The 57,671-nt window shown below is 52.6% G+C and carries 54 protein-coding genes and 1 pseudogene (1 of these 55 running past the window's edge); 49 read left to right on the top strand and 6 right to left on the bottom strand.

Translation table 11 applies throughout. The annotated features are described in order from the left end of the window. From pyrG to prmC, 16 genes and pseudogenes are all read left to right on the top strand, one after another. Positions 1–815 carry the 3' portion of a CTP synthase gene (gene pyrG / locus DCCM_RS17710; protein ID WP_104373715.1) on the top strand. It extends 796 nt beyond the left edge of the window, so 815 of the gene's 1,611 nt are visible here — the last part of the coding sequence; its start codon lies beyond the left edge, outside the window; the stop codon is at positions 813–815. 315 nt (positions 816–1,130) lie between these two features. Further along, positions 1,131–2,054: a signal peptide peptidase SppA gene (gene sppA / locus DCCM_RS17705; protein ID WP_231702843.1), complete on the top strand. Its 924-nt coding sequence runs from the start codon at positions 1,131–1,133 to the stop codon at positions 2,052–2,054. 21 nt (positions 2,055–2,075) lie between these two features. Next, positions 2,076–2,900, top strand: a complete 825-nt coding sequence (locus tag DCCM_RS17700; RefSeq protein ID WP_104373714.1) for a YIP1 family protein — start codon at positions 2,076–2,078, stop codon at positions 2,898–2,900. Positions 2,901–2,985: 85 nt separating this feature from the next. Next, a complete protein-coding gene (locus tag DCCM_RS17695) occupies positions 2,986–3,438 on the top strand; it encodes a response regulator (protein WP_104373713.1) in 453 nt (150 codons plus the stop codon). Between the two features lie 332 nt (positions 3,439–3,770). Then, positions 3,771–4,457 (top strand): hypothetical protein, encoded by a 687-nt coding sequence (locus tag DCCM_RS17685; RefSeq protein WP_104373711.1) that lies wholly within the window; start codon positions 3,771–3,773, stop codon positions 4,455–4,457. Positions 4,458–4,695: 238 nt separating this feature from the next. Continuing rightward, positions 4,696–5,550: a class II fructose-1,6-bisphosphate aldolase gene (locus DCCM_RS17680; protein ID WP_104373757.1), complete on the top strand. Its 855-nt coding sequence runs from the start codon at positions 4,696–4,698 to the stop codon at positions 5,548–5,550. 12 nt (positions 5,551–5,562) lie between these two features. Beyond that, complete coding sequence (fsa, locus tag DCCM_RS17675) at positions 5,563–6,207, top strand: fructose-6-phosphate aldolase (RefSeq protein WP_104373756.1); 645 nt, start codon at positions 5,563–5,565, stop codon at positions 6,205–6,207. Positions 6,208–6,408: 201 nt separating this feature from the next. Continuing rightward, positions 6,409–6,900 (top strand): DUF2062 domain-containing protein, encoded by a 492-nt coding sequence (locus DCCM_RS17670; protein ID WP_231702842.1) that lies wholly within the window; start codon positions 6,409–6,411, stop codon positions 6,898–6,900. A 490-nt stretch (positions 6,901–7,390) separates the two neighbouring features. Continuing rightward, entirely contained in the window at positions 7,391–8,641 is a 1,251-nt protein-coding gene (gene rho / locus DCCM_RS17665; RefSeq protein ID WP_373855531.1) for a transcription termination factor Rho, read from the top strand. Between the two features lie 567 nt (positions 8,642–9,208). Further along, positions 9,209–10,114 carry a peptidoglycan DD-metalloendopeptidase family protein gene (locus tag DCCM_RS17660; protein WP_128739186.1) on the top strand — a complete coding sequence of 302 codons (906 nt, stop codon included), beginning with the start codon at positions 9,209–9,211 and terminating at the stop codon, positions 10,112–10,114. 510 nt (positions 10,115–10,624) lie between these two features. Then, positions 10,625–11,884 carry a radical SAM family protein gene (locus DCCM_RS17655; protein WP_104373755.1) on the top strand — a complete coding sequence of 420 codons (1,260 nt, stop codon included), beginning with the start codon at positions 10,625–10,627 and terminating at the stop codon, positions 11,882–11,884. Positions 11,885–12,042: 158 nt separating this feature from the next. Further along, positions 12,043–12,243: a 50S ribosomal protein L31 gene (gene rpmE, locus DCCM_RS17650; protein ID WP_104373707.1), complete on the top strand. Its 201-nt coding sequence runs from the start codon at positions 12,043–12,045 to the stop codon at positions 12,241–12,243. Positions 12,244–12,297: 54 nt separating this feature from the next. Continuing rightward, positions 12,298–13,179, top strand: a complete 882-nt coding sequence (locus tag DCCM_RS17645; protein WP_104373706.1) for a DUF1385 domain-containing protein — start codon at positions 12,298–12,300, stop codon at positions 13,177–13,179. Then, complete coding sequence (gene prfA / locus DCCM_RS17640) at positions 13,169–14,239, top strand: peptide chain release factor 1 (protein ID WP_104373705.1); 1,071 nt, start codon at positions 13,169–13,171, stop codon at positions 14,237–14,239. The genes DCCM_RS17645 and prfA overlap by 11 nt, the downstream gene beginning before the upstream one ends. 154 nt (positions 14,240–14,393) lie before the next feature. Continuing rightward, positions 14,394–14,672 (top strand): AbrB/MazE/SpoVT family DNA-binding domain-containing protein, encoded by a 279-nt coding sequence (locus tag DCCM_RS17635; protein WP_104373704.1) that lies wholly within the window; start codon positions 14,394–14,396, stop codon positions 14,670–14,672. A 107-nt stretch (positions 14,673–14,779) separates the two neighbouring features. Further along, positions 14,780–15,751, top strand: a pseudogene (gene prmC / locus DCCM_RS17630) (peptide chain release factor N(5)-glutamine methyltransferase); the annotation flags it as partial. Here the strand turns inward: prmC and DCCM_RS17625 are convergent. Continuing rightward, a complete protein-coding gene (locus DCCM_RS17625; protein ID WP_231702841.1) occupies positions 15,748–16,422 on the bottom strand; it encodes a HoxN/HupN/NixA family nickel/cobalt transporter in 675 nt (224 codons plus the stop codon). The pseudogene prmC and the gene DCCM_RS17625 sit on opposite strands and share 4 nt — an antisense overlap. Before the next feature lie 168 nt (positions 16,423–16,590). On the opposite strand from DCCM_RS17625, the gene DCCM_RS17620 reads away from it, so the two are divergent. The 19 genes from DCCM_RS17620 to DCCM_RS17530 all read left to right on the top strand — a co-directional run bounded on the left by DCCM_RS17620 (position 16,591) and on the right by DCCM_RS17530 (position 32,001). Then, positions 16,591–17,667: an L-threonylcarbamoyladenylate synthase gene (locus DCCM_RS17620; RefSeq protein WP_104373703.1), complete on the top strand. Its 1,077-nt coding sequence runs from the start codon at positions 16,591–16,593 to the stop codon at positions 17,665–17,667. A gap of 317 nt (positions 17,668–17,984) precedes the next feature. Then, positions 17,985–18,527, top strand: coding sequence for a manganese efflux pump MntP (locus DCCM_RS17615; protein ID WP_104373702.1), 543 nt, complete (start codon positions 17,985–17,987; stop codon positions 18,525–18,527). A gap of 30 nt (positions 18,528–18,557) precedes the next feature. Next, positions 18,558–19,031, top strand: a complete 474-nt coding sequence (locus tag DCCM_RS17610) for a low molecular weight protein arginine phosphatase (RefSeq protein WP_104373701.1) — start codon at positions 18,558–18,560, stop codon at positions 19,029–19,031. A gap of 272 nt (positions 19,032–19,303) precedes the next feature. Beyond that, a complete protein-coding gene (gene rpiB / locus DCCM_RS17605) occupies positions 19,304–19,768 on the top strand; it encodes a ribose 5-phosphate isomerase B (protein WP_373855528.1) in 465 nt (154 codons plus the stop codon). Positions 19,769–19,806: 38 nt separating this feature from the next. Further along, positions 19,807–21,048, top strand: a complete 1,242-nt coding sequence (gene glyA, locus DCCM_RS17600) for a serine hydroxymethyltransferase (protein ID WP_104373699.1) — start codon at positions 19,807–19,809, stop codon at positions 21,046–21,048. A 213-nt stretch (positions 21,049–21,261) separates the two neighbouring features. After that, positions 21,262–21,735 (top strand): deoxycytidylate deaminase, encoded by a 474-nt coding sequence (locus DCCM_RS17595; protein WP_231702840.1) that lies wholly within the window; start codon positions 21,262–21,264, stop codon positions 21,733–21,735. 38 nt (positions 21,736–21,773) lie between these two features. Further along, positions 21,774–22,448, top strand: coding sequence for an HAD family hydrolase (locus DCCM_RS17590; RefSeq protein WP_104373698.1), 675 nt, complete (start codon positions 21,774–21,776; stop codon positions 22,446–22,448). Between the two features lie 28 nt (positions 22,449–22,476). Further along, complete coding sequence (locus DCCM_RS17585) at positions 22,477–23,085, top strand: hypothetical protein (RefSeq protein ID WP_104373697.1); 609 nt, start codon at positions 22,477–22,479, stop codon at positions 23,083–23,085. 99 nt (positions 23,086–23,184) lie between these two features. Next, a complete protein-coding gene (wecB, locus tag DCCM_RS17580; RefSeq protein WP_104373696.1) occupies positions 23,185–24,333 on the top strand; it encodes a non-hydrolyzing UDP-N-acetylglucosamine 2-epimerase in 1,149 nt (382 codons plus the stop codon). Between the two features lie 170 nt (positions 24,334–24,503). After that, a complete protein-coding gene (locus DCCM_RS17575) occupies positions 24,504–24,740 on the top strand; it encodes an AtpZ/AtpI family protein (protein WP_104373695.1) in 237 nt (78 codons plus the stop codon). Between the two features lie 84 nt (positions 24,741–24,824). Continuing rightward, positions 24,825–25,256 (top strand): ATP synthase subunit I, encoded by a 432-nt coding sequence (locus tag DCCM_RS17570; RefSeq protein ID WP_104373694.1) that lies wholly within the window; start codon positions 24,825–24,827, stop codon positions 25,254–25,256. 113 nt (positions 25,257–25,369) lie between these two features. Further along, positions 25,370–26,104 (top strand): F0F1 ATP synthase subunit A, encoded by a 735-nt coding sequence (gene atpB, locus DCCM_RS17565; protein ID WP_104373693.1) that lies wholly within the window; start codon positions 25,370–25,372, stop codon positions 26,102–26,104. Between the two features lie 105 nt (positions 26,105–26,209). Beyond that, the gene (gene atpE / locus DCCM_RS17560) at positions 26,210–26,443 is read left to right on the top strand and encodes a F0F1 ATP synthase subunit C (protein WP_104373692.1); all 234 of its coding nucleotides are present in this window, start codon (positions 26,210–26,212) and stop codon (positions 26,441–26,443) included. 205 nt (positions 26,444–26,648) lie between these two features. Continuing rightward, positions 26,649–27,155 (top strand): F0F1 ATP synthase subunit B, encoded by a 507-nt coding sequence (gene atpF, locus DCCM_RS17555; protein WP_174705179.1) that lies wholly within the window; start codon positions 26,649–26,651, stop codon positions 27,153–27,155. Beyond that, on the top strand, positions 27,149–27,691 hold the full coding sequence (locus tag DCCM_RS17550; RefSeq protein WP_104373691.1) for a F0F1 ATP synthase subunit delta: 543 nt from the start codon (positions 27,149–27,151) through the stop codon (positions 27,689–27,691). Before atpF ends, DCCM_RS17550 begins: the two co-directional genes overlap by 7 nt. Positions 27,692–27,728: 37 nt before the next feature. Then, complete coding sequence (gene atpA / locus DCCM_RS17545; protein ID WP_104373690.1) at positions 27,729–29,255, top strand: F0F1 ATP synthase subunit alpha; 1,527 nt, start codon at positions 27,729–27,731, stop codon at positions 29,253–29,255. 47 nt (positions 29,256–29,302) lie between these two features. Then, positions 29,303–30,160, top strand: coding sequence for an ATP synthase F1 subunit gamma (gene atpG, locus DCCM_RS17540; protein ID WP_104373689.1), 858 nt, complete (start codon positions 29,303–29,305; stop codon positions 30,158–30,160). A 32-nt stretch (positions 30,161–30,192) separates the two neighbouring features. After that, a complete protein-coding gene (gene atpD, locus DCCM_RS17535) occupies positions 30,193–31,596 on the top strand; it encodes a F0F1 ATP synthase subunit beta (protein ID WP_104373688.1) in 1,404 nt (467 codons plus the stop codon). Positions 31,597–31,599: 3 nt separating this feature from the next. Then, positions 31,600–32,001, top strand: coding sequence for a F0F1 ATP synthase subunit epsilon (locus DCCM_RS17530; protein WP_104373687.1), 402 nt, complete (start codon positions 31,600–31,602; stop codon positions 31,999–32,001). A 140-nt stretch (positions 32,002–32,141) separates the two neighbouring features. Here the strand turns inward: DCCM_RS17530 and DCCM_RS17525 are convergent, their stop codons facing one another. Next, positions 32,142–32,918 (bottom strand): transposase, encoded by a 777-nt coding sequence (locus DCCM_RS17525; RefSeq protein WP_104373686.1) that lies wholly within the window; start codon positions 32,916–32,918, stop codon positions 32,142–32,144. 265 nt (positions 32,919–33,183) lie between these two features. Here DCCM_RS17525 and murA point away from each other — a divergent pair, with 265 nt between their 5' ends. From murA to DCCM_RS17485, 8 genes are all read left to right on the top strand, one after another. After that, a complete protein-coding gene (gene murA, locus DCCM_RS17520) occupies positions 33,184–34,443 on the top strand; it encodes a UDP-N-acetylglucosamine 1-carboxyvinyltransferase (protein WP_104373685.1) in 1,260 nt (419 codons plus the stop codon). 40 nt (positions 34,444–34,483) lie between these two features. Then, positions 34,484–35,446 carry a stage II sporulation protein D gene (gene spoIID, locus DCCM_RS17515; protein WP_104373684.1) on the top strand — a complete coding sequence of 321 codons (963 nt, stop codon included), beginning with the start codon at positions 34,484–34,486 and terminating at the stop codon, positions 35,444–35,446. Positions 35,447–35,669: 223 nt separating this feature from the next. After that, positions 35,670–35,921 (top strand): sporulation transcriptional regulator SpoIIID, encoded by a 252-nt coding sequence (gene spoIIID, locus DCCM_RS17510; RefSeq protein WP_104373683.1) that lies wholly within the window; start codon positions 35,670–35,672, stop codon positions 35,919–35,921. Positions 35,922–36,068: 147 nt separating this feature from the next. Beyond that, positions 36,069–37,121, top strand: a complete 1,053-nt coding sequence (gene mreB / locus DCCM_RS17505; protein ID WP_104373682.1) for a rod shape-determining protein MreB — start codon at positions 36,069–36,071, stop codon at positions 37,119–37,121. Positions 37,122–37,351: 230 nt separating this feature from the next. Then, positions 37,352–38,356: an HlyD family secretion protein gene (locus DCCM_RS17500; RefSeq protein WP_104373681.1), complete on the top strand. Its 1,005-nt coding sequence runs from the start codon at positions 37,352–37,354 to the stop codon at positions 38,354–38,356. Positions 38,357–38,371: 15 nt separating this feature from the next. After that, positions 38,372–39,517: an ABC transporter permease gene (locus DCCM_RS17495; protein ID WP_231702839.1), complete on the top strand. Its 1,146-nt coding sequence runs from the start codon at positions 38,372–38,374 to the stop codon at positions 39,515–39,517. Between the two features lie 259 nt (positions 39,518–39,776). After that, positions 39,777–40,859 carry a stalk domain-containing protein gene (locus tag DCCM_RS17490; protein ID WP_104373679.1) on the top strand — a complete coding sequence of 361 codons (1,083 nt, stop codon included), beginning with the start codon at positions 39,777–39,779 and terminating at the stop codon, positions 40,857–40,859. 98 nt (positions 40,860–40,957) lie between these two features. Beyond that, positions 40,958–41,548 (top strand): TetR/AcrR family transcriptional regulator, encoded by a 591-nt coding sequence (locus DCCM_RS17485; RefSeq protein ID WP_165792240.1) that lies wholly within the window; start codon positions 40,958–40,960, stop codon positions 41,546–41,548. Positions 41,549–41,652: 104 nt separating this feature from the next. Here DCCM_RS17485 and DCCM_RS17480 read toward each other — a convergent pair whose 3' ends face one another. Then, entirely contained in the window at positions 41,653–42,015 is a 363-nt protein-coding gene (locus DCCM_RS17480) for a hypothetical protein (RefSeq protein WP_104373677.1), read from the bottom strand. Between the two features lie 292 nt (positions 42,016–42,307). Between DCCM_RS17480 and DCCM_RS17475 the strand changes: the two genes are divergently transcribed. Then, on the top strand, positions 42,308–46,204 hold the full coding sequence (locus DCCM_RS17475; RefSeq protein ID WP_165792239.1) for a S8 family serine peptidase: 3,897 nt from the start codon (positions 42,308–42,310) through the stop codon (positions 46,202–46,204). A 54-nt stretch (positions 46,205–46,258) separates the two neighbouring features. Here the strand turns inward: DCCM_RS17475 and DCCM_RS17470 are convergent, their stop codons facing one another. Beyond that, complete coding sequence (locus DCCM_RS17470) at positions 46,259–47,344, bottom strand: anti-sigma factor family protein (RefSeq protein ID WP_104373675.1); 1,086 nt, start codon at positions 47,342–47,344, stop codon at positions 46,259–46,261. Further along, positions 47,341–47,973: an RNA polymerase sigma factor gene (locus tag DCCM_RS17465; RefSeq protein ID WP_104373674.1), complete on the bottom strand. Its 633-nt coding sequence runs from the start codon at positions 47,971–47,973 to the stop codon at positions 47,341–47,343. Before DCCM_RS17465 ends, DCCM_RS17470 begins: the two co-directional genes overlap by 4 nt. Before the next feature lie 513 nt (positions 47,974–48,486). On the opposite strand from DCCM_RS17465, the gene DCCM_RS17460 reads away from it, so the two are divergent. Continuing rightward, positions 48,487–50,673, top strand: coding sequence for a copper amine oxidase N-terminal domain-containing protein (locus DCCM_RS17460; protein WP_104373673.1), 2,187 nt, complete (start codon positions 48,487–48,489; stop codon positions 50,671–50,673). A gap of 75 nt (positions 50,674–50,748) precedes the next feature. Continuing rightward, positions 50,749–51,843 (top strand): TolC family protein, encoded by a 1,095-nt coding sequence (locus DCCM_RS17455; RefSeq protein ID WP_104373672.1) that lies wholly within the window; start codon positions 50,749–50,751, stop codon positions 51,841–51,843. 70 nt (positions 51,844–51,913) lie between these two features. Here the strand turns inward: DCCM_RS17455 and DCCM_RS17450 are convergent, their stop codons facing one another. Continuing rightward, positions 51,914–53,311 (bottom strand): stalk domain-containing protein, encoded by a 1,398-nt coding sequence (locus tag DCCM_RS17450; protein WP_104373671.1) that lies wholly within the window; start codon positions 53,309–53,311, stop codon positions 51,914–51,916. A 215-nt stretch (positions 53,312–53,526) separates the two neighbouring features. On the opposite strand from DCCM_RS17450, the gene DCCM_RS17445 reads away from it, so the two are divergent. From DCCM_RS17445 to DCCM_RS17435, 3 genes are all read left to right on the top strand, one after another. Beyond that, the gene (locus tag DCCM_RS17445) at positions 53,527–54,195 is read left to right on the top strand and encodes a stalk domain-containing protein (RefSeq protein ID WP_104373670.1); all 669 of its coding nucleotides are present in this window, start codon (positions 53,527–53,529) and stop codon (positions 54,193–54,195) included. Positions 54,196–54,461: 266 nt separating this feature from the next. Continuing rightward, positions 54,462–54,692, top strand: coding sequence for a hypothetical protein (locus DCCM_RS17440; protein WP_104373669.1), 231 nt, complete (start codon positions 54,462–54,464; stop codon positions 54,690–54,692). Positions 54,693–54,773: 81 nt separating this feature from the next. Beyond that, on the top strand, positions 54,774–57,671 hold a 2,898-nt coding region (locus DCCM_RS17435; protein ID WP_133163957.1), incomplete at its 3' end, for a beta strand repeat-containing protein.

Below are 57,671 nucleotides of genomic sequence, written 5' to 3'. Positions count from 1 at the left end.
GGCTGCGGTGCCTGGAGCCGGACATGCAGGAATGGAAAGACATGGTGAGCCGGATGAAAAACCTCACCGGCACCGTGACCATAGGGCTGGTGGGTAAATACGTATCCCTTCCGGACGCTTATTTCAGCGTTTCCGAGGCGCTTCGCCACGCCGGGCTTGGTCACGGCTCGGCGGTTCAAATCCGCTGGATAAACTCCGAGGAACTGGAAAAGACCCCGGTGGAAGAATTTCTCCATGATGTGGACGGCGTACTGGTGCCGGGAGGTTTCGGCGACAGGGGCATAGAGGGCAAAATAAACGCCATTCATTACGCCAGGGAAAACAAAATCCCCTTCCTGGGGATATGCCTGGGCATGCAACTGGCGGTGGTTGAGTTTTCCCGGGTAATACTGGGCTGGAACGACGCCAATAGCTCCGAATTCAACCAGTCAACTTCCTATCCCGTAATAGACCTTCTGCCCGAGCAAAAGGAACTGGACAAAATGGGAGGAACCATGCGGCTGGGCCGGTACCCCTGCAGGCTTGAGCAGGGCACCCTGGCGTACAGGGCGTACGGCGCGGAGGAAATATATGAAAGGCACAGGCACCGTTACGAATTAAACAATGATTTCCGGGAGCGGCTGGCTGAAAAGGGTATGATCTTCAGCGGCACTTTCCCCGGCAGGCAGCTGGTGGAAGTAATTGAGCTGCCCAATCACCCCTGGTTTGTGGCCACCCAGTTCCACCCGGAATTCAAATCCAGGCCCAACCGCCCCCATCCCCTGTTCCGCGACTTCATCGGGGCGTCCATAGAGTATGGCAAAACAAAGGGATAAAACGTTATTGAGGACATTCCCATTCCCTCAACCTTATTTTCCCCGGCAGAGTTAAATTTTGCCGGGGTTTATGTTTTTTTTATATTTTATCAAGGTTTTTTCATGTCAACAGGGAACTAATACCGTTAGGAGCACCGGTGGAAATATTTTCAGCCGGCCGGGGAAGAGCCTGCTGAAAATTTGCACCTTATTTCCGGCTGCGCCGGGAAGGAAACAGCTTTTGGGATGACTCCCGGGAGCTGACTTGATGCATACTAACCTTGTTAAGGCAAATCCGGTCATGCTTTTTTAATTTTACTAAAGGGTGGTGCGCGGGTGAAAAGAAAGATTATCGGCGGGGCGGTACTGGGGCTGGCGTTGGTTTCCCTGCTTGTGGCCGCGGTGGTTAAATCCGGAGACGGCAGTGCTTTGAAGCCCCGGTCCTATTCCGGCGGTCATGAAGTGGTGGGTATTATTGATATAAGCGGCACCATTACGGGGGGCGGCTCCCAGGGTTTTTTGAGCGAGGGGATGGGGGCCGACCAGGTAATGATTCAACTGAGGCAGGCGGCGCAAGACCCGGCTGTTAAAGCGGTGGTGCTCCGGCTGAACAGTCCGGGGGGGAGCGTGGCGGCCACCCAGGAGATTACCACGGAGGTAAACCGGCTGAAAAAGAAGGGGAAAAAAGTGGTGGTCTCCATGGGTGACGTGGCGGCTTCCGGGGCGTATTGGATAGCTTCCTCAGCCGATGTCATCGTGGCCAACCCCGGCACCATAACCGGCAGCATCGGGGTGAGAATGGACAGCACCGATCTGAGGGGCCTTTACGACAAACTGGGGATTCAAAACCGCACCTTTAAAAGCGGTCCGTACAAGGATATGGGCTCCTCCGACCGGGAGATGACTCCCGAGGAAAAGAAGCTGTTCCAGGACATGGTGAATGATATGTACGTACAGTTTGTGAACATTGTTGCCGGGGGCAGGAAAATGAGCGCCGATGAGGTAAAAAAGCTGGCCGACGGCAGAATATTTACCGGCAGCCAGGCCAAGGACCTGGGGCTGGTGGACGAACTGGGCAACTTCTATGACGCCGTCCGCCTGGCGGGAGAAATGTCCGGGCTGGGACCGGACCCCGAAATTACCACCTTTGGCGCCAAAGGATTCTGGCGGGAGATTATGGGCGCCGCCAGGGGCGCCTCACCCGGCCTGGCCGTGCCGGCCATCAACGAAATACCGCCCGCCTTCTGGCTGGTGATGTAAAAATTTTGGAGGTTAAATGCCGTGGACGAGAATAAAAGAGAGCAGGAGTGGACGGGCGGGGAACCTGAAGGAACAGCCGGAGAAGAAGTTGTAAAGGCAACTGAAGAAAATGCGGAGAAATCCGATGATGCCCATATAGACGGGATTGCCCGTGAATACGGCCCAAATGAAGATAGCGGGGAAATTACGGCCCGGGAACCCGGGGAGAAGAATTTCTTCGAGATGATTTACGGGGTGCTTTTCGATCCGGTGGAAACCTTTCGCCGGGTGGCTGCCGCTCCGCCCCTGGGCAGGGTTCTGCTGGTATACGCTTTGGTCAGTGTGCTGGGAGCATTGATGGGATATTACTTCTCTTCAAGGGTGCTTCAGGCGGACATGTACCGCGGAGCGGGCATATTCTCCGGCGCCATGGGCACTATACTGCCCCTGATAATATTCGGCGGGCTGCTTGTTACCTTTGTAAAGTGGTTTGTCTACAGCGGGCTGCTGCATCTGGTGGCGGAACTCTTCGGCGGCAGCGGCCGGGCCGTGGGGGTGCTGGCTGTTACCGGCCTGGCGTCGCTTCCCGCTTTATTGTTCATCCCCTTTGAACTGCTGCTGCTCCTGGCGGCGGGGGAAGGACCAGCGGCCACCATAGTCAGCGGTTTGTTCAGCCTGGGGTCCGCGGTATGGGGTTTTGTGCTGGTGGTGCTGGGTATAAGGGAAGTACACGGCATTACCACAGGCAGGGCGCTGGCGGTTGCGCTAACTCCCGCCCTGGCTCTGATAGCTCTTTCAATACTCTTTATACTGGGGATTGTTCTGCTGGTTACAGCCATGGCGCCACTGATTGAAGGCAGCTTTTAAGGAATATCTCCCCAAGTAGTGATACGGTTTAATTTTATGGTATTTTATGGAGTTGAATTAGAGGAATTATAAAGCCTTTGTTGAAATGATTCTGGCAATAAACTTTTTTATATGGAACTGGGGGGTGGATCCCGTGGTGGCCGGGGGGTATAAATTGCTTGTGGTTGATGATCAGTCGGGGGTGCGAAGGCTTTTATACGAGACTTTTATTGATGAGGGCTATGAGGTTGACACGGCTTCAGGGGGAATTGAGGCGCTGAAAAAAATATCGGCCCAACCACCCGATTTGATTTTGCTGGATATAAAAATGCCGGTGATGAACGGTCTTGCTACCCTGAGGGAAATCAGGAAAGCTTTTCCCGAGCTGACGGTGGTTATGATGACGGCCTACGGTGAGCTTGACATGTTAAAAGATGCTAAAAGTCTTAATGCCAAGCACTATCTTATTAAACCCTTCGATCTTGATGAAGTCCGCTATCTTGTGAAAGGACTTTTAAAGGAGTCGGGCGAGGGGAAAAAACTTCAGGAGATAATCTAACTTTTCCGGCGGGGAGTCCCCCCAACTTTAGCCTTCCTTATCCGCGAAGGGAGGGGGGGTTCACACAAACGTTATTATCCCCTGATGAAAGGACTTTTAATATCCGCGGCGAATTATTTACCATAAGTGCCGGAGGACAACTTTAACAAATTTCTTCCAGCCGGACCGGGGAATGTTGAAAAAGTATATCAGAGCCGTTCAAAAACAGGCATGGCGCTTAAAGGAGAAGACGTACGGCAAAGCGTACCGGTGGTTTGCGGGAACCGGAGGGCGGCTTCTCGGGTAAAGTGCCGGGCGAAAGTTTTGGGAACGGACTCCCAGGAGGTGTGAAAATGCCTGTAAGTACCGTTACCGTACTGGCCATGCGCTGCCCGGAATGTGGCAGGATGGAATTTCATAAAATTTCTCGTTTTGCGGTGGTGAGGGATAACGCGTATAAGGTGTTCTGCGCCTGCGGAGCACTTAAAATGGTCATTCACGCCAGGAGTTACGCCAAGTACAACGTGACCATATCCTGCGTTTTTTGTGGGGGAAGTCACACCAGGGCTTTTTCCGGCAAACACCTTTGGTCCGGCAGGGTTATTGAGCTTTTGTGCGCCGATACCGGGCTGGGTTTGGCTCATATCGGCCAGGCGGACCTGGTTCGCAGGGCGGCGGCGGAAAAAGTCGACGGTCTGGATGACTTGATCAACGAATTCGGGGGAGACGGGTATTTTCACAACAGCACCGTTATGAACGATGTTTTGAAGTGCCTGCACGGCATAGCCGAAAAGGGAATGCTTTACTGCCAGTGCGGGGATCACCAGATTGGTGTGGAAATTTTCCCTGACCGGCTGGAATTGCACTGTAAAAACTGCGGTGGAGTTAATATTATATACGCCGAAACCGAAGAAGATTTAAACGTAATCAGGCAGGTGGACGAGATCGAGCTGGCAAAGAACGGCTTTGAATACCTGGACAGCTTGGCCAGCACCGGGAAAATAAAAAAGTCAAGACCCAAACACCATAATAAAACATAAACCTGCCCGCCTTGCGGCATAATACCGGCAGGCTTATGATAAACTGCGGACAAATATACATAAAATTGCGAAGGGAGGTATCCCGGTGGAGGTGCCCCTCAATCGTAACGGCAGTGCCGTGGGATATGACATTTGAGTAAAGACGTTAAAGGCCCGTAAATGGTTGAGTCCGTCACCAGGTCCCATGCGGGGCCGGCCCGGGCTTTTGTTTTTTTCCGGGTTGCCGGGTAATTTACAAATGACGTTTGTTCCGGTTGATTTCTTACTTAAAGAGGCCATGAAAGGCAATTATGCCGTGGGGGCCTTTAACTGCAACAACATGGAGATTGTGCAGGCCATTGTCAGAGCCGCCGAGGAGGAGAATGCCCCGGTAATTATGCAGGCCAGCCAGGGGGCCATTAAATATGCCGGAATAGGTTTTATCACCGCCATGGCCCGGGAAGCCGCCGCCAATGCGAAAGTTCCGGTGGCCCTGCACCTGGACCACGGCACCAGTTTCGACCAGGTGATGCAGTGCCTGCGCAATGGTTTCAGCGGGGTTATGATAGACGGCTCAAAACATCCCCTGGAAGAAAACATCGCCCTGACCCGCCAGGTTATTGCAGCCGCCCGCCCCATTGGGGTTTCGGTGGAGGCGGAACTGGGGAAAATAGGCGGGACGGAAGATGATATAACGGTTTCCGAACGGGAGGCCATGTTTACCGACCCTGCCGAGGCGAAATATTTTGTGGAGCAAACCGGGGTGGATTCTCTGGCCGTGGCCATCGGCACGGCCCACGGACAGTACAAGGGTGAGCCCAAACTGGACTTCGAGCGGCTTAAAAAAATCGTCTCCATGGTGGACATCCCCATCGTGCTGCACGGTTCCTCGGGAGTCCCCGGAGAGGCCGTCCAGGAGGCCATAGCCCTTGGAGTTCGCAAGGTGAATATAGACACCAACATACGGGAAGCCTTTGTGGCCGCTTGCCGCAAAGTGCTGGACACTGATTCCCGGGAAATAGACCCCAGGAAAGTTCTGGGTCCGGCCAGGGAAGCCGCGGTGGAGGTAATCAGGGAGAAAATCAGAATTTTCGGTAGCTCGGGCAAAGCATAGGAGGTGTTTGTTATTAAGATATTCATCGATACCGCCAACATCGAGGAGATTAAAGCCGCCTACGAACTGGGAGTCATCAGCGGGGTAACAACCAACCCATCCCTTATAGCCAAGGAAGGCCGGGATTTTGCACAGGTGGTGAAGGAAATCACCGCCATTGTGGACGGGCCGGTGAGCGCCGAGGCGGTTAGCGTCAACGCCCCGGAAATGATTAAAGAGGCCAGGCAGCTTGCGGCCATTCACCCCAACGTGGTGGTTAAATTGCCCATGACCGGGGAAGGGCTTAAAGCTGTAAAAACACTGTCCGCGGAAGGGATAAAAACCAATGTGACCCTTGTTTTCTCCGCCAATCAGGCCTTGCTGGCCGCGCTGGCCGGGGCCACCTATGTCAGCCCTTTTGTGGGGCGGCTGGATGATGTGGGCCAGGAGGGGATGGAGCTTGTCCAGGACATAATGACAATTTATGAAAACTACGGCTTTGCCACCGAGGTTATCGCAGCCAGCATCCGCAACCCCCTGCACGTGACCCAGGCCGCCCTTTACGGGGCCGATATCGCCACCATTCCTTACAGTGTCATTATGCAGATGCAAAAACATCCGTTAACAGATAAGGGAATTGAAAAATTCCTGGCCGACTGGGAAAAGGTGCCCAAATAAAACTGTGTTAAAAAACGCCGTCAGTCCGCTATTGCAGACACTTGACGGCGTTTTTTAATAAGAGTATACTTAAATAGCTTCAGGAGTATAATTTTTTAAAATTAAGCCACCTCATTAATTTCCTCGTAGCATCTGCAATATATTTTAATAGCCCCTTTTCCGGCTCCACACTAAATACAACTTTTAATCTTGGAGGAGACGGTGATTTCTCAATTAATTCAAAGGTTTCGGGAACATTATAACAAGGTGCTGGAACTACCCGGCTCACCGAAGAAGATTGCCGCGGGCGCTGCCATGGGCATAGCGCTGGATTTTTTGCCCGTGCCGGTGATTAGTATCCCTTTGTCCTTTATCCTGGCCAAGCTGTTGCGGATAAACGCGGTGGCGGCGGTGGTTACCGTGGTTCTGTTTAAAGTGGCGGTACCTTTTTTCTTCGCCTTTAATTACATGGTAGGCCGGCTGATAATCAATGACATATCGTCTTCGGCCACGCAGGCCCAATATCATCTGTCAGGGCTCGGGACCTGGATAGTCTGGGTCAAACATCTGGGATACCCCTTCCTGCTGGGTGCGGTGATTAATGCCGCGCTGGCCGGAACTGTGGCTTATTTTCTGGTGCACAACCTGCTAATGTGCCGCCGCAAGAGGAAAATTGCCCCGCTAAAGCTGCCCCGGCCCGGGAAAATCCGCTAGGAGGCCGTTGAAAAAGTCCATCTGCTGCGTTGCGGCTGCGGCCTCAATGCTCAACGTACTATGAGTACGTTTCCGCTTGAGGCCTTGCCGCGCCTTGCATCTGGAGCTTTTTGAACGGCCTCGGGCGGTAGTTTATCAACATGTTTATTGCTTTTTTAATGTGTTTTTCAATACTCTCTTAGGGGGGCCATTTCCAAAAACATTCTGCCCGGTTTTTACCTTCCGCGCAAACCCGGTTTTAACTCCCTTTTGGATGCTTTAAATCTATGTAATCCTTTCACATTTATCCCTTAATTTTTTGCTTTCAGAATTTTCGGCAGAAACCGGGACGTGAGCTGCCGGAACAACCCGTCAAATTTACACAAATTTAAAATCTCCCGGCAAAACTCATTAAAAATTACAAACACGAAATAAAATATTTTGAAAGGCAGGCTCAAAGAAGTTGGCGCAAAATGATCTGGAAAACAAAACACTGCAGGAATTGTATAAAATGGCCAGGGAGTTGGAGCTTACCGGTTATTCAAGGCTGCGCAAGAAAGAATTGATTTTTGAAATCAGCAAGGCAATGACCGAGAAAAACGGATTGCTGATGGCCAGTGGCATTCTGGAAATCCTTCCGGATGGTTACGGGTTTTTAAGGCCCTTTAGCTATTTGCCCAGCAATGATGATATATACGTTTCCGCCTCCCAGATAAGACGTTTTGACCTGAGGACCGGCGACCGGGTAACCGGCCAGGTGCGGGGGCCCAAGGATAACGAAAAATATTTCGCGCTCCTGAGGGTGGAGAGGGTTAACAACTTTAACCCGGAACAGTCCGGCGAGCGCCTGCACTTTGACGGACTTACCCCCTTGTACCCCCAGGAGCGGCTGCGCCTGGAGAGGGACCCGTCCAACTATTCCACCCGCCTTATCGACCTCATCGCGCCCATCGGCAAGGGGCAGCGGGGTCTGATTGTCTCCCCCCCAAAGGCCGGCAAAACGGTATTAATCAAAGAAATTGCCCACAGCATCACCCAAAACCACCCGGAGGTGCACCTGATGGTGCTGCTCATTGACGAGCGCCCGGAGGAAGTTACCGACATAGAGCGCTCCGTGGCCGGGGAAGTGGTCAGTTCCACCTTTGACGAGCCCCCGGAAAACCATGTCAAGGCCGCGGACATGGTGCTGGAAAGGGCCAAGCGGGTGGTGGAGCATAAAAGGGATGTGGTCATACTCATGGACAGCATAACCCGGCTGGCCCGGGCCCACAACCTGGTGGTGGCGCCCAGCGGCAGGACCCTGAGCGGTGGTGTGGACCCGGCCTCCCTGCACAGGCCCAAGAGATTCTTTGGGGCCGCCCGGAACGTGGAGGAGGGAGGAAGCCTGACGATTCTGGCCACCGCCCTTATTGAAACCGGCAGCCGCATGGATGACGTTATTTTCGAGGAGTTTAAGGGCACCGGCAACATGGAGCTGATACTGGACCGCAAACTGTCGGAACGCAGGATTTTCCCCGCCATAGATGTGGTTCGCTCGGGCACCCGGAAAGAGGAGCTGCTCCTGAGCAAGGAAGAACTGGATTGGATGTGGAACTACCGTAAAGTGGTTGCCGGAATGGCCCAGGCGGAGGCCATTGAAATGCTTTTGGAGCGCATGAGAAAAACCAAGACCAATGAAGAGCTGATGTCAAGCTTCCGGGCTCCCAGGCGGACCATTATCAACCCTTCCCCCAACCTGCCGGACCAGATAACCAGAAGATAATCCACATGTATAAAAAATAACTGAAAAGGAAATAATTTATATAAACGGCATCCTTAAGGGATGCCTGCTTTATTTTGCCTGCAGCCGTCGGGTAACCGGTGGCTGAGTGTTTTATCCCGCTAGCAGCCTGTGAGACCCCGTCCTTGAAGGCTGGGGATAAACAGGCTGTAAAGCTCAAAACACAAAATCAGGGGACGCGCCCTCACTTTAAAGGTTAGGGGACACACCACCATTTAAGGGTTAGGGGACATACTTCCATCTAAGGGTTAGGGGGACATACCTCCATCTAAAGGTCAGGGGACACACCTCCATCTGGAGCATAGTTTTAAGGGTCAGAGGAATGTTCCCAATGTATATAGTTTTAAGGGTCGGAGGAATGTCCCCAATGCATATGGTTTTAAGGGTTGGAGGAATGTCCCCAACGTGTATGGTTCTAAGGGCCGGAGGAATGTCCCCAACGTATATGGCTTTTCGGGCCGGGGGAATGTCCCCAAAGTATGCACCAGTGGTTCGAAAGTGGAATGCGCCCTTTCGGGCCAGGGCTTACTTATATGGAGAGGAAGGAAAATGTTTAACAGAAAAAAAGCGCTTTCAGTGATTATATTGGTGAGCCTGCTGGCTTTATCGCCGGTGCTGACCGCCGGGGCCGGCCCCGAAATCCGGTACATGGGGGACAAAACCGGGGATGCGTCCCCGGCCGGCGAAAGAAACGTATACACCGACGCCGGGGCTTCCGCGCCTTCGGAGCCTGCGATAGGTTTATATCCGGTTCGTTCCGGGGATACCCTGTCCTCCATAGCGGGAAGATTCGGGGTGGACATGCGGGAGGTAGCCCGGTTAAATCAGCTTGGCAGCAATGATTATATCATTGCGGGGCAATTGCTTAAAATACCCTGCGAGGTTGTCACATACAGGGTCAAGGCGGGGGAAACCCTCTGGTCCATAAGCGAAAAATGCAGGATACCCCTGTGGCGGCTGACCAGGGCAAACAACCTGTCGGACGAGAATTTTGTGGCCGAGGGTCAGGAGCTGATCATACCCGCCTTTGCCGGGACGAATTCCCACACAAGGATTGCCCGTTCCGGCTTCGTGGCTGAAAAGATGCCCTGGCCCGTGGTGGGCTGGATCAGTTCCCCTTTCGGCATGAGGGATGGAAGGCCCCACGAGGGCATCGACATAGCGGCGGACCAGGGGGCGCCCATCAGGGCGGCCAGGCCGGGCCGGGTGGTTAGCGCGGAGCCCATGGGCACATACGGACTTGCGGTGATCATTGACCATGGCAATGGTATGAGTACCCTGTACGCCCACGCCTCCGTTCTGCTGGTAAAATCAGGCGACTGGGTGGAAGAGGGTCAGACCGTGGCCCTGGTGGGCAGCACCGGCCGGTCCACCGGCCCTCACCTGCACCTGGAAATCCGTATAGACGGCCAGCCCATGGACCCCCTGCTGTTCCTGCAAACCCGCTACGCCTGAGTCAAGGGGACGGTTCTTCTGACTCACTTGAATAAATTTTGCGCATTTGGTTTTTGCGTAAACATTGTTAAGGCTCAACAGGCAGTGAATATCCGCCGGTTGAGCCTTTTCCGCGCAAAACTTCCGATTGTCCCCTTTAATAACCGTCCCCTGACTCATCGAAGAACCGTCGAAGGAACGGTATAAGAAAAAAGGGGCCATATAAGCGCCGGCTGGCGGTAGCGCGGTCTATGGCCCTCCTAAAGCGTACACCCCAAGGTTAGCAATATAAAAGCCGATTGTCTATATTTATTGTCTAAATGTAGCAAAATCGCGCCTGATTTTGATTTTAGGTGCCAGGCACTTAACTTATTTGAAAGGCCAGTCAAAAGGATCGTCCCTGCGACTCATTTGAAGGGTGAGTCAAGAGAACCGTCCCCTTGACTCACTTGACTTGCTGAGGCTGTTGACAATATTTTGTCGGCGGCCTATTATATTTTTGCGTTTAATATTAATAATTCGAGGTTTATTATGTATCGTATGATTTATGCCGACTCCCGGGGATGTTTCTACGATCACCCCGGTTTACTGGCCCTGGGCCGTACCGGGGACATGTTCGTGGAGCCGGAGGATGGCGACATGGAGGAACTGCCGGAGGGGGCCACTCTGGTTATGATACCCGGCGGCCACCCGGCAGGGATGGATAGAAAGGGTAAATTTGTCCTAATGGAAAGGGACCGTTCCGGTGACCCTGTCTTTGCCGTGGGGGCGCTCCTGCCCCAGGGCTATACCCGCACCTTGCTGCCGGCATACCGCCGCAAAGGGTCGGATAAACCTCTTCCTTTATTTGGGTACGCGGCGGTGGCCTGGCGGCGGGGGAAGCCATATGTGGCGGCTCTCCGCACCGACGACCCGTACCGCTGGAACCCCAGGCATTACAATACTGCCCGGCTGCCGGAGCTGATCCGGGAAAAGCAAAAAGAGCACCCGGAAAACCGCATACTGAAACAGCTTGCCCATTGCTCCCTGGAGTACGGCTGCTTTACCGCCCAGAACATATTTTACCGGCGCTGGGAGGGGGGCGTCCCGGTTTCACCCACCTGCAACGCCCGCTGTATTGGCTGCATATCCCTGCAGCCCTCCCAGTGCTGCCCGTCGCCCCAGTCCAGGATAACTTTCAGCCCCACCCCCGGGGAGGTGGCGGATATAGCGGTACCCCACCTGTCCGGGACAAGGGACGCTATCATCAGTTTCGGACAGGGCTGCGAGGGTGAACCGTCACTGGCCCGGGAAACTGTTGTCGCAGCCATACAGCGGGTCAGAAGAGAGGTTTCCGCCGGCACCATCAACATGAACACCAACGCGGGGTATACGGAGGGAATCAGGGAAGCATGCCGGGCGGGGCTGGATTCCATCCGGGTAAGCATAATAAGCGGCCGGCAGGAGGTCTACAATGCCTATTACCGGCCCGGGGGGTACGTGCTGGACGATGTTTTTAATTCCATCGCCGCCGCCCGCTCCGCCGGGGTCCTGGTGTCGTTGAACCTGCTCCTCTTCCCCGGTCTCACCGACAGGGAGGAAGAAATGGACGCCCTGGAGACCATTATTCGCAAATACAATATAAATATGGTCCAGCTCAGAAATCTGAATATAGACCCCGATATGCTAACCGGCCTGATGCCCCCTGCAAAGGGAGAAATAATGGGCGTTCCGGAATTAATAAAGAGGTTCGGGCAAATTCCCGGACTTAAAGTGGGCAATTTTACCCACCCCGCGTCCCGTACCGATTAAGCTGTCGCAAAATGGGGATGTGCTTTTATCAAATTTCTTGCGGCAATGGAAACTCTATGCTATAATTATACGGTGTTATAACTGGCAGATATCACTGCTCCGGCGGTGAATCATATTGAATTCAAAATTATATCCCTTACATGAAAGAGGTGATCCCCGTGAAAGAAGGTATCCATCCCAAAGTTAACACGGCCAAGGTGAGCTGCGTATGCGGCGCAACCTTTGAAGCGCTTTCCACCAAAAAAGAACTAAAAGTAGAAATTTGCTCCAAATGCCACCCGTTCTACACCGGCTCCCAGAGAACGGTGGAGGTGGGCGGAAGGGCCGACCGCTTCCGCAAGAAATACGGCTTAAAATAAGGCAGTTAGCAGAGCTGGGGCTCTGCTATTTGTTTAATAAGGGGTTTTACAGTCATGTCAGAATTTCAATATGGCGGGCAGGCGGTTATTGAGGGCGTAATGATGCGCGGGCCGGCCACCCGGGCGGTGGCTGTGCGGCGTCCCGAAGGCGACATTGCCCTGGATGAAAAACCGGTGGGCTCTATAACCCAGCGCTATCCCTTTTTAAAATTGCCTTTAATCCGCGGGGTTGTGGCCCTGGTGGAATCTCTTGTTGTCGGCTTGGAGGCGCTTAGCTATTCCGCCAGCCAGGCCATGGGCGAGGAAGAGGAACTAAGCAAAACGGAAATAGTTCTTACCATGCTTTTCGCCTTCGGGCTGGCTATTGTGCTTTTCGTGGTGCTGCCCACCGGTGCGGCTCATCTAATGCAATCCTTTGTGAAGGGCAGCATTGCCCAAAACCTGGTGGAGGGTGTCATTCGCCTGCTGCTGTTTGTGGGTTATGTGGCGGTTATCGGCAGGCTGGCTGACATACGCAGGGTTTTTCAGTATCACGGGGCCGAGCACAAGGTAATTAACGCCTATGAAGCGGGGGAAGAGCTCACCGCGCCGGGCGTTCAGAAATACCCCACCTTTCACCCCAGGTGCGGCACCAGCTTCATTTTAATCGTACTGGTAATGAGTATATTCTTGTTTTCCTTGCTGGGTCATCAGGGCTTATTCTGGCGCATTGCCTCCAGGGTGATTTTGCTGCCGGTTCTGGCCGGGGTTTCTTATGAATTGCTGAAGTTGTCCGCCAGGTACGCGGACAACCTGCTCTGCCGTATAATGATTTCACCGGGGCGCTGGCTGCAGGGGCTTACCACCGGGGAACCGGACGACAGCCAGGTGGAGGTGGCCATAACCGCGTTTAACGCCGTGCGCAAGGAGAGCGAGGAAGACTACAATGTTAGATAAACTGGCCAGTATTGAGGAACGGTACCAGGAACTTGAAAAAATAATTGCGGACCCCGAGGTCATATCCGACCACGGCCGCTGGCAGCAGTACGTCAAAAGCCATTCTGATCTGTCCGAAGTGGTGGGAGTATACAGGGAATATAAAAATATACTGGGCGGTATCCGGGACGCCAGGGAAATGCTGGGGGAAAAGCCGGACCCGGAATTAAAGGAACTGCTGGATACAGAGCTGGAGGAACTGGCTGAAAAGAAAGAGGCCATGGAAACCAGGCTTAAAGTTCTTCTGCTGCCCAGGGACCCCAACGATGAAAAAAGCGTTCTGGTGGAGATAAGGGCCGGCACCGGCGGGGAGGAAGCAGCCCTGTTCGCCGCGGACCTTTTCAGGATGTACACCCGCTATGCCGAGCGGCAGAACTGGAAAACGGACATTATGAATACCAACTACACCGACATAGGCGGTTTCAAGGAAGTGGTATTCATGGTGGAGGGCAGGGGGGCGTACAGCCGCCTGAAGTTTGAAAGCGGCACCCACCGGGTGCAGAGGGTTCCCAGCACGGAGTCCGGCGGGCGCATTCATACTTCCGCCTCCACCGTGGCGGTGCTGCCCGAGGCGGAGGAAGTGGAGGTGGACATCAACCCCAACGATATACGAATCGATCTTTTTTGTTCCACCGGGCCGGGAGGCCAGTCCGTGAACACCACCCAGTCCGCCGTGAGGCTGACTCACATTCCCACGTGCATAGTGGTGTCCTGCCAGGATGAAAAGAGCCAGCATAAAAACAAGGACAAGGCCATGCGGGTTTTAAGAGCCAGGATTCTGGACAAATTACAGGAGGAGCAAAGGCAAAAAATTGCCAGTGAGCGCAAATCCCAGGTGGGCAGCGGCGACCGTAGCGAACGCATCCGCACCTACAATTTCCCCCAGAACAGGGTTACCGATCACCGTATAGGACTTACCTCCCACCGGCTCCCGGAGATATTGATGGGCTCCCTGGATGAAATCATCGACGCCCTGATCACCTCGGACCAGGCGGAGAGGCTTAAGAGTATAGAGCAATAATATTGACATATGTCGCGGGGGACGGGTCTGAGGCCCGTCCCCCGTTTAATTTTAATTAAAACAATTATATTGATAATGCTAACATCGTATGATACGGTAAAACTAAGTAAGGGAAGTAGGCTGAGTAAGACGGAAAGGGAGGGCGCTTATTATAATGGAAACCAGAATATCTTCCAAAGGTCAAATAACATTGCCCGTTGAAGTGCGGAAAAAGCTTGGGATAAAGACCGGCGATATATTAAGAGTCAGTGTTGATGAAGAAGGCGCCATCATTATAAGCGCCGAAAAGAAAAATGAAAATAAGTGTAATCCCCTTGAAGTGCTGAGCCAAACCGCGGGCGCCTGGAAGGATATGGAGGAAAGCGGAGAGGAATTTGTGCACCGTTTAAGGAACGAGGATGCCAAGAGACTGAAGGTGTTGGGAATTGAGTGATATATTGCTGGATACAAGTATCCTAATTGAGCACCTTCGTCAATATAACCCTTAATCTGCCTGAACAATAGGAGTGAACGGTTACGCAATTAAAGGAAGCGCTTAACAGGGCGGCCTTAATGTTAAAAGAAAAGGGAATGGACTCCCCCCGCCTGGACGCGGAGGTGCTGCTGGCCCACTGCCTGGGAATGGAGCGGGTGGGCCTTTATGTCAACAGCTATAAGGACTTGAACCCGGAAGCCGGTCAAAGGTATTTTTCCCTGGTGGAACGCAGGGGGCGGGGTGAGCCGGTGGCCTATATCACCGGCGTGAAGGAATTCATGGGGCTTGATTTTACCGTAACCCCCGATGTTCTGATACCCCGGCCGGAAACGGAGTTGCTGGTGGAGGCTGCCTTGGCCGCAATTGCGACAAGGGGACGGTTCTCCGTGTCGCATTTTTCCGGGAGCCGGGGAGAATTATTTCCCTCCCGTACATCCTTTGCTAATTGCGACAGAGAACCGTCCCCCTGTCGCATAGTGGACGTTGGCACGGGCAGCGGAGCCATAGCCGTAAGCCTGGCCGGCCGGCTGCCCGGGGCAAAAGTTTATGCCCTGGATATATCCCTGGAAGCCCTTTCCGTGGCCCGGGTTAACGCCCAAAGACACGGTGTGGCGGACAGGATAGTTTTTCTATGCGGGGATTTGCTTGGGCCGTTGCCCGGGGAAATCAGAGGGGCTGTGGATTTAATAGCCGCCAACCTTCCCTACGTGCCGTCCGGAGAAATACCCGGGCTCATGCCCGACGTAGGCCTGTACGAGCCGCATACCGCCCTGGACGGGGGACACGACGGGCTGGATTTCTACCGCCGGCTTATTCCCATGGCAGAAAGCTTTCTTCGTCCCGGGGGAACGCTGCTCATGGAGATAGCTCCCGGCCAGGGGGAAAAGTTAACTCAAACGGTGTTGCCGGGGGACGGTTCAGCCTGTGGCAATGGCGGCAAGGGCCCCTGGGAACTGTCGCCCTGCCGCACCCGGCAGGCCGGGATTTTGCTCGACCTGGCCGGCCGGGAAAGGCTTGTGGCCGCCAGTTTTGGCTAAATATTTTTCACGCCGTTCAGCACCGTAAAAAATCCTATGGTCATAATCAGGCAGGCGCTGGCCAGGGTCAGCCCCCTGCCCGTGCCGTCCCCGGGCAGTTTTTTCAGCAGGGAAGACGCCTTCACAAACACCAGGCCCACCGTCACCAGCGCTGCGGCGCCCCCTATGCCGAAGGCCAGCACCAGCCAGATGCCCTTGGCTATTTTTCCCGCGCTCAGTGACATTAGCAGAACCGCCAGCGCCCCGGGGCAGGGCATCAATCCGTTGCTGATTCCCACCAGCAGCGCGCTGGCCCTGGAAGAACCGGGCCGCAAGGTATTGCCATGATGGCAGCAGCCGCAGGGGGCCTTCTTCCGGAGCCTGCCCAGCATGCCAAAACCAATTATCACAATGAGAATTCCGGAAAACATTTTTAAATAGCCCTCGAACCGCTCCCCCGGAACCCCGTTTCCGGTGGAAACCGCCCCAACAACGTTGTCCAGCAGGAAGGCCAGGGTGATAACCACCAGGGTGTGGGTGGCAGCCGAGGCTATGCCCAGGGTCAGGGCATCCGAAATCCGTGAGCCTGAAACGGCCAGATAGGCTCCCATAACACTCTTTCCGTGTCCCGGCTCCAGGGCGTGCAGCGCTCCCAGACCCAGAGCCGATATCATTCCCCAGAATAAATCCACCGGAACACCCCCGGAAATAATAATTGCTTACAAGCTATGGTTATTCCCTCCCTTAATAAAAAATACTAAAAAAACGGCGCTATATTGTTGCCCGGGGGAAACCCGATATTTTAAAACCGGGCACGTTGTGTTAAACTACCCAACAGGAAAAGCATGGGGTAGTAATTTATGGAAAAGAATATACAAACAAAATATTGGGTTGTTGACGGTAAAGAACCCGATCCCGGGATTATTCGCCAGGCCGGTGAAATTATCCGAAACGGCGGCCTGGTGGCGTTTCCCACGGAAACCGTATACGGTCTGGGGGCCAGCGCCCTGGACGACAACGCCGTTGAAGGAATATTCAGGGCCAAGGGCAGGCCCCAGGACAATCCCCTGATAGTTCACGTGGCGGACATGGACAGGGTTTGGGAGCTTGTTTCCGGGGTTCCGGCCCGGGCCGCCGGGCTGATGGAAAAATTCTGGCCGGGCCCCCTGACGGTTATACTAAGGGACGGAGGGGTGGCGGCCAAAAAGGTTACCGCCGGGCTGGACACGCTGGCCCTGCGCATGCCGGATCATCCTGTGGCCCTGGCGCTGATCCGGGCTGCCGGTGTTCCGGTGGCCGCGCCCAGTGCCAACCTTTCCGGGCGCCCCAGCCCTACCACCGCGGAGCATGTCAGAAATGACCTTTCCGGGCGCCTTGACGCCATATTGGACGGCGGCCCGGCAGGGCTGGGAGTTGAATCCACGGTTGTTGATTTATCCGGGGAGACACCTGTATTGCTGCGACCCGGGGGAATCACCCCCGGGCAGATTGAGTCCGTTACCGGCAGAATACTGCTGGACCCGTCCCTGGAGCCGGGTGCCGTCATCCCGGGAAAACCGCGTTCTCCCGGGATGAAATACCGTCACTACGCTCCCGCCGCTCCTCTGGTGTTGGTGGAGGGCACACCGTCCCGGGTGACGGGGATAGTCAGGCAAATGTTGGAGGAAAACCTGCTCCGGGGCAAACGGGTAGGCGTCCTCTGCCGGGAGGAAAATGCCGGCCTGTACCCCGGGGCCGCCGTGGTCGGCGCCGGCGCCGGGGGCGAGCCCGGGGAAACAGCTTCTAAACTGTATGCGGCCCTCCGCCGCCTGGACCAACTGGGAGTGGATTTAATTCTGGCCGAGGGTGTCGAGCCCCGGGGGGTCGGGCTGGCCGTTGCCAACCGATTGCGCCGGGCCGCGGGAAAAATAATTAATACAGGACAGCTTCACGAATAGATATATAATGGGGACATTCCTTCGTGAGGTTGTAAATAAGCAGGGGATAGCTACCGGCCAAAGAAGGCGTATCCCCTGAACTTAAGGTGATAGCCGAAGAAGGTGTGTCCCCTGACCTTAGACGGGACATTCCTTCGTGAAGTTGTAAATAAGCAGGGGATAGATACCGGCCAAAGAAGGCGTTTCCCTGAACTTAAGGCGGTAGCCGAAGAAGGTGTGTCCCCTGACCTTAGACGGGACATTCCTTCGTGAGGTTGTAAATAACCGGGGGATTGATGAGTATTCCCCGATCTAATTTGGAACCCGGAGGACAATTAATGAGCATTACGACACTGCTTTTATTGGCTGTGGCCCTGGGAAGCGACGCCTTTTCCATGTGCCTGGCCATAGGCATTACCGGGGTTGGAAAACGCCAGATGTTTTTGATAAGCTTTACAGTGCTGATTTTTCACATTATCATGCCCCTGGCGGGATGGTATGTGGGAGAGTTGGCAGGGAGGTATATAGGCAACGCGGCAGCCATTGTCGGGGCATCCATTCTTATTTTCCTGGGTGTTAAAATGCTCCGGGACGTTATAAAAAAGGATCCTGAAAATGCGCCCAAAATAGCCCTGGTCAATACCTGGGGATTGCTGCTGCTGGCGGCCAGCGTAAGCATGGACGCTCTCAGCGTCGGTTTTACCCTTGGCACCCAGAAGGTCAACCTGATTATGGCCGCCGGGGTTTTCGGCCTGGTGGCGGGTTTGATGACCTTCGGGGGGCTGGGCCTGGGCCGCCTGCTGGGGCGTGTGGCAGGTGAGCGTGCCCAGCTGGCGGGCGGGTTAATACTTATCGGAATAGGCATTAAGCTGTTCTTTTAGGAATCATCATGGCCACGGGAGGGTTGCTTTTTGAAAATACTTTTTGTCTGTACCGGCAATACCTGCCGCAGCAGCATGGCTGAGGCTTTGGCCAAACACGAATTGTACAGGCGGGGTTTATCCGGCAGGGTGGAGGTGCTGTCCGCGGGAACCCTGACTATTACCGGACAGCCCGCGTCGAATCATGCGGTGGCGGTTATGAGGGAAATGGGAATCGATTTGAACGGCCACCGTTCCACCATGTTGAGCCGGGAGCTAATTGAAAGCGCCGGCCTGGTGCTCACCATGACCGCCCGGCACCGCATGGAGGCCTTAAGCCTTTGCCCGGAAGCGGAGTCCAGGATTCACACCCTGGCGGTTTACGCCGGGGGCGGCGCAGACGTTCCGGACCCCTTCGGGGGCGGCCTGGAAATTTACCACCGCTGCGCGGACTACCTGAAAAGAATGATTGCGTTGGCCGTGGACAGGCTGTTGCGTGAAGAGCTGCAGGATTTTCGCTCCTGAATCCTCACCCGGCGCCTGGGGCCCGCCGGCCGGGGCCGCGAAATTATGCCCGGCGGTTTCGCGCCTTCCGGCTCCGCCTGCGGCGCCATAGTTGTTTTTAGCCGGGCCTCGGGCTGACTGCCGGTTGCCTCCGCCATTCAACCTTTCCGCATCCACATAGCGTCAGGCCGATTCCCGGCTGCCCCTGCCCGCAAATTTTAGTTTAATATAAAGGGATATGCTAATTGTTGTAGAAAATGTATCTAATACTTTGAATAATAACATCGGGAAGGATGGATGTTCCTTTGCAGGTGGCTATTGCCAGTGACCACGGCGGTTTTAAATTGAAAGGTGAAATTATTGCTTTTTTAAAGAAAATGAACATTGAATGCACCGACCTGGGCACTTATTCGGAGGAATCGGTGGATTATCCCGATTTTGCCCTTCCGGTGGCCGAGGCTGTCCGCTCCGGGAAGTACACCCGGGGTATAATAATCTGCGGCACGGGCATTGGAGTTTGCATAGCAGCCAACAAGGTTCCGGGAATTAGGGCGGCTCTGTGTCACGACGCCTTTTCCGCCAGGGCCTCCAGGGAACATAATGACGCCAACGTGCTTACAATGGGAGAGAGGGTGCTGGGCGTGGGCCCGGCCCTGGAAATAGTCAAAATCTGGCTGGAAACGGAGTTCCAGGGCGGCAGGCACTCCCGCAGGCTGGAAAAAATCAGCCGGATTGAGGACAAATATTGCTCGAAATAAATCATAAAATGCAAGCTATAAGCAGGAGGAAACCCCAAATGAGTTTAATGCGCACCCTTGCCGAGACCGACCCCGAAATATCCAGGGCAATTGAACTGGAGCTGGAAAGACAGCGCGGTACCCTTGAGTTGATCGCCTCGGAAAACATTGTCAGCCGGGCGGTTATGGAAGCCCAGGGTTCGGTCCTTACCAATAAATATGCCGAGGGTTACGTTGGCAGGCGTTACTACGGCGGCTGCCACTGCGTGGATATCGCCGAGGAACTGGCCATTAAAAGGGCAAAGGAGATTTTCGGGGCGGAGCATGCCAACGTGCAGCCTCATTCCGGGGCCCAGGCCAACATTTCCGTGTATTTCGCCCTGCTCCAGCCGGGGGACACCATCCTCGGCATGAACCTGGCTCACGGCGGACACCTTACCCACGGCAGCCCGCTGAACATGTCCGGTAAATATTTTAAAATAGCGGCTTACGGGGTGGAACAGGACACCGGCCGCATCGACTATCAAAAGTTGCGCGAAGCGGCGCTGCAGTGCGGGCCGAAAATGATTGTGGCCGGCGCCAGCGCCTATCCCAGGGAAATAGATTTTGCCGTAATGGGGGAAATAGCCCGGGAGGCGGGGGCCTACCTGATGGTGGATATGGCCCATATCGCCGGCCTGGTGGCTGCCGGCTTGCACAACAGCCCCATTCCCCATGCCGACGTGGTAACCACCACCACCCACAAAACCCTGCGCGGCCCCCGGGGCGGAATGATACTGTGCAGGGAAAAATACGCGGCGGCTATTGATAAGGCTGTTTTTCCCGGGATTCAGGGAGGCCCGCTGATGCACGTTATTGCCGCCAAGGCAGTAGCCTTTGCCGAAGCCCTTAAACCGGAATTTAAAGCATACCAACAGAAGATTGTTCAAAATGCCCTGGCGCTGGCGGAGGCTCTTAGCAGTTTCGGCTTCAGTCTGGTGAGCGGCGGAACGGACAACCATATGATGCTGGTGGACCTGCGCAGCAAGAACATTACCGGCCGGGACGCGGAAAAACTGCTGGATCAGGTGGGGATAACGGTCAACAAAAACGCCATACCCTTCGATCCCCAGCCCCCGGCGGTGGCCAGCGGCATCAGGGTCGGCACCCCGGCGGTTACCACCAGGGGCCTGAACCAGGAAGACATGCGAACAGTGGCGGAGATCATGGATCATGCTTTAAGCTTTGGCGGGGATGAGGGACATCTGCGCGAGGCTGCGGAAAAGGCCTCGGAGCTGTGCAAAAAATACCCCATATACTAATGCGCCCTTAAGTCGCCCTGCCACGGGGACGCTCGGCATGGCACGCCCTGCCATGGGGACGCTTCCCTTGCCAGGTTTTGGCATGGCATGAGGATGGCATGGGGACGCTTCGTTTGCCATGTTTTGACATGGAACTCCAGGAGCCGCTTTTAATTCATTCGACGAGTCGGAGAATCGTTCCTTGACTCGGGAAAGTCCGGGAGGTTGGATTATTTGACCCCGCGCCGTCCATCTTTTGATGAAACATATATGGATGTTGTGGAAACCATCGCCCGCCGCTCCACCTGCCTGCGTAAAAAGGTAGGGGCGGTTATTGTGGTGGACAATCGTATCATTTCTCACGGTTACAACGGTGTGGTCAGCGGTGAAACGCACTGCTGCGACACCGGCAGCTGCCTGAAGGACCTGGTCGGCAGGGAGGACTACAAGCCCTGCGTTCACGCGGAGCAAAACGCCATATGCCTTTGCGCCAAGAGGGGCCTGGCCGTTAAGGGCGGCACCATATACGTCAACGCCGACATCTGTGTTACCTGTGCCAAGCTGATAGTGACCTGCGAAATAAGCAGGGTGGTTGTGCGCCGGGACCATAAGGGTACCGGCGAGGGCATCGACTACCTGGAGCGCTACGGGGTGAAAGTGGACCTCTGGCCGCCGGAGCGTGAACCGGGCAGACAACAAAAGGATTAATTAAAAGATTATTCAATAACACCTAGGGGAAAAAATAAGTGTCTGAAAAAGCTGTGTTGTTTGACATAGGCTCCACCCTTATCGCGGGGCCGGACATATCCCCGGCCAAGCACATCAGCCGGCTGCTGGGGCTGCCGGACCGGGAAAAGGGCAGGGTGGCGGACCTGTTGATGTGCACGGACTTTACCTGCCACCGCCATGTATGCAGGGAATTGGCCGGTAAATTCACCGTGCCGGATGACCTGGAAAAGCATATGGAAAGTCTGTGGCGGGAGCAGGAAATATCGGCCGGGGAAATAGCCGGAGCTTCCCGGGCCGTGGGCTGGGTTAAGAGCCTCGGTTTTAAGGTGGGACTGGTTTCCGACATATGGGCCCCCTATCACCGGGCTTTTTTGCGGGCCTGCCCGGAAGCGGCGGCCATGGTGGATTATGCGGCACTGAGTTTCCGGGAAGGCATTAAAAAACCCTGCCGGGAAATATTCCTGCGGGCGCTGGATGGTTTGGGGGTAAGTCCCGAAAACGCCTGGATGGTGGGGGACACCTACGAAAACGACCTGGCCCCGGCCATGCGGCTGGGTATAAAAACCGTATGGGTTCTCTGCCGCCCGGAAAAGGAATACCCCGCCATGAGCGGCGTTCTCACCGGCAGCCTGAAAAGACCGGACATCATGATAAGTTCAATAGCCCAGCTGCCGGAAACCAATTTGGAGTGACTCACTTGTAAGAAAGGCGGGTAGCGGAATGAATATTGTCAGGGTAGAAAAACACGGCGTGGAAGAATTGATAAAAAGGCTTAAAAATGTCTCCATGCTTACGGATCCGGAGATATGCATATACAAGAACACCTTTATATCCCTGGAGAACATACACACAGACGAACTTTCTCCCCCCCAGTCCTACGTGCTCACCAGTGAACTGCTGAAGGTGCGCAGCCTGCGCTGGCAGCTGCAGAAGCACGGGGTGGATCTTTTCAATCTGAATGGTTACGCCAGTGTTTATCTGGAGGATTATCAGGAGCCTATCGACGTGATGCCCCCGGTGATAGAGGAATCGGTGGAGCGTGACGGCTCGGTGCACAACATAGTCTGTGACGGTATGCACAGGGTATACCTGGCCAGGCTGGAATGGGTCATACCCCAGGTAATATTTATTCGCGGGATTCCCAAGGAAATGCCCTATTACGCCTACCCCGTGCAGGGCGGCTGGAATGCCGTGGTGCTCAGGGAGGATCTTCCCGAGGGCTTTATTAAAAAGTGGCACAGGATTCCCGGCTACAAGACGCTGTATCGCAATTTCAACTCCGCCTTTGACAATGTAGGCGGCCCCCGGGGCCGGTTTAATAAGAAATAATGAGTCAAGAGAACCGTCCCCTTGACTCACGGTATTCTTTTGCCGGACGTGTCATATACTGTTAACGATTGCCCGGGTTATTGCTGTTCAGGAGATGTGATGATGAAAGTACTCGCTATATTCGGCACAAGGCCGGAGGCTATAAAAATGGCGCCCCTGGTGAAGGAGCTGGGACGCTACCCAGGGCAGATCAGCTGCCGGGTGGCGGTTACCGCCCAACACAGGGAGATGCTGGACCAGGTATTGAGATTATTTGAAATTGAGCCGGAACACGACCTGGGTATAATGCAGCCCGGGCAGTCTCTTTTCGATATCACCGGCCGGGCGCTGTCCGGCCTGGAAAAGGTGCTCAGGGAAGAACAACCTGACCTGGTTCTGGTGCACGGGGACACCACCACCACCTTCGTGGCCTCGCTGGCCTCGTATTATATGCAGATTCCGGTTGGCCACGTGGAAGCCGGCCTGCGCACCGGCAACAAATTTTCCCCCTTTCCCGAGGAGCTGAACCGCCGCCTCACAGGAGCGCTGGCGGATTTGCATTTCGCCCCCACCGCCCGGGCCAGGGAAAATCTTTTACTGGAGGGGGTTCGCCGGGAAAGCATTTTTGTCACCGGTAATACGGTGATAGACGCGCTGCTCGGCACCGTTTCCGGGGATTATGTGTTTACCCGCCCGGAATTGAAGGCCATTGACCACCGAAATTCCAGGATACTGCTGGTCACCACCCACCGCCGGGAAAATCTGGGCGAGCCCATGCGGCACATTTATCAGGCGCTGAGGGAAATAATAGAGTCGTACCCGGATGTCAGGATAGTTTTCCCGGTGCATAAGAACCCCGCCGTGCGCAGCGTGGTGGATTCCGTGCTGGGCGGCCTGGAGAGGGTGCACCTGACGGAGCCGCTGGATTACCAGCCCTTTGTCAACCTGATGCAGAAAAGCTATATTGTTCTCACCGATTCCGGGGGAATGCAGGAGGAGGCTCCTTCCCTGGGCAAGCCGGTGCTGGTTTTGCGCAACACCACCGAAAGGCCCGAGGCGGTGGACGCCGGCACGGTGCTGCTGGTGGGCACGGAGAGGGAGGCTGTGCTGCGGGAGACCCGCCGGCTGCTGGACGATAAAGATTACTACCGGGGCATGGCGGAGGCTGTGAATCCTTACGGTGACGGACACGCCTCCAGAAGAATCGCGGAATTCATACTTTATAAATATGGAATGACAAAAATCCCGCCGGTGGGCTTTGGCGGCTGAACCGTTCGCCGAGGAAAATTGTCTCTTCAGGGATAAAATTTTTTCATTCCCGCCAGAAAAAAGTCCGTTGGCTGTGGAGGAATAACGTAGTCTGTGTAGAACATATTCATCTGTAGAACTTGATTTTAACCTGTGCTTAATAAATCTGATATTAAAGAAACTTATTAATTATGAAAGAAAACGATTCCAAACCAAAAGGCGGCGGATTCCTGCAGGCCATATCAATAACCACCATCATAGGTGCGGAGATGGCCGTTACCGTAACCCTGGGGTTTTACGGCGGCGGGCTGCTGGACAAACAATTAGGCACCGGTCCCTGGATTATGGTGGCAGGAATACTGTTGGGGGTTGCCGCCGGCATCTGGGGTATAGTAAACACCCTCCAGCGCTTTTGGAAAGACAACTAGTAATTTGACCCCGGAGAAGTCATTTAAGAAGAATATTTCCATGTCTGACGTCCGACGACTGATGACCGATAAAGGAGGCAGCCCATGTTCGGCCCAATGACTGTTCCCGAACTGGATAATCATTTAAGGAACACCCTTAAGTATGCCGGTTTCATCATGATCGGACTCTGCCTGGCCTTAATTTTATACCCCGGCGACAGCCTCCTTTACGGCATGGTTATCGGCCTGGCCGTGGGTATTTTCAACTCCATCACCCTTACCAAAAGAATAAAAAAGCTTCCCGAGCTTCTTCCCGACGCCGCCAAAAAGCATATGAAGAGAGGCCTGACCATGCGTCTGGGCCTGATCATGATAGTGCTCTTTTTCCTGGTCAGCAAGCTGCCCTTTGTGAGCCTTTTCGGCGTGGGAGCGGGACTTTTGATACCCTCCTGCATTTCCATCATCCTGTCAATGATTGAGACCGTTACTCTATACCGCCAGTCCGGTGAATTTATAAGAAAGTATTACAGCGAATAATTGCGGTGCGGACAATCCGCGCCGGTTTTTGCCCGGCAGGGCGTAAATCCGTAAATAAATGTTTTATATAAAAATAAAATAATTTTTTTACGGAAAGGGGTGAGAAAAGAAGTATGAGAGGTTTAGAAGAAGTCCATGAGGATTTGGATTTTTGGGGTTTTCTTCATCTTGGGCACCACGGGGTGGTACCTACTCCCATAGGTGACGTTAACGTCAAAACACTGGTTATGACCTGGGTGATAATGATCCTTGCGGCGCTGTTTACAGTGGCTGCCACCAGGGCCATGAAGGTGAACAAGCCGGGCAAGCTGCAGTTGATGGTGGAGGAGATGTTCCTGTTCATACGCGGCCTGGTCTATGACAACATAGACTACAGAAAGGGCGCGGGAATGGTTTGTCTTCTTTTTACTCTTTTCCTGTTCCTCCTCTTCAGCAACCTGTGGGGACTGATACCTACCATGATGTCGCCCACGGCGGATATTAACACCACCCTGGGCATGGCGCTGATGGTTTTCCTGCTGGTACAGGTTATCGGCCTTAAGTACAAGGGTTTAAGCTACTTCAAGCACTTTTTGGAGCCGGTGCCGTTCTTCCTTCCCCTGACCATTATCGAGGAATTGTCCAAGCCCATCACGCTGGCTTTCCGTATTTACGGGAACATATACGCCGGTGAAGTGCTTATAGCCGTTCTGCTGGGTCTGTTCAGCCTGACGGTTACGCTTATGGGCGGCTTCCTGGCATCTGTCATCTGGCTGGCATTCAGTATCTTTGTAGGCTTTATCCAGGCATTCATCTTTACCATGCTTACCATTGCCTATATCAGCCAGCAAACAGCGGAACACCACTAATTATTCGTATAAATAGTGTTTGTTCGAATCTCGAAATTCGAACACCGATTTTCGAGAAGTGCCACCATCTAAAGAATTTAGATTTTACGAAGGGAGGGGAAATGTATGGATAATGCAGGTGCTGCAATGATCGGCACTGCTCTGGCAGTGGGTCTGGCTTCCATCGGCGCTGGTATCGGTGACGGTCTCGTAACCGGTAGAACCGTTGAAGGTATCGCACGCCAGCCGGAACTGAGAGGTAACCTGATGGTTACTATGTTCATCTCCGTCGGTCTGATCGAAGCTCTTCCTATTATCGCTGTTGTTATAGCATTCATTCTCATGGGTAAAATTGGCTAGTAACTCGTTTGACATCTCGCAAAGAGGTGGCTTGGTCAAATGGTAGCGGGTTTTGTCACGGTTTTGCCAGGGCCCGCTACCGCAATCCTTTTTCTGAATAGTAAAGCGAGGCGTAACAGGCTACTGTCGCTTCTAAACGGTTTTACCGTATAGAGGGGGATTGAAACTTTCTCCACAGGCAAGGAAGGAGGGGTAGAGAAGCCTCATGGAAGCAGTTATTAGTGCGTTAGGTTTAAACGCGACACTGGTGGCACAAATTTTTAACTTTATAGTTCTTTTAATCTTTCTTCGGGTTGTGGTTTACAAGCCAATCGTCAACGTTCTGGAGCAAAGGCAAAAAGCCATTGCCGACAACGTAACCGCAGCCGAAAATGAAAGAAAAGAGGCCGAGGCGCTGCGCCAAAGCTATCTTGCGGAAATGCAGAAGAGCAAGGAAGAAGCCCAGGCTATTATTCAACAGGCCACCAAAGCCGGCGAAGCTCAGGCCCAGCAGATTTTAGAGGCTGCCAAGGCTGAGTCCGCGCGGATTAAAGATTCCGCTCTGGCTGAGATAGAGCGGGAGAAGGAGAAAGCGGTTGCAGAATTGCGCGAGCAGGTGGTTACACTTTCCATACTGGTCGCCAACAAAGTGGTCAGCAAAAAGATTACAGACGATGTCCAGCACGATATGGTGCGGGAATTTATTAAAGAGGCAGGGGATCTGCCATGTTAAGGGGAGCAGTAGGCGGGCGCTATGCCGAGGCATTATATGAATTGGCCAAGCGCGATGATAAAGTGGATGTGGTTGAGCAGGAACTTAAAGCAATCGACCAGATGATCAAGGATGACAAGGATCTCCAGAAGATACTCTATCATCCCAGGATAACCGCCGAAGAGAAGAAAGACCTTTTAAAGGAGCTTTTTGCAGGCAAAATATCCGAGGTCACCTTTGAGTTTCTTAAACTGCTGGTGGAGCGCCAGCGGGAGCAGTTCCTTTCCGATATAGTGGATTATTTTGTCGACAAGGCCAATGCCGACCGCAATATCACCGCTGCCGGGATAGCCTCGGCAGTGGAGCTTAACAACAAGGAAAAGGCGGATCTTGAGGCCATGCTCGGCAAGATAACCGGTAAAAAAGTCGTTACTGACTTTTCTGTGGATCCCTCACTTATCGGCGGCGTGGTGGTGCGTATCGGTGACCGGGTTATCGACGGCAGCATCCGTACCCGTCTGGCCGCTATGAGGGAACATTTGAGGTTAATAAGTTAGTTAACCAAAGTTTAACGGATAGGGGTGAGCCAGAAGCATGAATTTGCGTCCTGAAGAGATCAGTACTATTATCAGGCAGCAGATAGATAAATATAAAGCGCAAATCGAAATGGCGGACGTGGGCACCGTTATCCAGGTAGGTGACGGTATTGCCCGGGTCTATGGCCTGGAGAAATGCATGTCTATGGAACTTATAGAGTTCCCCGCACCCGGCCCCGGCGAGGAGCCGACCCTGGGTATGGCGCTGAACCTGGAAGAAGACAATATCGGTTGCGTTTTGATGGGTGCCTACACTCATATTAAAGAGGGCGACACCGTCAAGCGTACTGGCCGGATTATTTCCGTGCCCGTAGGCGACGCCTTGCTGGGCCGCGTGGTTAGCCCCCTGGGCCGTCCATTGGATGGTAAGGGAGCCATTGTCACTGACAAATTCCGTCCCGTTGAGCGTATCGCCCCGGGCGTTATGAAACGTAAGCCCGTTCACCAGCCCCTGCAGACCGGTTTGAAATCCATCGACGCCATGATTCCCATCGGCCGCGGCCAGCGGGAATTAATCCTCGGTGACCGCCAGACCGGTAAAACCGCCATTGGTATTGATGCCATCATCAACCAAAAAGGTAAAGACGTTATTTGTATCTACGTGGCGGTGGGTCAGAAGCAGTCCACCGTGGCCAACGTGGTGCAAAGATTAACCGATACCGGCTCCATGGATTACACCATCGTGGTGTCGGCTACGGCTTCCGACCCCGCTCCCCTGCTCTTTGTGGCTCCCTTCGCCGGCGCCGCCATGGGCGAGGAGTTCATGCACCAGGGCAAACACGTGCTCATCGTTTACGATGACCTGTCCAAGCAGGCTGCCGCTTACCGCGAGCTTTCACTGCTGTTGAGGCGTCCTCCCGGACGTGAAGCTTATCCCGGTGACGTATTTAACCTGCACTCCCGGCTCCTGGAGCGTGCCTGCAAGCTGTCCGACGCTGAAGGCGCGGGCTCCATGACCGCTCTGCCGGTTATTGAAACCCAGGCCGGTGACGTTTCGGCCTATATCCCAACTAACGTTATTTCCATCACCGACGGTCAGATTTTCCTGGAGCCCGACCTGTTCTACGCCGGTCAGCGTCCCGCCGTTAACGTGGGTATTTCCGTTTCCCGGGTGGGTGGCGCGGCCCAGATTAAAGGTATGAAACAGGTGGCCGGCGGTCTGCGCATTGACCTGGCCCAGTACCGTGAGCTGGCGGCATTCGCGCAGTTTGGTTCCGACCTGGACAAAGCTACCCAGGCACGTCTTACCAGAGGCGAGCGCATGATGGAACTCCTGAAGCAGGGACAGTACGTGCCCATGTCCGTTGAGGACCAGGTTATGTCTTTATATACCGCCTCCAAGGGCTTCCTTGACGACATTGCGGTAGACAAAGTGCTGAAATTTGAATCGGATTTCCTGAAATTCATGAAGGCCAACAAGCCCGAGATAGGCAAAGCCATTGCTGATTCCGGAGAAATTGGCAAGGACACGGAAGAAAAGCTTAAGGCCGCTATCAAGGAATTCAAGGACATGTTTGCAAAGTAATTTTGCCTGTTATACCGTTATTTAACGGCGAGGTGGTGAGAAAATAAATGGCGAATATACGAGACCTGAGGCGCCGTATAAAGAGTATTAAAAATATCCAGCAGATCACCAAGGCCATGAAAGCCGTATCGGCTGGTAGAATGCGCCGGGCCCAGGATTCGGTTGTCGCTGCCAGGCCTTATGCCAAAAGGCTGATTGATGTTCTTGGCCGTGTAGGCTCGGCCACCAGGGGCGTTAAGCATCCCCTGCTGGAAGTACGTGAACCTAACAGTGTGGCTATCGTGGTTATCACCGCCGACCGTGGCCTGTGTGGCGGTTTCAACGCCAACGTCATCCGCAAGGCGATGCAGGAGTTGAAAGAACATCCGAACGCAAGCCTGGTTTGTATCGGGCGCAAGGGTCGCGATTTTTTCCGCAAGCGCGGTTACAACATCGTACAGCAATACGTGGGGCTGGGTGAAGCAGTTAGCGCCGGCCAGGCCAAGGAAATAGGGGATTACATTATTCAAAAATACTCCTCAGGTGAATTTGACGTCGTATACGTGGTATATAGCGAGTTTGTCAACGTGCTGGTGCAAAAACCGCTTTCAGTGAAACTGCTGCCTGCTGAGCCTCCCAAGGCCGAAGCAGGGGATGATAAAAAACTGGTGGAATACATCTATGAGCCTTCGGCAGAGGAAGTAATGAGCGCGCTGCTGCCCAAATATGTTGTCAACACCGTATTCCAGGGCATGCTGGAATCCAAGGCCGGTTTTTACAGCGCACAGATGACAGCGATGGACAATGCCACCAAGAATGCTTCGGAAATGATTACCAAGCTTACCCTGACCATGAACCGTATTCGTCAGGATGCCATCACCAAGGAGATTTCCGAAATTGTGGGTGGCGCCGCAGCACTGGAGTAATGATTGAAGGCGAAGGAGGTAGGAATTAGCTAATGAGCGTTGGTCATATAGTTCAGGTCATCGGCGTTGTGGTGGACGTTCGTTTTCCACCCGGCGAAGTACCTGAGATTTATAACGCCTTGAAGGTGTCCAGACCCGACCAGGAGCCGCTGACCCTGGAAGTGGCCCTGCACCTGGGCAACAACAGTGTTCGTACCGTTGCCATGTCCGCCACCGACGGTCTGGTGCGGGGCATGGAAGTCGCTGATACCGGAAAACCCATCACCGTTCCCGTTGGTAAGTCTGTTCTGGGCCGCCTGGTGGACGTGCTTGGCGAACCCATTGACATGACTGGTGAAATAAAGGGCGAAAGCACTTATCCCATTCACCGTCCTGCTCCCCCGCTGGTGGAGCAGTCCACCAAAGACGAGCAGTTGGAAACCGGCATTAAGGTTATCGACTTGCTGGTACCCTTTCTTAAAGGGGGTAAGGTGGGCATGTTTGGCGGCGCCGGCGTGGGCAAGACCGTTATTGTGCAAGAGCTGATCAACAACATCGCCAAGCAGCACGGCGGTATCTCAGTGTTCGCCGGTGTGGGCGAGCGTACCCGCGAGGGTAACGACCTTTATCGTGAAATGTCCGAGTCAGGCGTTCTGGACAAAATCACCATGGTGTTCGGCCAGATGAACGAACCGCCGGGAGCCCGTCTCCGGGTGGTGCTCACAGGCTTGTGCATGGCAGAGTATTTCCGTGATGAGCTTGGTTCAGATACCCTGCTGTTTATTGACAACATCTTCCGTTTCACTCAGGCTGGTTCCGAGGTGTCCGCGCTGTTGGGCCGGATGCCCAGCGCCGTGGGTTATCAGCCTACCCTGGCCACTGAAATGGGCCAGATGCAGGAGCGGATTACATCCACCAAGAAGGGTTCGGTTACCTCCGTGCAGGCCGTTTACGTGCCTGCCGACGACCTGACCGACCCGGCTCCGGCTACCACCTTTGCCCACTTGGACGGCACCGTGGTGCTTTCCCGTCAGATTTCCGACTTGGGCATCTATCCGGCGGTGGACCCGCTGGACTCCAGTTCAAGGATTCTTGACCCCAACGTGGTTGGCGAAGAGCACTATAAGGTAGCCCGGGGCGTGCAGACAGTTCTGCAGCGCTACAAGGAATTACAGGACATCATCGCCATTCTGGGTATGGAAGAACTTTCCGACGAGGATAAACTTACCGTGGCCAGGGCCAGAAAATTACAGAAGTACCTGTCTCAGCCCTTTTTCGTGGCTGAAAACTTCACCGGCAGGTCCGGAAAATACATGTCGCTCAAGGAAACAATTCGCGGTTTCAGTGAAATCCTTGAAGGCAAGCATGATAACCTGCCCGAAGATGCCTTCTATATGGTGGGTGTCATCGAAGAAGCGGTGGAGAAAGGAAAACAGCTGGCAGAGGGAAGTGTATAAGACATGGCGGAAAAAAATCAACGCCTGGAAGTTGTCACTCCCGAGAGAAAAGTATACAGCGAAGACGTGCGCTTCGTAGTGGTCCCCGGCGTGGTTGGGGAACTGGGTATCCTGCCTGATCACGCTCCCCTCATGAGCGGCCTGAAAATCGGCGTAATGAAGGTTCAGCAGGAAGGCAAAACCTTCAAAATGGCTGTTAGCGGAGGATTTGTGGAAGTGCGCAGCAGCAGGGTCACCGTGCTGGCCGACTCCGCGGAGCGCGCGGAGCAGATTGACCGCTCCAGGGCCGAGGCTGCCAAGGCCAGGGCCGAGCAGCGCCTGGCCACAAAATCAGCCGACGTGGACGTACTGCGGGCTGAAATAGCACTGCAACGCGCCCTGAACAGGCTAAAGGCACTGCAGTAAGCAACTTAAAGAAATCAGTATAAAAAGCCGGTATGTTCAAGCATACCGGCTTTTGACTTAATAACACGGGGACGGTTCCAATGTTATGCAACATTAACACAGCTCTTCCCAATGCTTTAAACAATTTATCACGGCTTTTGTTACTTGGCTTTAACAATATTGTACGTGGAAATCCCCAGTATACGGGCAAGCTGCCTGTAGGTTGTTCCTTCAATGGCTTTAACATCACGCAATAGATTGTTGCGCGCTTCCTTTGACATGCTTTGTATGTTTTGAATTTGTTGGCACTGCATTAATCGTAAAATTTCTTCCCGCACTTGTTCATCTGTTTTTCGCTGAATCTCCTCATGTTCGAGGCATTTATCGGAGTTTGCCTCTTCCATGTATTTCATAAATTTTGATACGGCAGCATTTCTGTCAGCTGAGAATATACCAAGGATTAAAGCAGTTTCAGTAAGATTCGAAGGGTATTCCTGCATACCGTAATAGGCGCCACAGCTACTCCATTTCCATGATTCAGGTTTATTAACAAGATATGCCCTTGTGGGATTAAGGTGAATATATCTGATAACCGTTAATAGATATGCATCGTCATTCACACATTCACTTCTGTATCGATCCTGAAATACATAACCTCTGCGTTTATACTTCCAGTTATACCATCTGGCATACCTGGTTCCTATTTTCTTCATAACTGCTCCGAGACCCTTTTCATCTTCTTTTACAAGCAAGTGCAAATGGTTTCCCATAAGACAATAGCCATAAATCTCTATACTTTTCTCAAGTTTTTCACGATAAAGAGTTTCTAAATATTTTAGTCTATCTTTATCATCGTTAAAGATTTCCTGCCCGTTTATCCCCCTGGACATTACATGGTAAATTCCAGTGCGACTTTTTTCCCGGGCCTGTCGCGGCATGATAAAACCCCCTGCAATTTTCCATAATATATCACAATATAGTAAATAATGACAACAAAACATTTCAATGTTATTCAAAAAAAATACCTCAAAGGGTTGATAACGAATGATAACACGGGGACGGTTCTGGTGTTATGGTTTTCCATAACACCAGAACCGTCCCCGTGTTATCTGTTATCTATGTTTTTGGTAATAAAAGTTTTAATCCATGCATAATCTGTCAACACTAAAAATAAGTGTCCCTGTTTGAAAGGAGACCTTATTATTGGACAGGCTTGTAATTACAGGCGGAAATAGATTATACGGCAGGGTAAAAGTCAGCCCGGCGAAAAACGCGGTGCTGCCGGTGATAGCGGCCACGCTGCTGGCCAAAACCCCCTGCTTTCTGGAAGAGGTCCCGGCCCTGGCAGACGTGGAAACTATCTGTTCAGTTATTGAATACCTGGGAGCCAGGGTGAAAAAAGAGGGCCAGGGATTAAAAATACATGTTCCGGAGATCGGCCAGACCGAGGCGCCCTACGATTTTGTGCGCAGGATGAGGGCTTCCTTTCTGGTGATGGGGCCGCTTCTGGCCAGAAGCGGCAGGGCCAGGATAGCCCTGCCCGGGGGGTGCGCCATAGGCAGCAGGCCGATAGACTTGCACCTTAAGGGGTTTTGCCTTCTGGGGGCGGAAATAATTCAGGGCCACGGATATATTGAGGCCAGGGCCAAAAAGTTAAGCGGCTCAAGGATATACCTGGACTTTCCCAGCGTAGGGGCCACGGAAAACCTGATCATGGCCGCCTCAATGGCCAGGGGCAGGACGGTGATAGAGAACGCCGCCGAGGAGCCGGAGGTGGTGGACCTGGCAAACTTTTTAAACGCCATGGGGGCCAGGGTCAAGGGCGCGGGAACAAAGGTAGTCAGGATAGACGGGGTGGATGAGCTGCGGGGCGCCATATACAATGTGATTCCGGATCGCATTGAGGCCGGCACCTTCATGATAGCCGCCGCCATCAGCGGCGGGGACATAACCGTGGAAAACGTCATCTGCGATCACATAACCCCGGTGCTGGCGAAACTCCAGGAGGCCGGGGTGTACGTGGAGAGGGGGGAAACCACCGCCAGGGTGGCCGCTCCGGACATTATTAGGCCGGCTGATATTAAAACAATGCCTTACCCCGGTTTCCCCACGGATATGCAGCCCCAATTCATGACACTGATGTCGGTGTCCAAGGGAGGGGCCAGCATCATTACAGAAACAGTTTTTGAAAATCGCTTCATGCATGTGAACGAACTGAAAAGAATGGGGGCAAAGGTCAAAGTCATCGGGCGCACCGCCATTGTGCAGGGGGTGAAACATCTCACCGGGGCCAGGGTCAAGGCCCCGGACCTGAGAGCCGGGGCCGCGCTGGTGCTGGCGGGCCTGGCCGCCAGGGGGGAAACCGAGGTGTCCAATATATACCACATTGACCGGGGCTATGAATCCTTTGTGGATAAAATAAAATCCCTGGGGGCTGGAATAAACAGGATCGAAGACGCATAAACATAGGACAAGCGCCCTTTTTAAGGGAAAGGATATTTTTATGTTTAAAAAAACCATTATTATTTCCATAGCACTGCTGCTATTGCTGATACTGGGAATACCCGCGGCCATAAACTGGTTCAGCCCGGCCAGGATCAGCCAGTCCGGCACCCAGGTCAGCCTTTACCTGCACCGGGAAAACAGGGTGGTGAACATTCCCCTGGAGGAGTACCTGGTGGGAGTGGTGGCGGCGGAAATGCCGGCGGCTTTTCCCATGGAGGCTCTTAAAGCCCAGGCCGTGGCGGCCCGGACCTATGTGCTGAAACGCATGGGGCCGGGGGAACTGAGCAATCCGGTGCACCCGGGGGCGGTGGCCTGCGACGACCCCAGGCACTTCCAGGCCTGGATATCCGCCCAGGAAATGAAAAAACGCTGGGGTACCCTGGGTTACTACGAATATTACCTGAAAATCAGCAGCGCAGTGAAAGCCACCGGGGGCGAGGTCATAACCTACCAGGGGTCGCTTATAGACCCGGTTTACCATTCCTCCTGCGGTGGAGCCGGCACGGAAAACGCGGTGGACGTATGGCGCTTTGACATTCCCTACCTGAAAGCCGTGGCCTGCCCCTATGACGCCGATCCCGAGCCTGAAAGAACAGTGTTTATCGGCGCCGGTGATGTTCTAAAGGCGCTGCGGCTGGAAAAAGAAGCTGTTCCCGTTTCCACCGGAGGCTACAAACTGCCTGAAATAGAAATAATTGAGAAAACACAAACCGGCAGGCCCAAAACTTTAAAAGTTAACGGCGAAAATATTTCGGCCTCCACCTTCAGGGATTACCTGGGACTGCGTTCCACCAATTTCAAACTCACAGAGGAAAACGGCGGGCTGAAAGTGGAGACCCTGGGCTACGGCCACGCCGTGGGAATGTGCCAGTACGGGGCCAAGGGCATGGCCCTGAAGGGCAAGGACTACCGGGAGATAATCAGGCATTACTATACCGGGGCGGACATAATAAAACAGTAGCCCCGGGCGAAAGGCCAATAATGCCCGGAAGCCGCGCCGGCCTTAATTTCCTTTAAATACCGCTTTATCAAAGGCGGTATTTGCTTTTCACCGGGGTATTTATCCCGAAGCCCGGCATATACATTTTAGTAGTTATTGACGGGGAGGGAAAAGCCGATGACCAGTTATAACCCGGTATGCTCGCTGAATCCTCCTTCAGGACCGCCAAGAAGGGGGTAAGCCGATGCAGGAATATATACAAAAACGCGTGCTGGATATCTGCGCGTATATCCTGGATACACAATCCACGGTGCGGCAGGCCGCACAGGTGTTTAACGTCAGTAAAAGCACCGTACACAAAGATATGACGGAGCGGCTGCCATCTTTGAATAAGGAACTGGCCCGGGATGTTAAAAATGTTCTTGAGCATAACAAGGCGGAGCGTCACCTGCGGGGCGGCGAAGCCACCAGAAAAAAATACAAAGAATTGGCTTAATGAAAAATTTAGACAAAGGATTTTCCCTTAATTTGTAGAATATTTCCACCAAATGTCTTTATGCGCGGTTCGAGTTGCCACGCCCTACTTTAATCGTACGGCACGGTTCGGACTGCTGACAGAGGAAGGGAAAGGGGAAAATCTTTTATGTTTACCACGGATATAGGTGTTGACCTCGGTACTGCGAATGTACTGGTATACGTCAAGGGAAGGGGCATAGTGCTGAGGGAACCCTCGGTGGTGGCCATCAATAAAGATAACGGCAAGGTTATAGCGGTGGGGGCGGAAGCCCGCAGAATGCTGGGACGGACCCCGGGCAATATTGTTGCCATAAGGCCTTTAAAGGAAGGGGTCATAGCCGATTACGACGTTACGGAGAAAATGCTGCGTTATTTTATAACCAAATCCGGTTTAAGGAAATTTTTAAGCCGTCCCAGGATAATGGTGTGCATACCCTCCGGCGTGACCGGGGTGGAGGAAAGGGCCGTGCGCCAGGCCGCCATACAGGCGGGGGCAAAGGCCGCGTATGTCATAGAGGAGCCGCTGGCCGCCGCCCTTGGGGCCGGACTGGACATATCCGAGCCCTCCGGCACCATGGTGGTGGACATAGGCGGCGGCACCACCGATGTGGCCGTACTTTCCCTGGGCGGCATAGTAACCAGCAAATCGCTAAGGGTGGGCGGGGACAAGTTTGACGAGGCCATAGTCCGCTACGTCCGCAGGGAATTCAGCATGGCCGTGGGTGAGCGAACCGGAGAAGAAATAAAAATTGAAATAGGCACCGCCTACCCCAACGGCTCCTCCATAAAAACCTATGAAATAAAAGGCCGGGACCTGCTCTCGGGCCTACCCCGGGCGGTTAACATCACCAGCAACCTGGTGCACGACGCCATCAAGGAAACCCTGGAGTCGGTGGTGGGAGCGGTTAAGGAAGTGCTGGAGCGCACCCCTCCGGAACTGGCCGCGGATATAGTTAACAAGGGGATAGTCATGACCGGAGGGGGCGCCCTACTCCAGGGACTGGACAGGCTGATCAGCCACGAAACCGGCCTGGCGGTGAACCTGGCGGAGGATCCTCTCTCCTGCGTGGCCATGGGCACCGGGCGCGCCCTGGGAATGATCAACATACTGGCCAATTCCAAGGAAGCGACCCGGTCAATTAAAGGATATCACAAAAAACTTTCCTCCATAGGCGGTTAACAGCCGCTTTTTGCAGCAGGGCAGTTTAATAGGTTTGCTTTCTCCTGTTCAAAAGCCGGGAATCCCCCGGCTTTTTGTTTTTAAAAATCTAAGCAAAAGGCAATTGCCGGGCAGAAAATGAAAGATAAGTTAAGATTTATCATAATTAATTCATTTTTTGGGGGTTGTGGAAAAACAGGGGCTGTATTACTTTTAATACTGACCAGTCAGTATAAAGAGGTGTGATAATTATGTCTATTAAGAACAAGAAAAATATTTATGCCAACCTGCTGCTGCTGCTTTTCCTCGCAATAACGCCCCTTTCCGGGTGCGCCGGCAAGGTGGACGCAAATGGCTTGCCCACCGGAACAGTTGAGAATAAAGAGGTGGACGTAAACAGTAAAATCCCCGGCAGGGTGGTGGAAGTAACTGTCGCGGAGGGCCACAGGGTAAAGCCGGGCCAGGTGCTGGCCCGGCTGGACACCGCCGATTTGGAGGCAAAAGAAAAAGAACTGATTGCCCAGGTCAGCGCCGCCAAGGCGCAGCTGGAGCAGGCCAGGACAACGGTAAGGCTGCAGGAGGGCTTAAGCCAGGCGGCGGTGAAACAGGCCGAGGCAACCCTTGAAAAAGCCGGCTCCGAGGCCGGCATTCTGGAAGAAACCAGGGGGCGGCTGGAAAAGCTGTACCAGGAAAAGGCCGTATCGGAGCAGCAGTATGATGAGGCCAAGGCAAGGTCCGACGCCGCCCGGGCCGCCGTGGGGCAGGCGGAGGCCGCCTTGCTGACCGCCCGGGCAAACAGGCTGCAGGTGGATGCCGGAAACGACGCCGTTAACATGGCTGCGGCCAAATACGAACAGGCAAAGGCGGCGCTGGAGGAAGTCCGGGTGAGCCTGGACGAGTCGGTTATTAAAAGCCCCATTGAAGGCACGGTATCGGAAATAATCGTGGAAAAGGGCGAGCTGGTGTCAGTTGGGATGCCCCTGATGACCATATCCGATTTTGGCGACAACTGGGTCAACGTAAAGGCAAGCCAGGAAATTGTACAGGATCTAAAAGTCAAACAAAAGTCGGCCCTGACCCTGGGCCAGCATAAATACACCGGGGAAATAATTGAAATATCCCAAAAGCCCAATTTTGCCACCCACCGGAGCACCAACGACCGTGGAGAGAAAGACGTAATCACCTACAATGTGAAAATAAAGGTGAACGACCCCCGCCTTTTGCCGGGAATGGAACTGTCGGTAAGTTTTAATTAAGGTGGGGAGATAAAAGTGATAAAAAACATCGCGTATATTTGTAAAAGAGAATTAAAATACATTTCCGGCGACAAAAAGCTGCTGTTCATCATATTCGCCTTTCCCCTGCTGGGGCTAACCCTGTTCAACATTATGTACGGCGAGCACATTGTACTGCATATCAAAACAGCGGTGTGGGATCAAAGCAACACCTCCGCCAGCCGGTCGGTAATCCGGGCCTTTGAGGACTCCGACCGTTTTAACGTGGTGGCCGCCGCGGACAGCGAGGCGCAGCTGAAAAAAATGATAGAGTCCAGGGAGGTACAGGCGGCGGTGGTTATTCCCCCTGATTTCAGCAGGGAAATAAAGAAAGGAAAATCAACAAAGGTACTGGTTATCGTTAACGGAACCAACATGCTTTACAGCAACGCGGTGCTGAGTTCCGCCAACGAAATAGTGGGCACCATATCCGGCGGGGCCGCGGTGGCGGCCCTGGAAGGAAAGGGGCTGCTTCCGGAGTCAGCCTACCACACGGCCCAACCGGTGGAGTACGCCCTGCGCATATGGTATAATCCCACCTTTAACTACGCCAACTTTTTAATTCTGGGGCTTTTGGCGACGGCGGTGCAGCAGGTCACCCTGCTTTACATCGCGGTGGCCATTGTCCGGGAGAAAACATCGGGGGCGGTCAGGGAATTGCTGGACCGGGGGATATCCCCCCTTGAGCTGGTGGCGGGAAAGGTTCTGACATACCTGGCAGCGAATCTGGCCAGTTTGAATATGGTGCTGGCCATTTGTGTATTTGTATTTAAAATACCCTTTAACGGCAGCATATTAAATCTGTTAATCCTGGAGCTTTTATTCATCGGGGCTATACTGGCCGTCGGAATATTCCTGTCGGTGGTTTCCAAAACAGAGCTTGAGGCCACCCAGTACTCCATGCTGGTTGCCCTGCCGTCGTTTCTTTTTTCCGGCTACACCTGGCCCGTCGATTCCATGCCCGGAATAATTAAAGCCATATCGGCCATATTGCCGCTGACCTATTTTTGCTCCAATCTCAGGGATATAGCGCTGATGAATATCGGACTGGGCGTGATGAAGGGGGATATATTGACCCTGGCCTTGATGAACGCGGTATTTTTGCCCCTGGGCATTTTACTTTTCCGCCGGCAGTGCCGTTAATAAACCGGTTAACCGGCGGTATCCCTCCATCCGCCACAGGCGCCCGGGGGACGCGCCTTTCCCGGAGTAATGAAAAAATTGCAAATAACCTTCGGCTCAAAGCAGGAGGTTTATTTACTCCGGTAGAATGTGTCATTAGCGTATTCCTTGAAAAATTTATCCAAAAGCAATATTTTGTGCAACATTTTCCGGGTTTAATTCGTCCTAATTTTAGGAGGCGTATTAGCCAAAAAAAAATTTTAGGAGATGATGGTTTAAAGTGAAAAAAATTGCATTGCTCCTGGCCTTGTGCATGGTTTTCATCGCCGGGGCCGCTGAAGCAACGGTGGGCACCAAACAGCTAAAGGCTTCATATGAAAATTTAAAAATTACCGTGGACGGCATGCCTATAACCTATCAGCCAAACCAGGAGCCATTCATTATCGACGGGAGCACCTTTTTATCGATCAGGGCAGTGGCTGAGGCCCTGGGCTGCACGGTTACCTGGGTTGCCCCCACCAAAACCGTAATGGTTTCGAACAACTTCAAGCAGCAGGCCTTACAAAAGGATCAGGAGATAGCAAAACTTAAAAGTCAGATCACCCAGAAGGACCAGGAGATTCAGACCCTGAAGACCCAGGTGGCCAATCTGCAGGATGATGACGAGGACGACGATTATTATTACGATGATGATGATGATGAAGATTTAAGCGACCTTGAAGACGACCTTAATGACGATTACGATAAAATTGGAAGAGTATCCGTGGACTCCATCGAGCTCAGCGGTGACGAAGACGACGTGGATGTGGAAATAGAGGTGGACCTGGGGGACGACGAGGATGAATGGGCGGATTTAAGCGACTCGCAAATTAGAAGCTTTATTAACAGCATTGTGAACGACATACAGGATGAATTTTCCGACGATACCGAAGTGAGCGGCAAAATAATAGACAGCGACAGTGACGATACCCTGGTGAAGTTTAGTAAAGAAGGGGATGACTCCCTGGAGGTGGACTACAGGGACGAGGACTACCGGGGAAATTCGGACTCGGATTCGGACGGCGATGACGTCTGTGACGATTTGATAGGTAATAGCTACAGGGTGGGTAACATTGATTTTAACGTGTCCGACGCCCACTACTACTCCAGCAGCGACCACGCGGTAATAGCACTGGACGCTGAGGACGACGACGCCTCCGACCTCTGGGAGGAGCTTAGCAGCAGCACCATAAGAAGCGGTGCTGAAGACGTATACGATGATATAGTCGAGGAATTTGAAGATGAAGATGTGGATATTGAAGAGATCACCCTCAGTTTTTATGACGAGCATACCAGTTTGCTGGATACCTTTGATTTCAATTGATTTCCGGATTAAACAGAAATGAGTGGATAAAATAAAGATATTTAAAATTTCTGAAACTCATGCTAAAATGAATAGAAATTCATTTAAGGATGACTGCAATGAGCAAGGGAACGGACTTTTTAAACAAAGACCGGGAAAAATTTAAAATCGCCGTTGATATATTCTCTTCCAAGGGGTACCACTCCACCACCATGGACGAAGTGGCCCAGGCAATGGGTGTGGCCAAGGGAACCATATACTATCACTTTAAAAATAAGGATGAATTATATCTTTGCACCACCCAGTTGGGAATCAGCATACTTGAAATAATGGCCAGGGAAGCAATCGGTCAGCACACCGATTCCAGGGAAAAAATTGTCGCGCTGATTGAAAGCTACCTTCTGTTCATGCATGATTATGCGGGGATTGCCTATATATTCCTCAGGGAGTTGTTCGGGGATCATAATCGCAGGGATTTTTTCAGGGAGGCCACCAAGAGCTACCAAAAATTAATTCAGAACGTATTGGAGGAAGGGCAAAGGGCCGGGGCATTTGCCGGGGACCTCAATGCTGAAATATGCGCCTCGTCAATTTTCGGCATGATTTTCACCGTGGCCATCCATTACCTGCAGGTTTACGGAGAGCTTTCCATGGATGTGGTAAAAGACAATATTTGCAAATTAATTTTTCATGGTTTGCTGGAGGTTTAGCATTACCCTAAATAGAATAATAATAAAAAACCACTCCTGATACCAAAACATCGGGAGTGGTTTTTATTTGAAATAAAAATCTGATTAAGTGACAATCAGCACGGTTATTCGGCGTCCCAGACAATGAAACCATCCTTGTCTATAGTGTAGGAAGGAAAGAAATTGCCGCTAATTACCTTGGCCTGCTGATTTTCCAACACCACAAATCCATCGGCGTCCATTTTGTAAGCGGGCTGGGAACCCGGGGCAGCCGGTTCAGTCTTCTGGTTTTTCCAAACCACGAAGCCATCCGGGTCGATGGCATAGGTGGATTGGGTTACAGGGTTCACCGTGTTCACGCTTTGGGGTTCGTCCCATACCACGAAACCGTCACTGTCAATATGATAGGCGCTCGGTGCCGCCATGGCGGCGCCGGACGAAACAAAAACCAGGGCGGCCGTGGCCAGGGCAATAACTTTCTTCTTCATTAATTGTTCCCTCCTTGGAGAAGTTTGTAGACTGACCAGTCAGTATATATAATATAAATCATGTTACTGGATTAGTAAAATAGCAAATATGGTTATATATGCGCAAAAATATCATTTATGACTGATTTTCATGATATTGCATGGCGCCGTAAAGTAATCTGACCGGTCAGTACAAATAGATGGCGATTTCCGTAAATTTTACTAAATAAAAACTGCAACAATTTCCCCCTTCCAATCGTCTTATATTTAGAGTGCTGTATGATTAAAAATGGAATATAAAGATGCAGGTGAAATGATGTTTTTACATAACAGAGCGGGAAAGAAATGGGCACTGGCGATGGCCGCCTTGTTAATCCTGGCCGGGTTGAAATTTTATATTGTTGATACCGGGAACAGCGGCACGCCGCCGGCTCACCGGGCAGGCGGAGAAAACCGTTCAAATGCGGAAAAAGCGGAAAAAGCGGGGGAAGCGCCGCAAAGCGGCGGTGACTCCGGGTTTGTGGAAATAAATGTTTCAGTTAAAGATGAAAAGGAAAAATTAATAATAAAGCAAATGGTGGACTCCTCCGGCGGCGAAGTTATAAAGGGCTTCGATGAAAAGGGCACCACTCTCAGGGTAAAGGTGTCTGAACAGATGGCCGACCAGCTTAAGGCTAATTCCTCTGTAATTAACACTGAAACATTTGTGCAGCCGGAATTTTTGAATGACAGGAGCTCCGGGATCATAGGCGCCCGGACGGTTCAGACACCCGGGTATGTCTTGCCCGGCGGTCTAAAAGGAGCGGGCCAGGTGGTGGCTGTGGCGGACAGCGGGCTGGATACCGGTGATGATAAATCCGGCATACATCCGGATTTTATGTTTGAAAAGGGAAAAGAGCCAAAAATAGTGGCCCTGAAGTCCCTGTCCGGAAATTTGCTTCCCTCGGACCCCATCGGTCACGGCACGCACGTGGCAGGCACCGTGCTGGGCACCGGGGCGGCGTCGGACGGTAAGTACCGGGGGGTGGCGCCGGAGGCCCGGCTTTATTTCCAGTCGATACTTAACGTAAAGGACCAGGCGGATCCTCCCGCCAACCTCAATGAGCTTTTTGCCCCGGCCTATGCGGCGGGAGCGCGTATTCATGTGAACAGCTGGGGCACACCGGTCAACCAGTATACCGCGGCCTCTTCGCAAATAGATGATTTTACCAGGAAACACCCGGATTTTCTGGCGCTGTTCGGGTCCGGAAACGGAGGACCGGGTCATGGCGGGCAGGGTACCGTGGTGGCCGAGGCAAACAGTAAAAATGCCCTGTCCGTGGGGGCGTCGGAGAATCCCCGGCCCGGTTTTGGTTCCGATTCTGACGATGTCGCTGATATCGCCTCCTTCAGCAGCCGCGGCCCCGCCGCGGACGGAAGGATCAAGCCCGAGCTGGTGGCCCCGGGAACCGAAATCATATCCACCCGCTCCAGCCTGGCCCCCACCAACTTTTTATTGAACCATTTTTACACCAGGATGGACGGCACCAGCTCCTCGGCGGCCCTGGCGGCCGGGGCGGCCACCCTGCTGAGGGAATACTTTAAATCCGTCGGCCCGGACAGCTCCCCCTCCTCCGCCTTGCTTAAGGCGGTTTTGATAAACGGCGCCCGCAGCATCGGGAACGGGACCAGGGCGGAGGGCTTCGGAATGCTGGATGTGCAGGGGACGGTTTTATCCCTCCAGGGCCGCTCGGTTATCTGCAGGGATGACCGGAAGGGGCTGGAAGAAAACAAAACAGCCCAGTACAGCTATAATGTCACCGACTCAACCAGGCCTTTGAAAATTACCCTGTCCTGGTGCGATCCGCCCCAGGCTCCCGGAGCTTCCGGGAAGACCCTGGTAAACGACCTGGATTTGACCGTTACCGGCCCGGACGGCAGGGTATTCTATGGAAACGACTTCGGCGGCCAGGGGAAAAGGGATAGTGTGAATAACACCGAGCAGGTCCGCATTGACCGGCCGCGGCCCGGAAAATACGTGGTCGAGGTGCGCGGGGCGGCGGTGGGGGTTGACGCTGTTACGTCCAGCCCCGGCGTGAATCAGGACTTTGCCGTGGCATTCGGCCAGCCGCCGGCCAGGGGAATAATTGCGTCCATTAATAAAAGCGGCCAGATTAAACTTGCGGGGGGAGGTGTATTGACTCCCCTCCCCGGGGCCGATATACACCTGTCCAGGGACGGCATAGAACCGGAGGGTGATCCCGCCGGCTTCCGGCTGGCCGCGGGATCGGATATATATTATTTCCCCTCTGAAAATGGCGTAAAGGATATATATGTATCCTATGTCACGGCTTTTTCAGGCTCGGTCAAGGGCGCTGAAAGCGACGGGCGGAAAATGCTGCTGGAGCTTCGCCCGGAGTATTCCGAGGGCGGGTACAATATCTCCCCGTCTCCCGAAGTAACAATAAATGTTAACGGCTCAAGGGCGAAGCTGATTAATGAAATACTCCCCGGCTCCGACGTGGTGGGGGTTATCAATCCCCTGACGGGATATATGTGGAGCGCGGACGCCACCTACCAGGTGGTTACCGGCAAAGTGGCCGGGCCGGGAGCCGAAGCCGGGGAAATTACCCTGGAAAGCGGAGAGACTTACCGCTTGAGCAGGCAGGCCGGAATAAATGTTGAAAACAAGTGGGAGGCCTATGGTCCGGAAGACGAAGCCTTCTCCTTCAGCAGTCTTAAAAAATTGGAGTGCGTGAAACCCGGGAGCAAGGTCTTGATGGTAATCTCCCCCCGCACCAGGGAAGTGGGCACCCTGAACGCCGAAAACAAAATGATTTCCGGCAGGGTGGCCAGAATAACCAGGTTCGGAGTGGCGACCCTGGAAAGCGGGCTGCAATTTAAACTCCCCGACAGTGCACTGGTGTTTAAAAACGGTGGACAGTCCTCTCCGGGAGCGGTAAAATCCGGCGACTGGATTGAAGGGGTCTGCAGTGATTCCGGAATCACGGAAAACGGCCTGAATGTGGTGGAAAGGCTATGGGCTTATTCCGGGGTGGTTTACGGCATGGCGGGCAATATTCTGCCGGACCCGGGCATTATACTGCTAAAGCGGGAAGAAGGGAAAACGGATAGTTACCGGACGGCTAAAAATGCAGCCTGCTTTGTGGAAGGTTTGCCGTCCGGGCTTGACGCCGTGGAGTCCGGCTATTATTTGAGGGCGCTCCTGAACGGAAACGGCGAGGTGATCAGGCTGGACGCGGTGGAGCCTGTTAATGAGGAAATCACCATCAGCCTGCTGGCGGAGGACAATGGCTCCACCACAATCAGGACGGCCGACGGTAAAAGCTACGTACTGGAAAGGGACGCGGAAATATATAAAGAGGGTGTAATGGTGGCCCCCGGGGACCTGGCTCCCGGAGAAAAAGCTAAAATTACCCTGCTGCCGGACTCTTCGGACGGTCTTGATAAGGTAATAATGGTGGAGTCCCGGCCCGGGCCGGGAGTTAATCCTCCCCCGCTGGAATTTATACTGGAGCCGGACTCCGGCGAAGGGAAAACATTGCTTAGAGGAAAAACCGCCGGGAATATGGTTTATTATTGTATTGACGGCGGGTCCTGGAACAGCGCGGCCGTTACGGGAGGAGTATTCGCCGCCGGCCTGGATTTGCCGGTCCCGGGAAAGCATAAAATAGTGCTGGGCTCGGTCAATAGGGCCACCGGGGGAATAAATGTGATGACCCGGGATTTTTACGGCTTTGAAGCCGGTTACCCCAAGGACGGTTTCCAGGGCCACTGGGCGGAGAACTATATAACCGCGGTGCTGGGAGCCGGATTGATGAAACCGGACTCCGGGGGAAAATTCAGCCCGTCGGCGCCGGTTGCCGCCGGGGATTTCTATGAGGCCCTGTACGCATTGACCGGGGTGCCCGTGGAGGAATTCGAAGTAAGGGGCGGCACAGGGGCCGCGGTTACCAGACTGGACGCCGTGACGGCCCTGTGGAGAGCCGCCGCCGCCAGGGGCATTGGCCGGAATTACAGCGCATCCGCCCCGCCGCCCTTTGGGGACTGGGACGATATACCCGGGTCCAGGCGGGACGAGGTGGCATGGTGTTATAATTCCGGGATTGTGGCCGGCACTTCCGCGGGAAAACTTGAGCCGGGCCGCTATTTGACCCGGGCTGAGGCGGCGGTGATGATATGGCGGCTGTCAGGGCTGATTTACGAATAAAACCCACCTTTTCAGGTGGGTTTTCCTTTTTCCGTAGTATTTATACCGTCTCACTTATAATTTTATCGCTATGGTTGAGATCCTGGCGCGTTGCTCCAAATCCTCCATCTGATCAATCAGGCTGTTTTGCCTGTTTGCCAGCTGGTTCTGTTTTTCCATGTCTCCGGCGGAGGCCTCGTATTCCTCCCGGACCTTTTCCAGCTCCGTCTGGACAACCTTATATTGACTTTCTATGCTTTCCACCGTGGTGTCACTGCCCTTTACAATGCCGCCGGCGGACAACAGTCCCTTAAGATCCTCGTAAAGAGCGTTATAGGAGGCTGTGGGGACATTTATCGTTACCACTCCGCCGCTGTCTTTAAAGCTGCCCGCCAGAGCGGCGTTGTACCCGGCCGCCGTTAATTTTATCTTTTGATCCAATGAATCGTAATTTCTCCAGTTATCCGTCAGCTGAAAGTATCCGGAATAGCTTTTCTTGTCAACACTTAAAAATGCTTTGCCGGTATAGTCCTTCAAAGCTATCGCCCCTGTCGCGGTTTGCTGCGGAGCGTTATCCGTTTGCCGCGGAGTCCCCGGTTTCTCAGGACTGGTAACCGCCGTACCCTGGTTTTTAATCCCTGGTTTATCCCCGGGCTGGTTATCGGTGGCAGAACCCCCGGCGGTGCCGTCAGGTTCCTTCTCCGTTACTTCCTTTACTTCCTTATCAGGCGGTATGTGCTCCGTTATGGCCGGCTTATTTTCAATTAGGGCGGTATTCAGCGGGGCATTGTCCACATTGCCGGCCAGCCAGGCCCAGGAGGCCCCTGCCACCAGCAGCGCCGACGCGGCAGCCGCGGCGCCCCATCCCTTGAATCCCTTCCAGCCTTTACCGGTTGCAACAGGCGTCTTAACCGGCAAACTCTCCCGGAAAGCGCCTTCCTCTCTCAGCCGCCCTAGCACATTGCTCCGGAGATCCTCCGGGGCCTGTATTTCGGCCTGCCAGGCTGACAATACGGCGCTTCGGACAAACCGGAGTTCCTCCAGGGCGGACGCGCACTCCCCGCAGCAGCCCAGGTGCTGCCGCAGCTTGCTCTGTTCTTCCCGGGGCAGTTCGCCGTCAAAGTATGCGGTTAATTCATCATATGAGTATCCGCATTTCATAATTGTTTAACCTTCTTTCTGATATCCGCATCCTTTTGGGATTCCTTGTCCGGTTTTACTCCCAGTTTCAGCAGCTGCTCCTTCAGGTGCAGCCGCGCCCTGTTCAGCCTGGATTTCACCGTTCCCGGCGACCAGCCCAGCCCCCGGGCTATCTCCTCGTAGGAATAACCGTGCAATTCTCTTAATACCAGCACCGTGCGCTGTTCCTGGTTAAGAGTGTCGATGGCCGTCCAGATCAGCTTTCTTTCCTCTCCGGCCTCGATCAACTGTTCCGGATTGCTTTTCTCATCCGCCGGAGTCCTGTCAATCTCGCCCTCCTCCGTGTGGATGGGAGCGTTTAAGGAAATGGTCTGTTTATTCTTTCTCTTTCTCAGCTCGTTGGCCCAGAGATTATGGATAATTCTGTAAAGCCAGGTGGTAAAGGCCGACTGTCCCCTGAACCCGGGCAACGCCCCGTACAAACGGATAAAGGTTTCCTGGGCCAGGTCCTTGGCATCCTCAGAGTTGCCGGTAAGCTGAAAGCATATGGTGTAAACCCTGTTCTGGTAAATCTGGATCAGCTCGCTGAAGGCGGCCTCGCTTCCCTGCCTGCAGCGCTCTATCAACACATCCGTCTTCAAATCACCCATTAGGCACTCTCCCATAGTACCCCGTGCCTTACCCGGGTACATATTAGACACTTATTAAATAAGAAAAGTTCCGCGTTATTTTTTATTCATTAAATATAGACGTTTTTCCTGCAGGGAACGCCAGGGAAAAAGAAGGTGGATTTTTAAAAATTATATTTTGTTTGTCCGGAACTTTTCGCGAACATCATGTGTCTAAAGAAATGTGAACCATAAGACACCATATCAAGTATGCTAATCCACACCAGCCAGATGTCTGAATAACATGGCCGGTTTTCCACCCCTAGAAAATTTTCGGGTAATTGGGAGGAAAACATGGAAGAGTGTTGAATAGCATAAGAATGCTTGCCTGTGGTGGATTGTTACGCGCGGTAAGTATTTTGCTTTAAAAGATCCTGAAAAGGAGGTGAGGTTCGGGTAGAGGAATCTAACCGTCCCTGCCTGCTGATTGCTTAACTGATTAATCCGCAGGTAAAAAGTCAAAATCAAACATAATTAAAGGAGGAAAAACCAATCGTGAAGAGAAGCAAGTTTCTTGCACTCCTGCTGACCTTCGCCCTGCTGGGCACTCTGCTTCTGCCCACCGCGGGCTTTGCCGCAGGACTTACCTCGAACTATGTGGACAGAGAAGTAAACGTAGGCGATAAGGAATCGGAAGCAACCTTCGGTTCCCTGTACATTAAAGAATCCGAAGATTTCCCCAACGCTTTTTCCGAAGATGAAACCGATCCTTCCGTAATCACCATTACCCTGGTGGACGGAGTGGAATTCCCGAGTGACGTAGTGGATGATGAAGACGCCGAAGCCATTTTCGGCAACAGCTCTCCTACCCTGGATTACGTTATCCAGAGCATCACCGACACCTCGGTAACCGTGGAAGTATACTCCACTGAAGCCGACAAAGAGAAAGAAAAATTACAGGTTGACTTCGACAACCTGGAAATCGATTCCGACTTCTCCGGCGCTGTTGAAGTCAGGGTGGACTCCCTGGACAACGCCATCACCTCCGGCGAGTATGTAATCGGTAACGTGCTCGGCTCCGAGTGCACCGCCACCGTTGTTAACAAGAAAACCGTTGCAGTGGGCGACACCGGCGTTAAACTGGGTACCATCCGCATAACTGAAAACGCCAAGGGCGCCATGGTTGACGGCAGTGAAATCGTTATCACCCTGCCCGACGACTATGAATGGAATGAAGACAACGACACCGACGGCCCCGTCATTCTCGGCGGCTCACTGGCCAGCGCTTACGAAGACGACTATGATATTGACGATGAAGAAATCACACTGTACTTTAGCGAATCAGGCCTGGACTACAGGGGAATCCTGGACATCACCCCCGTCGTTGACATTCCCTACGATGCCGAACCCGGCGACTGCGAAGTTGAAGTTGAGGGCGACGGCGACCTGGATATGAACTCTGTGGACCTGGTGCTGGCCAAAGTTGAAGACTTCGGCAACGAAGTTTCCATCGAAAAGGTTAAAGAATTCTTTGCCGGTCAGTATGACAAAGAACTGGCTGAAATCACCGTGGAACAAAATACCGAGGACAGCATCAATTCCGGCCGCTACATCGTAGCCGAACTGTCCTCCAACGCCAAGTTCATCTATGACAGGGAAGATATTGACGAAGACGATTCCAAGCTGAAGCTCGGTGACTTCCCTTGCACCGAAATAAGCGACAACAAGATTGTATGGAAGACTACCGACGATGTGGAAGATGATACCGAGTTTTCCATTGACAAACTGCGTATTGCCCTGAACCTCAGCCAGCCTGGCGATGTAACCATGAAGTTCTCCGGTTCCGCCGGTGTTGAAGGCGAACTGGTTGTGGCCAAGTCCCTGGCTCCCGTAACCGCGACTGTTGAGAATGCCACCGAGGTTAAAATCGGTGTTCAGGCTCAAACCGTTGGCGACGTCATTATTAAGGAAGCCGGCGCCGAAGCCATTGACGAGGACGGCCCCAAAACCCTGCTGCTGAAAGCTCCGGACGGCGTAAGCTTTGCTTCCCGCCCCACTGCTGAAGTTATCGAAGGCGACCTGAAACTGGACAACAGCAACCTGGTGAAATTCAGAGACGACAATGGCGACGGAATGTATGACGTTGTACTGGTTGAAACCGACAAGGTTTCCAAGAACGCCAGCGCCGTTAAGTTCAGCAACATTAAACTGAACGTGGACCGCAGCTATCCCGAAGGTCCTCTGACCCTTAGAGTTGGCGGATCCGCCATAGTGGATGCCGACGCCGCCGATATGTTCAACTCCAGCTGGGCCGCTTCCGTGGCTGCCGCCACTGTAGTGACTCCGGCTCCGGATCAGGAAAACGGCAGCGCAATGTTCCTGGTAGGCAACAACTTCTACAACCTGAACGGTCAAATGAAGATGATGGATGTTGCTCCGTACATCAAGAATGGCCGCACCTACGTGCCCGTTCGCTACCTGGCCTATGTATGCGGTCTGAAAGATGAAAACATTGGTTGGGATGAAGCCAGTCAAACCGTAACCCTGACCAAGGGTGACACAGTTGTGACTATGATGGTAGGCAGCACCACTCTTACCGCCGGCGAAACCACAACCACCATGGACGTAGCTCCTGAAGTAGTTAACGGCCGCACCATGCTGCCGGCCAGATACGTAGCCGAAGCTTTCGGCGGTACCGTAACCTGGAATGCAGATACAAATGCAGTTGGTATCGAGTTTTAAGGTTAAACTCTTAAAAGAAAAAGCCCAGCTCCAATTGGGACTGGGCTTTTTCCCCTTAAATCGGGGTGATTTGAATTGAAACAAAATAAATTAATTGTTCTGGCTGTGGCGTTGCTTCTACTGCTGGCCGCCGCGATTCCCGCCTGGGCTGGGGAAGAGGAAGTGGAAACTGCAAGCGTTCAGCTGTCCCTGGAAGACGCCGTCAGCAAAGCCCTTAACAACAGCAAATATTTGAGCAGCCTGGAAAAAGAAGTTGATCTGCAGGACGAGCTTATGGACCAGGCCATGACCAACGTTTATTACACCCCCGTGGACAGAAACTACGGCCAGGCCCAGAAATCCGCGTTCATGAGCTATTACAACCAGGATATGAGCCTGAAAAGAGCAAAGAAGAACCTGGAAAACGAAAAACTGCAGCTGGTTGTAGACACCAGAAAGGCATATTTTGACGTGCTGACCGGCAACAAAAGCATTGCCGCCAAAGAGAAAGCTATCAGCGTGGACGAATTGAAGCTGAAGCAGGCCAAGGCGAAGTTGGCCGTGGGCATGGCCACCGATAGCGATATTAAGACCGCCGAGGCGCAGCTGGCCTCCGACAAGGCTTCCCTGGAGGAAGCGAAGGCCGCCCTGGATACGGCCTATACCCAGTTAATCACTTATACCGGTCTTGAAGAGGGAACCAGGCCGGTGCTGACCAGTGATATTGAGGTAGAATTTAAACCCATCGACGATGTGGAAAGAACGGCCAGGGTGGCCGCCGACGGTTCCTACGAGCTGTGGTCCGCGGAGGAGGCAGCCAGATTGGCTGATACCATGAAAATATTTCAGACGTATATTGATGTCGGGGAATATAATAAGGACATAGCCAACCTCACGGCTGAATCCACCGAGGAAAACATTCGCCTTCAGCTCCGGGATATGTGCAACAGCATTAACACGCTATTGGAAAAGCGCAACCAGCTTTTGGTCCAGAAGGACCAATTGGAGGAATCCTGCCGGGTGCTGCAGCTACAGTACGATTTGGGCATGACCACAAAGGATGCCCTGGAATCCGCCCAGGCCAGCCTGGTCGGAGTAGACGCCAGCATATCGGAGCTTTCGGCGCAATATGCCACGTCCATGGATACTTTGGACAAATACATGGGTAAAATAAAAATCGAAAAGGATTAACCCGTGAAATAATAAAAAAGGGGAAGCGGCTATTAACCGCTTCCCCTTCCCTTTTTCCATTGCATTCAATTTAGGGGTTGCACAGCTTGCAGGGTTCAAACCCGGCCTCTTTGGCGTCCCAGGAGTACTTAAAAGTAATTTTTCTTTCGTCGGGTATATTCTGGATTAGCGGGCAACCGGGAGTATGATAAACATTCGTTTCTATATCGCCTATAAATTTACTGGGCGCTGTGATTTGCTGCTTATTTTCCTCCAATTGATTTTTTGTTCCCACAGAATAATTCTTTCCGTCCGTGGTGATCACTATGTCCCCGTCCACATCCGTGCGGTATACTTTTACCTTCGCGTCGCTGAGCAACTCCAGGGTTTTATCTCCCGGGTCCCTGTGCACATTGTTGCCTACACTTATCACGGCTGTCTTCGGAGCAATTTTGGCAAGAAGTTCACTGGACAGTGTTCCATCGTCACCGTGGGCGGGCACCAGCAGCACATCGGCATAATTGCCCTTGGACATATCCGACAGCCCTTCCAGATCCTTCAGTGCCGCGTTTCCGGTAAAGAGGAACCGGATATTGCCCACTGTTAACCTGCATATTACAGTGGCGTTGTCGGTAATGCTCACATAGCGTTTGTAGGAAAGAATGTCCAATGCGGCATTGCCGAAGCGCAGGCGCTGGCCGTCGGCGGTTTCCCAGGTGGTGCTTCTGGTGGAGGCCATGTACTTGTACTTCTCGTAATCCTTTGTGGGCATCACCTGGCCGGTGTCAATAATCTTTTTGGCGGTTATTTTGCTCAGGACATCGTCCACATTGCCCATGTAATCGCTGGTAGGGCTGGAAACCACCAGCAGATCCAGTTCATCCACACCGTTTTTCTCCAGGTAGTTGATTATTTTGCGGCTTTCCCTCAGGTCCTCGTCGTACCCCGCGTCTATCAGTATGTTGGACCCGTCCGCAAGCTTCAGGTAGACGGCGTTGGCATAGCCTGAATCAATGATGTGAACTTCCGTCACCTGGTCCGGGGGCAGTTCCTCCAGCACCGGCTCAGGCTCCACCGGAGACTTTATAATCACCGTGTTTTGCGGGGCGTCCCACACCACCGAGGCGCCAAAGGCCTCGCCGATAAAACGCAGGGGCACAAGGGTTCTTCCATTGACCGTTTTGGGAGCGGCATTCAGTGTGACCTTTTCGCCGTTGACAAAAGCGTCTTTTTGTCCCAGGGTCAGTGTTACCGTTACGGCGTCCCGGGCAGCCGTGATTTTTTGCTCCGCCTCGTTCCAGGATACCGTCGCCCCCATGGACTCGAATATTTTTCTCAAAGGTACCAGAGTGGTTCCATTTTCAATTGTAGGTTCTGTGTCAAACTGAAGCAGGTTGCCGTCCAGCACTACCCTGGGACCGGCAAAGGCAGGGGCTGCCAAGGCCAGCAACAAGGCCGCCAGTAAAAAAATCCTCAGCAGTCTGAACAAAATCCATCACCTCCATAAAAATATCCAAACGCTACATTTATACTATCATGGGAGATGTTGAGTAGCAATACGGGTTGAGCAAATGCGCTCCTATTTAAGGCATTTATGCACATATAAAAATAAAATGCATATTTTCTTTTAAAAGATCCAAAAATCAGGTAAAATAGATTTTATCCAATTGACTATTAAAGAAAATATTGGGAGGGGTAAACTGTATGAAAAGAACCTTGCCGGTGTTTATGGCGGGTATATTGGCCGGGGCTCTTCTGTTCGGCGGCATCATGGCGGCGGCGTCGGACGGGAGCAAAAACATACCGGTGGAGTATAGCGGCATTAAGATAATAGTTAATGGAAAGCTGCTGTCATCCCAGTTGGAGCCCTTTACATACGACGACAAGGTATTTGTGCCGCTGCGCTCCGTGGCAGAGGCGCTGCAGCAGCAGGTGGGCTGGGAGGACAACACCGTGATTATAACCGGCGGCAACGCGCCCAGGAGCCTTTCCCTGCAAGACCTGTTCATGCCCTCCTGCTATGGTTTGAAGATAAGTGAAAACTCCAAAATGCTGGTGGACGAAAAGGAATATAACAAGGGATTTTACGTGATCCCCACCAACAAGGATAAAGCCGAGTGCAAATTCACCACATCCTTTAGCGGCCTGAAGAAAATCACCGGCACCCTGGCCCTGGACGACGAAAGTAAGAATAAAGGACTCACCACCCTTACTATATTTATAGATGGCAAGAAGTCGCAGAAAATTGAGATCGGACCCGGCCCCGCCGTTCCGCTTGAAATCGACGCCACCGGCGCCAACGATATCACCTTTCAGGTTGAAAACGCCGTGGACATGAAAATAGATTTTATAGATATGAAGCTGAATTATTAATTTTTTGTAAATTATTTGTAACCAAACGACAGAACCCTTGATTTTAAAGGCTTTTTGGCATTGTCCGATCGACAAAAAAATTTAAAAAATGCAGGGAAAGCTTGGAGGACAATCCAAAATACTGTTGAATATATTAGTTGATTGATGTGGTACCAACCAACCTACAACCCAACCACATTATGGTTACCAAGAGCCTTAAATTAATTCCTTTAAGGGGGTGATCTGTGCGTAACCCAAATTTACACAGGAGGTGAGAGGTGATCTAGGTGGCTAATGCATATGGCCGTCCTAAAGCGTACGTATCCTTTCAGGTACGGATATCACCTGAATTAAAGGAACGACTCGCACGCAGATCATTCGAAACCGGGGTAAGCCAGGCGGCTATCGTCATAGCTTCACTTGAGCACTACCTGGAAACCGGTCTAACGCCGAAGAAGGAGCAGGAGGAGGATATGGCCGGCTCCGGCGGTGGAGAGGCGGAAGAAGAAGTGTTGTAGCCATGGGATAGGATCACCTGTGCCGGTTTGTATGAAGGAAAATGGCTTTTCAAGCGATTAAAAGGAGGTATTAGCGAGTAGATGCTAACTAAAAAATCAGCTGGCATGAAAAAACTGAGCATTTTATTGGTACTGGCAATGGTCATGACCGTCCTGCTGCCGGTTATCCCGGCCAATGCCGCGACCAAGGCTTCACTGGACGACGTTTCAGTGGAATATGATACCCAAGCCAATGTATTTATCGCCATTCCCGAGTGGAAGTCCAATGAAGGCGACTCGATATCCTATAAGTGGTATGTTAGAGACGAAGACGGCAAATACGTCATTAAAGACAAAAAGTATTATACGGATAAAGAAGAACTGTCCGTTGAGGATGAAGGACTGGAAACCGGCACCTACACAGTAAAAGTGTATGCCAAGTCCAAGAACACCAAGTACTCTTCCTGGGAAGAGTTTGATGTGAACGGCGAAGGCGGCGGCGAAGAGCCCGGGGATGTAACGGTAACCGCTAATGACGTTACTGTCGAAGTCGGCGCCACTGTTAATGCAGATGTGACTGCAACCCCCGCAGATGCTGCTCTGAGCTACGCTGTGGCCGATGAAACCATCGCAACTGTTGACGCTGAAGGCATCATCACCGGCGTTGCGGAAGGCGAAACCGATGTTACTGTAACAGCCACTAAAGGTGAAGAGAGTGTTACTGATACCTTCAAGGTTACTGTTAGCGGAATTGTCCAGCCTCTCCAGATTGCAAGCGATGCTACTACTACTACTGTTGGTGGCACTGTTCAATTCACTGCCAAGCAGGGCGACACTGTAGTGGATGGTGTTGAATGGTCCATTAACGATGAAACAAAAGGCGTTATCAACTCAGCTGGTAAGTTCGTAGCAGCTGCTGCTGGTACAGTAGTTGTAACTGCCCAAAAAGGCAGCGAAACCGCGACTTTTGAATTGGTTATCGTTGGTGCTGCAACAAATATCAAACTCTCAGCTGAAAAAACCACAGTCGAAGCTAATGGCGAATCTAAATTATCTGTTAATGGTGCTGTTGTAGACGCTAACGGAAATACCATCACAAATTTCAGCGGTGCTATGACCTTTAACTACATCAATACCACTACCAACTTGCCAGTAACCCCTGTAGGTTCACAAATGGTTGACCCCGTTACTGGGCTAACAGCAGTTGCTGCTGCTGCAGTAACTGTTCCTGTAACCAACGGTGTTGCTACCATCGAAGTTAAATCCACTATGGTTGCTGGCGTAACTGACAATCTGAAAGCCATCTCTGTAACTGCCCAAGGTCAGTCTACTCCTGTAAGAGTAAATGGTATTAACATTTCTTCTAATGTTCAGTCCATTTCTACCGTTGCTACTAGTGCAACTGGTCTAAAACTTATTGCTCCTGCTGCTGTATCTATAAACCAAGCGACTGCTGCAACTGTTACTGCTGTAGCAGTAGACCAAGCTGGTCAAGTGATGAAAGCTGGTACCTATCCAGTAACCTTTACAGTGTCTGGACCTGCGACCGTCGTGGGCGGGACATCTGCTACAACTTTTACCGATTTATTTGTCGGTAACGGGACAATTATAAATACTACCGCACAAGTAAATATTACCTCACTGCAGGGTCAAGCCGGTACAATTACTGTAACTGCAGAGAGTGCGGGCTTAACACCTGCAACTGTTACTATTGCTGCTACCCAGGCTGGTTCACCTACAGATCTGAACCTTGATGTTAAGAAGAGCACTTGGGTTCAAGGTGCCAACACTGCAACTACTATAGCCAGTATTGATGCTCAAGTGGTAGATGCTAGCGGCACCCCTGTGAATCTTCAGCGTTTAGGTGTAGTTGGTAATGGTAATGTTAATGTTAATGTTACCAAAGCTGGCAGGGCTGCTACCTACTTAACTGTTGGTACAATTTCAACTGCTGGAGTTCTTACTGCTGTGGGCTCACCTAACGCTAGTGGCGATGTCACTGTTCCTATGGATGCAACTGGCAAAGTAACATTAGCCATTTACGATTTAAGTGCTGTTGCTGTTACTAACAATCACGCAGGCGATTATACTGTAGCAGTTAGCGTGATTCCAAGCACTGGGAATAACTATTCAATCCCAGCTAAAACTGCAACAGTTACCCAAAGCGCAGGTGCATTAGCCAATATAGCTTGCGCAATTCCTGAAAATGCTCTGAACGTATCAACTGCATCAACTGCAAGCGATGTAGTGTTCCAACTGATTGACGCGTATGGTAATGCTGTTAAACAATCTGGTGTTACTGTAAACCTGTATCCAACTGATAATGGTGCTGCTAACACTGGTGTGGCTACCTTAAATGGTCAAGCTGGAGTTACAGTTGGGCAACCACTGCAACTGCTGACTGATGCCCAAGGTCAGGTAAAAGTAACCTTTGCTCCTCAATCATACGTAGGTGATGACTATGTGGTGAATGCTGCTGTACCTGCACAAGCCGGTATTGCTCCGATTGGAGCTCAAGCATCTCCTATAATTACTGTTGTTGGTACTCTGCCTGCTTCCTTGAAAGTAGAATTTAAGGATGCTCTTAACAATGTAGTATCTATGATTACCTCTAATGCTGCATTAACATTAAATGTTACTGCAAGAGATCAGTATAACAATGCTGTAACCACTGCAACTGACAAGGTTCAGATAACTCTGCCTGCCGGTTTAAGTGGTGGAGCTACTGCTCCTGCAGGTACTACTATGAAGAGTGGTACTACTTGGAAGCAATATGGTGAAAACATTGTTGAAATTAACCTTGTTGCAGGTGTTGCTACTGTAACTGTAGTACCCGCAACTGCTGGTGCTGCAACAACAACTGTAACTGACCTTACTGCTGCAGGTGTAACTGGTGCCGCAAGTATTACCGTGCTAACTGGTGCTGTAGCTGGTGTCCATCCCTTCTACAATGGTGCACCCATTAGTACTACCAACAAACTTGCAGTAAGTGCTAACGTA

This window comes from Desulfocucumis palustris (assembly GCF_002933875.1).
GTDB lineage: Bacteria > Bacillota > Desulfotomaculia > Desulfotomaculales > Desulfocucumaceae > Desulfocucumis > Desulfocucumis palustris.
The sequence above is the reverse complement of the archived record's forward strand: the minus strand, read 5'-3'. Positions and strand labels throughout refer to the sequence as shown.

Excerpts from the sequence above, each read along its gene's own strand:
- DCCM_RS17695 (WP_104373713.1), top strand. The coding sequence starts at position 2,986 with ATGATTCTGGCAATAAACTTTTTTATATGGAACTGGGGGGTGGATCCC.
- DCCM_RS17685 (WP_104373711.1), top strand. The coding sequence starts at position 3,771 with ATGCCTGTAAGTACCGTTACCGTACTGGCCATGCGCTGCCCGGAATGT.
- DCCM_RS17680 (WP_104373757.1), top strand. The coding sequence starts at position 4,696 with ATGACGTTTGTTCCGGTTGATTTCTTACTTAAAGAGGCCATGAAAGGC.
- rho (WP_373855531.1), top strand. The coding sequence starts at position 7,391 with ATGGCCAGGGAGTTGGAGCTTACCGGTTATTCAAGGCTGCGCAAGAAA.
- DCCM_RS17660 (WP_128739186.1), top strand. The coding sequence starts at position 9,209 with ATGTTTAACAGAAAAAAAGCGCTTTCAGTGATTATATTGGTGAGCCTG.
- DCCM_RS17655 (WP_104373755.1), top strand. The coding sequence starts at position 10,625 with ATGTATCGTATGATTTATGCCGACTCCCGGGGATGTTTCTACGATCAC.
- DCCM_RS17645 (WP_104373706.1), top strand. The coding sequence starts at position 12,298 with ATGTCAGAATTTCAATATGGCGGGCAGGCGGTTATTGAGGGCGTAATG.
- prfA (WP_104373705.1), top strand. The coding sequence starts at position 13,169 with ATGTTAGATAAACTGGCCAGTATTGAGGAACGGTACCAGGAACTTGAA.
- DCCM_RS17635 (WP_104373704.1), top strand. The coding sequence starts at position 14,394 with ATGGAAACCAGAATATCTTCCAAAGGTCAAATAACATTGCCCGTTGAA.
- DCCM_RS17620 (WP_104373703.1), top strand. The coding sequence starts at position 16,591 with ATGGAAAAGAATATACAAACAAAATATTGGGTTGTTGACGGTAAAGAA.
- DCCM_RS17615 (WP_104373702.1), top strand. The coding sequence starts at position 17,985 with ATGAGCATTACGACACTGCTTTTATTGGCTGTGGCCCTGGGAAGCGAC.
- rpiB (WP_373855528.1), top strand. The coding sequence starts at position 19,304 with ATGGATGTTCCTTTGCAGGTGGCTATTGCCAGTGACCACGGCGGTTTT.
- glyA (WP_104373699.1), top strand. The coding sequence starts at position 19,807 with ATGAGTTTAATGCGCACCCTTGCCGAGACCGACCCCGAAATATCCAGG.
- DCCM_RS17585 (WP_104373697.1), top strand. The coding sequence starts at position 22,477 with ATGAATATTGTCAGGGTAGAAAAACACGGCGTGGAAGAATTGATAAAA.
- wecB (WP_104373696.1), top strand. The coding sequence starts at position 23,185 with ATGATGAAAGTACTCGCTATATTCGGCACAAGGCCGGAGGCTATAAAA.
- DCCM_RS17575 (WP_104373695.1), top strand. The coding sequence starts at position 24,504 with ATGAAAGAAAACGATTCCAAACCAAAAGGCGGCGGATTCCTGCAGGCC.
- DCCM_RS17570 (WP_104373694.1), top strand. The coding sequence starts at position 24,825 with ATGTTCGGCCCAATGACTGTTCCCGAACTGGATAATCATTTAAGGAAC.
- atpB (WP_104373693.1), top strand. The coding sequence starts at position 25,370 with ATGAGAGGTTTAGAAGAAGTCCATGAGGATTTGGATTTTTGGGGTTTT.
- atpE (WP_104373692.1), top strand. The coding sequence starts at position 26,210 with ATGGATAATGCAGGTGCTGCAATGATCGGCACTGCTCTGGCAGTGGGT.
- atpF (WP_174705179.1), top strand. The coding sequence starts at position 26,649 with ATGGAAGCAGTTATTAGTGCGTTAGGTTTAAACGCGACACTGGTGGCA.
- DCCM_RS17550 (WP_104373691.1), top strand. The coding sequence starts at position 27,149 with ATGTTAAGGGGAGCAGTAGGCGGGCGCTATGCCGAGGCATTATATGAA.
- atpA (WP_104373690.1), top strand. The coding sequence starts at position 27,729 with ATGAATTTGCGTCCTGAAGAGATCAGTACTATTATCAGGCAGCAGATA.
- atpG (WP_104373689.1), top strand. The coding sequence starts at position 29,303 with ATGGCGAATATACGAGACCTGAGGCGCCGTATAAAGAGTATTAAAAAT.
- atpD (WP_104373688.1), top strand. The coding sequence starts at position 30,193 with ATGAGCGTTGGTCATATAGTTCAGGTCATCGGCGTTGTGGTGGACGTT.
- DCCM_RS17530 (WP_104373687.1), top strand. The coding sequence starts at position 31,600 with ATGGCGGAAAAAAATCAACGCCTGGAAGTTGTCACTCCCGAGAGAAAA.
- DCCM_RS17525 (WP_104373686.1), bottom strand. The coding sequence starts at position 32,918 with ATGCCGCGACAGGCCCGGGAAAAAAGTCGCACTGGAATTTACCATGTA.
- spoIID (WP_104373684.1), top strand. The coding sequence starts at position 34,484 with ATGTTTAAAAAAACCATTATTATTTCCATAGCACTGCTGCTATTGCTG.
- spoIIID (WP_104373683.1), top strand. The coding sequence starts at position 35,670 with ATGCAGGAATATATACAAAAACGCGTGCTGGATATCTGCGCGTATATC.
- mreB (WP_104373682.1), top strand. The coding sequence starts at position 36,069 with ATGTTTACCACGGATATAGGTGTTGACCTCGGTACTGCGAATGTACTG.
- DCCM_RS17500 (WP_104373681.1), top strand. The coding sequence starts at position 37,352 with ATGTCTATTAAGAACAAGAAAAATATTTATGCCAACCTGCTGCTGCTG.
- DCCM_RS17485 (WP_165792240.1), top strand. The coding sequence starts at position 40,958 with ATGAGCAAGGGAACGGACTTTTTAAACAAAGACCGGGAAAAATTTAAA.
- DCCM_RS17480 (WP_104373677.1), bottom strand. The coding sequence starts at position 42,015 with ATGAAGAAGAAAGTTATTGCCCTGGCCACGGCCGCCCTGGTTTTTGTT.
- DCCM_RS17475 (WP_165792239.1), top strand. The coding sequence starts at position 42,308 with ATGATGTTTTTACATAACAGAGCGGGAAAGAAATGGGCACTGGCGATG.
- DCCM_RS17470 (WP_104373675.1), bottom strand. The coding sequence starts at position 47,344 with ATGAAATGCGGATACTCATATGATGAATTAACCGCATACTTTGACGGC.
- DCCM_RS17465 (WP_104373674.1), bottom strand. The coding sequence starts at position 47,973 with ATGGGTGATTTGAAGACGGATGTGTTGATAGAGCGCTGCAGGCAGGGA.
- DCCM_RS17445 (WP_104373670.1), top strand. The coding sequence starts at position 53,527 with ATGAAAAGAACCTTGCCGGTGTTTATGGCGGGTATATTGGCCGGGGCT.